The sequence below is a fragment of the Flavobacterium tructae genome (assembly GCF_001853485.1).
GTDB lineage: Bacteria > Bacteroidota > Bacteroidia > Flavobacteriales > Flavobacteriaceae > Flavobacterium > Flavobacterium tructae.
Window position 1 is genome coordinate 57,672 of the sequence record NZ_MIKE01000028.1, and the last position, 57,671, is coordinate 115,342.

Genomic DNA, 57,671 nt, shown 5'->3' on the forward strand with positions numbered 1-57,671 from the left:
CAAATTCCAAATTTGATTGATAAATTGGAATTTGGAATTTAAAAAGATTGGATTTTTATTTCAGATTGCTCAGGTCGCTCCCAGTCTCCAATTCTGTCGGAGTTTCGTTTTGCAGAAACAAACGCGCCTGCAGGTTTCCTTTCAAAGTGATTGTATCGCCTTTTACTTCCAGCCAGCTGCCTTCTCTTAAACCTAAAACCGGGATTGTGTTGAAAGCATGGAATTCCTTAATTCTGGTTTCCCTTGTTTCGCCCATATGTTTAGATTGTAAGTCAGGATCCAGATAATGTGGGTTCAGATTAAAAGGAATCAGTCCTAAGGTTTGAAAACTTGGAGGGTAGATGATGGGCATGTCGTTGGTGGTTTGCATCGAAAGGCCGCAAATGTTACTTCCGGCACTTGTTCCTAAATAAGGAGTTCCGTTTTTCACCGTCTCAGAAAGAAGCTGCATAATATTGTACTTGTAAAGCTGCGTCACCAATAAAAAGGTATTTCCACCACCGGTAAATATTCCTTCTGCATTTTTTATGGCGTCAGCTGCATTTTCAAATTCGTGAATTCCTTTAACGGAGATATCGATCGAAGCAAAAGCTTCCGAGACCTTTGCGGTATAATCGTCATGCGAAATACCTCCGGGTCTGGCAAACGGAATAAATAAAATGCTCTTACAGTTTTTAAAGAGAGATTGTAAAGTAGGGAGTAAATACTCTAAATAGCTGCCTTCGTGAAGAGTAGAAGTGCTGGCAATGATAATGCTTTTCATAATGGTTTAAACTCAGGTTGAATTGGTTAAAGGTATTAAAAAACTCTCTTTGGAATACTTCTTTATGGGGTTTAATTAACATATTTTTACCAACTCCTTAGTATTAAATTTGGAGAACATTAAGATATTTTTACAGCTTTAAGAAAATCTTTAAAATTTTGTCGTCATGCACAGGTTCGTCTGTTTTCTGATTCTTGCTTTAGGGCAGACCGCTTGGTCTCAGGCTCAGGACGAGACCGTTTTAAACGGACGAATAAGTGCGAATGTCAATGATCTCGAAGGGGTTTATGTAATCAATGCGCGGACAGAGGGGATGACAACAACCAATTCTGCGGGTGCATTTTCTATTGGTGCTAAAGCAGGTGATGAACTTGTTTTTTCTTCGATACAATTCAAAGAAAGCAGAGTTGTATTAACAGATGAAAATTTCTCAGATATCAACTTTACTGTAAAACTTAATGTGGTAATGCACCAGCTGCAGGAAGTTATTATTAAAAATTACAATAATGTGAATGCTGTTTCTTTGGGGATTATCCCCAGCGGGCAAAAAACATACACAGAAGCCGAACGTAAATTACGTACCGCGACAGATCTAAATGCAAAGGCAAATGCCGGAGGTATGGTTGGTGGTTCTGTTTCTGCAGATCCGATGTTGAATTTTTTTTCAGGACGCACGGCTATGCTTAAAAAAGAGGCAGTGGTAGAGAAAAAAGAGGCTTTCATGAAGCTGTTGGAAAAAATGTTTACGCTGGAACATTTTGTGGGGCAATTGAAGATTCCTTTAGAATATGTAAAAGGATTCGAATATTACGTCGTAGATAATGATAGATTTACAGTGATTTTAAATTCTAAAAATAAGACTTCGACGGAATTTTTGCTGGCGGAATTAGCGGTTAAGTATAAAGAAATAATTGCAAGTGAAAATAAATAGATTTATAAAAACTAGTTTGCTGTTGCTGTTAGTCCAGTTGGGATTTGCGCAAAATAAGGTTTCAAAAGAAATTTCGGGACAGATTTTTGAGCAGTCTACTTCAGTTGAGTCCGTGAATATTATTAATAATACGACACAGGTTACGGCTGTTTCAGATGCAAACGGAGGGTTTTCGATTGTGGCAAAAGAAGGAGATGTTTTGGTGTTTTCGGCAGTAAATCTGGAAGGATATAAGAGACGAATCACGGCTGACGATATGAATACAGGTCGGCTTCAGATTAAAATGACAGCCAAAGAAGTGGAGTTGAAAGAGGTGGTGGTGAATGAAAATGCCAATATAACAGCTGAGAATTTAGGGATAATTCCGTACGGACAGAAAAAATATACCCCTGCAGAACGAAAAGTGTATACTGCGACTTCAACCTCGGTAGACAAGTTGCTTAACAAAATTTCCGGAAGAACAGCCATGCTTAAAAAAGAGGTTAATGTAGAGAAGAAAGAGGCGCTCTTTAGAAAAATGGAATATCTTTTTGAGGAAAATTATTATACAGAAAGATTACGAATACCTGTAGCAGATATTAAAGGATTTCAGTTATATTGTGTGGATGATGCTGATTTTGCCGTATCTTTGAATACTAAAAACAAAACAATGAGTATGTTTTTGTTAACCGATCTAGCCAGAAAATATCTAATAATTCTCGAAAATGAAAAATAGCCTAACCTTATTGCTTATAAGCCTGATTTGTCAAATTACAGTAGGACAAAATTCAAGAAAACCCATCCACGGACAAGTTACCAATAAATCGCTCGCCGTTGAAAGTGGTTTTGTGATGAATGTAAATGCCAATGTGAGAACCTTTATTGGTTCAGGCGGATTGTTTGATATCATGGCAAAACCTAAGGATACCTTGTTGTTTACGGGATTGGCGTTTCAGTCCAAAAAAATTGTGCTGACAGAAAAAGACTGTGCCGGAGTTCTGCTTTCGGTGCCATTAGATTTAATAAGTAATGAGCTGAAAGAAGTTTTGGTACATAAAGATCTAAAAGTAAAGTCACTTGGCGGAGGTTCACAACAATATGTCGACATGCAGTTTGAAGATGATAAGCAGTCTACGGCCAAAAATATTACAATGTACTCTGATCAGACGATTAAATACGGTATGAACTTTGTCAGAATTTTTAAAGATGTTAAAAAGCTGCTTTCTAAAGATGATGATGATAAGGAAGAAGTTATTACGGATCTTGCTTTTATTGAATATTCCAGAGCCAATTTCAAACCGAACTTCTTTACCGGTACTTTGGGGTTAAAAGAAGATGATATAGAATTGTTTCTGTTGTATTGTTCTAATGATCCGGAATCCAGAAAACATCTTGGTCCAGACCAGAAATTTGAATTGATTGATTTCCTGGTTAATAAAAATAAGGAATTTAAAAAAGTGAAAGTTTCTCAGTAATGAAAAATAAGGTAATCTATCCTTTAATAGGAATATTGTTTTTATCACTTTCTGCTTTCGCATTCCACAAGTTTTATGTGGGTGTTTTTCAGGTCAATTATGCCGCCGAGAAAAAGATGATTCAGATTACTTCCCGAATATTTATTGATGATCTTAATAATGGTATGGAGAAAAAATACCATAAGAAAACATTCGTAGGAACCGATAAAGAAACCGAAGCAGATGTAGAGCTGTTAAAGAAATACCTTGCAGAAAACTTTATCATTAAAATAAACGGTCAGTCCAAACCCATCACCTTTTTGTCTAAAGAGATAGAAGCCGGTGATGTTTTGGTTTGTTATTCGCGAATAAAAGACATCGATAAATTTAAAACTATTGAAATCTCTAATACTATTTTAGTAGATTGGAATGCTGAGCAACAGAATATTACGCACGTTACGGCATTTGGCAGTAAGAAAAGTGTTCTCTTTACCGAATCTTCCAGGAAAGAATTGTTAAAGTACTAAAGAATCGATAAAATTATTGATTTAATTGTTATTTTCACACCCTGACAAAATTACCATTACTATTTTATGAAAAAACTTTCATTATTGTTGATTTTTCCTGCAATGCTTGTCGCTCAGGAAAAAACAGTTGCTCCAAAGCAACAAGGGAAGTACGATACAAACAAATTCAGCCAGATGTATGATCTGCTGGCTACTCCAAATATGTTTCGTACCGCTTCGGGAGCACCAGGACCTGCGTATTACCAACAACAGGCCGATTATAAAATCGATATTGAATTAGACGATAAAAAATCAAGAATAGACGGGTCTGAAGTGATAACCTATTCTAATAATTCTCCTGATGTTCTGGAGTATTTGTGGATACAGCTAGATCAGAATCAGGCCAGAGCCAAAACGCAAACCTCTTTGGCGGAAAGTGAAAAAATAAGTCCCGTTTTGCCTTTGGATGGTTTCTCAAGTAAATATTTGAAAAAAGATTTAGAGCGCGGTTTTAATATTGAACAGGTAAAAGACATAAAAGGAAACCCAATGTCGTATACCATCAATGAAACCATGATGCGTATTAATCTGGCAACACCATTAAAGCCGGGTGAAAAAATTTCATTGGCCATCAAATGGTGGTACAACGTTAACAACTACAGAAAAGAAGGTGGCGGACGTTCCGGTTATGAATCATTTGATAAAGACGGAAATAAATTATACGTAATTGCTCAGTTTTATCCAAGAATGGCCGTATACAATGATGTTGAAGGCTGGCAGAATATGCAGTTTTGGGGAAGTGGAGAGTTTGCATTGCCTTTTGGTAATTTTGATGTAAACATTACAGTTCCTGCAGATCACATCATTGATGCTACCGGAGAACTGACCAACAGAGCGGAAGTTTTTACGCCGGAACAGGTAAAACGTTACGAACAGGCTCAGAAATCATTTGATAAACCAGTTGTAATTGTAACACAAGCTGAGGCAGAAGCAGCGGAAAAAGGATTTTCGGAAAAGAAAAAAACCTGGAGATTCAGTGCTAAAAATGTACGTGACTTCGGAATTGCTTCTTCAAGAAAATTCATTTACGATGCAATGGCTGTAAAAATTGGAAACAGAGTAGTAATGGCCGAATCTGTTTATCCGAAAGAATCAAATCCGCTATGGGGAGAAACTTCTACAATGGTGGTAGCGCATACTTTAAAAAGCTATTCAGCACATACTTTTGATTACCCTTATCCAAAAGCAGTATCGGTTTCAGCCGAAGATCAGGGGATGGAATACCCAATGATTTGCTGGAATTATGGTCGTCCAGATGAAAATGGGGTGACCAGCAAAGAGGTTAAAAACGGAATGATCGGTGTGGTAATTCACGAAGTGGGGCATACCTTTTTTCCAATGATTGTAAACTCAGATGAACGTCAATGGAGCTGGATGGATGAAGGTTTAAACTCCTTTTTACAATACATGGCAGAGCAGGAACTGGATTCGAACTTTCCTTCAAGACGCGGACCTGCGAAAAATATCGTTCCCTATATGAGTGGAGATCAGAAGTTTTTAGAGCCTATTATGTCGAACTCTGAAACCATTCATCAATTTGGAAATAATGCGTACGGAAAACCGGCTACAGGACTTAATATTCTGAGAGAAGTCGTAATGGGAAGAGAATTGTTTGACTATGCTTTTAAAACCTATGCCAACAGATGGAAATTCAAACACCCAACTCCCGAAGATTTCTTTAGAACGATGGAAGACGCTTCGGCGGTTGATTTAGACTGGTTTTTCAGAGGATGGTTTTATTCTACAGATTTTGTAGATATCGGAATCAAAGAGGTAAAACAATACTATGTTTCCGAAACCCCAACTGCAGATATCAAAGATATTAAGGTGAAAAAAGGACGTTTTGGATTTGAAAAAGGACCTTTCGTGTATTTAGTTGCCGGTGATAATGCCGAGGTAAACGCTTCGACTAAGAAACCACTAAAAGTAGAAGAGGTAAAACTATTGTCAGATTATGTGAGTCAAACCTTTACAGCAGAAGAAAAAGCAAGTCTGAAATCTCCTAAATATTTCTATGAAGTAGAGTTTAGTAAACCGGGAGGAATGATCATGCCAATTTTGGTTGAGATTACTTACGAAGACGGAACAAAAGAAAATTATCAGTATCCGGCGCAGATCTGGAGAAAGAATAACGACACGGCTAAAAAAGTGTATGCAACTGAAAAAGCAATCAAGAGCATTCAGATAGATCCGAAATTAATGACCGCCGATATTGATGTTACCAACAATAGCTGGCCAAAAGTAGAAGAAAAATCAAAATTTGATTAGCAATAAATCAAAAAAAGTGCTGTCTCAAAATGAGGCGGCACTTTTTTTATAAAATAAAACTTCTTTTAAAAGGAATTACTTCTGTTTTTTCTGAAACTGCTCCAGCGGAGCAAAATCTTTATAGCAAATACAATTTACCAGTTTTAAGAAGCTCCAGTGGAGCGTAATTCTTTTGAGGCAGTTCTCTTTTTTTTAAGTAAATTTTAAAACCGTCCGTTATAAAATTTAATATCTTTGTGAACACAAAAATAAAAGATATGTTTGGTATAGGAGGAGGAGAATTAGTTTTTATACTTTTTATAGTGCTAATGCTTTTTGGTTCAGATAAAGTGCCTGAAATTGCTCGTACAATGGGAAAGGCCATGGCGCAATTAAAAAATGCTACTAATGATATTAAAAGTGAAATTCAAAAAGGAGCTGAGGCCAATGGCCTTGATTCCAGATCACTTACGGATATAACGGGTAACATCAATGCGCAAATTAATGATGCCAAAAGCAATCTGATGGGGGACTCCGCTAATTTATTGGGAGACACTACCACAGAAATAGACAAAGTAAAAGAAGATATCGATTCAATCTCAGGACCTGTAAAACGCCAAAGATAATATGCTTGAAAAAATACAAAAATTAGACACCGAGTTATTGGTGTACCTTAACGGTTTAGGTTCTGAAACATACGATAAACTTTGGCTGATTATTACCAGTCAGTTAAATTGGACACCTCTTTTTCTGTTGTTTTTTTATTTAATGTACAAAAAAATAGGGGGGAAACAAACTTTGTATGTGATCCTTTTTATTGCCGTGCTAATCACTTTTACAGATCAGGTTACCAATTTGGTTAAATACACAGTTCAGCGACTACGACCATGTAATAATCCTGATATCAACACTATTATTCGAGTGGTGCAAACCCGAAAATCATTTAGTTTTTTCTCCGGACATGCAGCCAACACTATGGCGGTAGCGACCTTTTTATATTTCGTTTTAAGACGCCGTATTAAGTTTTTAGGATTTATATTCCTATGGCCTTTAATCTTTGCTTATAGCCGAATTTACTTAGGATTGCACTATCCGGGAGATATCTTAACCGGTTATTTCTTTGGAGCCCTTTTCGGATCATTACTTTATTTGGTATATCGCAGGTTAAAACCACAATACTTTCCAGGATAGGTTTTTTTGAAGGTCCTGAGGGGATAAGATACTAAGGTTCTAAGTTTTTATTTGAGAAAACTTAGAGCCTTATTTGTTTAGTTTTTAATTACTTTGTTCAATTGTCTCCAGCTTGAGCTTGAGGTAAAATTGAATAGGAAAAAGGCTTTAGCCCAATGAAACAATGACAAATAACATGCTTAAAGGTTCTGAGTTTCTAAGGTTCTAAGTTTTTTTATTTGAGAAAACTTAGAACCTTAGCGCCTCAGTATCTTAGTCTCTCTTTAAAGTATCCTGCTAACCGTTAATCCATCACGAATAGGTAATAAAACCGTTTCGACTCTGGGGTCGTTTTTCAAGAGTAAATTGTATTCTAAAAGAACTTTGGTACTAACGTCATTTGGATGAACCGGTTCCAGTATTTTTCCACTCCATAAAACATTATCCGATAAGATAATACCGCCTTTGTTCATTTTGGGAACAATCATTTCCCAATAATTGATGTAATTTTCTTTATCGGCATCGATAAAAACCAAATCAAACTTGACGTCTAAAGTTGGAATGATTTCAACAGCTTCTCCTAAATGTTGGAAAATTTGTTTTCCCCAAGGAGATGCATCAAAATATTTACGTTGAAAATCGACTAATTCTTCTTTGATGTCAATGGTGTGCAGCTGCCCGTTTTCCTGCATTCCCTCACACAGACACAAAGCGGCATAACCGGTATAAGTTCCAATTTCGAGAATGTTTACAGGGCGAATCAATTTCGAGAGCATGCTTAAAACACGACCCTGAAAATGCCCGCTAAGCATTCTTGGCAGTAGTATTTTCTGGTATGTTTCTTTATTTAGTTTGGCCAACAATTCCGGTTCGTTTTCAGAATGTTGCTCGATATAATCTTCCAGTTCTTGAGAAATAAAATGCATCTTGTAGTATCTTCTAATTTTGAGTGTAAAAATACGAAAAATAGTGGCTCTTTTTTGAGTATAAAAAAACCATTCGTTGTATCGAATGGTTTTAGTTTCATAAAGTGAAGAGACTATTTTTTCAAAGCCTCATTAACTTCTTTAGCTGTTTTTACCGTACCGTCTTTAGCAGCTTTAGCAGCATTTTCTACTTTTTCAGCGCCTTTTTTAGTCGCGTCTTTTACATCTTCTGCTGCTTTTTTGGTAGCTTCTTTTACATCTTCAGCAGCACTTTCAGTTTTGCTTACTGCGCTATCTTTTACTTCTTTAATATCGGTAGTTAAAGAGTCAACTTTGTTTCCAAGAGTTAGTTCTTCCTCTGCAGGTTTTGGTTCCTTCTTTTCGCAAGATTGAACAGCGAATGCTAATAAAGCGATAACAGCCAGACTTAAGATTTGTTTTTTCATAAGAAATTGATTTTTTTAGATTGATTAAATTTAAAAGTTATAAAGCTGAAAAATAAAGATACACATTTTAAAATGATTGAGCTCTTTGTAAGATTATTTTCCTTTTGAGTGCAAGACAATTCTCGTGCCAAAGTTTTGAGTTTTGAAATGCTGAGCCATTTTTTTTATTCATTTTTAGAATAGAAAAGTATTTATTGTTGCATACTTTTATTTCGTTGCTTTTAAATCGTTATTTAATCACTAAAATGTTATCATTTTTTGTAAAATCAGTCAAAGTGATGTTGAAGATCACCGTTAATTCTTTTCCGGCTCTAACAACTCCAAGTGCCGCAGAAGGCGTTGTCATTTCAAAATCACTAAAAGTCATTCGGTTGGAGCCTTGCAGCGCAAAAGTACCGTCTTTATAGGCTGTTACTCTTATCTGAGTTTTAAAATCTTTGCTAACACCTGCTATAGTATAGGTTCCGTTAAAATTCCAGGTGTTTTCGTTTACTTTTTCGGCAGATTTTAGAGCGTATTTAATGTTTTTATGGTCATCGGTTTCCAGAGCTTTATAAGCAACATCGTCCATGCTTCCTTTGCCGCTTTTTAAGCTTTCAGCTGATAAGGAAACGGTCAGGTTTTTTATATCTGTAATTTTCGAATCTGTAACAGTTAAGAAAGCACTTCCCACTCCGTCTGAAGATTTCATCGTCCAATCGTGTATGTTGGAAGTTCCTGCAACTTCAAAGGCTGATTTTGATAAACTATATCTTTTTTGTGAGTTTACTTGTAAAGATAACATCAGTACTGCTGCTAATAAAATAGATTGGATCGTTTTCATTTGTATAGGTATTTGTTAAATTTTAAGATCAGTTTGCGGTTCAATTGGTTTTTGATAATGAGTTACTGTCTTTTTCTTATGTCAAATTTATTACGAACGAATAGCAAAAGACCTGATAAAAATCATGGTTAGGTTTTTATTTAAAGCGTATAATAGAGAGAAAATACATTTTCTGAGAAATGTTTTAAAAAGTGATTAACTTTGCAGCATGCAAATGGAGAAAAAAGATATAAGAGCCTTAACAAAAGATCAGCTTCGCGATTTTTTTGTCGCTAATAATGACAAAGCCTTTCGTGGAAATCAAGTCTACGAATGGTTATGGAGCAAAGGAGCGCACAGTTTTGAAGACATGACCAATGTCGCCAAAACAACTCGTACGATGCTGGAGGAAAATTTTGTAATCAATCATATCAAGGTAGATACCATGCAGCGCAGCAGTGACGGAACCGTAAAAAATGCCGTTCGTCTGCACGATGGTTTAGTGGTAGAGTCCGTATTGATTCCTACAGAAACCAGAACAACAGCCTGCGTTTCAAGTCAGGTTGGGTGTAGTCTGGATTGTAATTTCTGTGCCACTTCACGATTGAAAAGAATGCGAAACCTGGAACCGGGAGAAATCTACGATCAGATTATTGCGATAGACAAAGAGAGTCGATTGTATCACAATCACCCGCTTTCGAATATTGTTTTTATGGGAATGGGTGAGCCTTTGATGAATTACAACAACGTCATCAAAGCTATTGATATGGTTACCTCGCCGGAAGGATTAGGAATGTCACCCAAACGTATTATGGTTTCGACTTCGGGAATTCCGAAGATGATAAAAAAAATGGCCGATGATGATGTAAAATTCAAACTGGCAGTTTCCCTGCATTCGGCTATTGATGAAGTACGTGCGCGAATCATGCCTTTCAGTAAAAAATTTCCGTTAAAAGATTTGCGTGAAGCTTTGGAATACTGGTACAGAAAAACCAAAAGTAAAATCTCATACGAATATGTAGTCTGGAAAGGAATCAATGACGATAAAGCTTCGATTGATGCTTTGGTGAAATTTTGTAAATATGTTCCGTGTAAAGTCAATTTAATTGAATACAATCCAATTGATGATGGCGAGTTTCAACAAGCTTCAGAAGAATCAATTCTGGCTTATATAAAAGCATTGGAAAATATCGGAGTAGTGGTAAAAGTACGCCGAAGCAGAGGAAAGGATATTGATGCTGCCTGCGGACAATTGGCCAATAAAGAAGGATAAATAATGTTTTGCAGTTTTGTGCTGTAAACGAACAGCTTAATAAATTTTTAAAGATGCCTTGTTCTTCAAGGCATTTTTTATAGAGCATTGCCTGAGAGCGGACACTTTTGTTGATAACGAATTCAAATTGAGACAGAAGAAAGTTTTCGGTTCGTTTTTTTACATAAGCATTTAAATTATTGATATACTAATGTAAAATACACTGTATTTTTTTATTTAAAATAGTATATTTGGGATCGAAATGAATATTACTTCTCAAATAAAACAGCCCATCTTTAACGAGATGGAACTTTTTGAAAAAAAGTTCCATGAATCGATGACCTCAAAGGTGGCTTTATTGAATCGTATTACCTATTATATCGTAAACCGAAAAGGAAAACAAATGCGTCCGATGTTTGTTTTTCTAACCGCTAAAATGGTTTCTGAAGGTATTGTAAACGAAAGAACCTATCGCGGAGCTTCTGTAATTGAACTTATTCATACCGCTACTTTGGTACACGATGACGTGGTAGACGATAGCAATCGCCGTCGTGGATTTTTCTCCATCAATGCACTTTGGAAAAATAAGATTGCCGTTTTAGTTGGAGATTATTTATTGTCCAAAGGGCTTTTGCTCTCTATCGATAATGGTGATTTTGATTTGCTCCGAATCATTTCTGTAGCCGTTCGCGAAATGAGCGAAGGCGAATTGCTTCAAATTGAGAAAGCAAGAAGACTGGACATCACCGAAGAAGTATATTACGAAATCATCCGAAAGAAAACAGCAACGCTTATTGCAGCCTGTTGTGCACTTGGTGCAAAATCGGTAATTGAAGATGATGCTCAGGTCGAAAACATGAGAAAATTTGGCGAGCTGATCGGAATGGCTTTTCAAATCAAAGATGATTTATTTGATTACAGCGAAGAAGCTATCGGTAAACCAACCGGAATCGATATTAAAGAGCAAAAAATGACTTTGCCTTTAATTCATGTTTTAAATACTTGTACCCCGCAAGAAAAAAAGTGGTTGATAAACTCCATCAAAAACCACAATAAAGACAAAAAACGTGTCAAAGAAGTTATCGCATTTGTAAAAAGCAATAATGGATTAGCTTACGCTGAACAAAAAATGGTGCAATTTCAGCAGGAAGCACTTTTGCTACTGGATAATTTTTCAGATTCTGAGTTTAAAGATGCCCTTGTTTTAATGGTAAACTACGTTATTGAAAGAAAAAAATAGTTTTTTTAAATTAGATAATTAGAAAATTTGTTAATTAAATAATTGATTTACTTTGTTGTAAATGAATGGTTTAATTGTGTTTTTTGGAATTTGTATTTTTTTTTATTGATTTTTTTTCCATTCTCATGCAACCATTTCAAAACGTTATGCGTCTATGCTAATAGAAGTCTGTTACTAAACCAAAACCAACCGCTTATTAATGAAAATTATTCATTTACATCAGGAAGAAACCGAAATTATAAAGTTGGCTGTCGAGAATAATCGGCAAGCACAACAACAAATTTACAGTCGGTTTTCTTCAAAAATGTTAAGTGTTTGTCGACAGTATATAAAAGACATTCAATTGGCTGAAGATGTGATGATAACTGCCTTTATGAAAGTGTTTACCAATTTAAGCAGGTTTGAGCACAAAGGAAGTTTTGAAGGTTGGGTCAGGCGGATTATGGTGAACGAATGTATTTCGTATTTAAGAGTTCATAAAAAAGTAAAGTTTAGTGAAGAAGAAATTTATATCGAAGAGAGTTTCAATGCCATTGACAGTCAGTTTTCGATCGATCAGATTCAGTTCTTAATTGATGCTTTACCGGAAGGTTACAGAATGGTTTTTAACTTATACGCCATAGAAGGATATAAACACAATGAAATTGCCAAGATGTTGGGGATTAACGAAGGAACATCAAAATCGCAATTATCGCATGCCAGAAAAATGCTGCAAACACAAATTAATAGTCTAAAAAAACAAGATAATGGAACCGAATAATTTTGAAAAGGATTTCCGTGAAAAACTAAATCAACGTAAAATTGAACCAAGTGATAAAGCCTGGGATCGATTGGATGCCATGTTGAGCGTTGCTGAAGAAAAGAAAACTATTGCTCTTAGTTCACGAAAAGCCGGGAAAAAGAAATGGATGTATGTTGCTGCAAGTGTTGTTGGTTTTTTACTGGTTGGAACTTTCTTTTTTAACCATAAGAAAAATACAGATGTAACACCAAAAGACATCATAGTGGTTAAGGAAGATGCAAAGAAAGATTCTGTTGTAAAGCCAACTTTAGATACCAATATAGCAGTTGAAGAAGCAGTAGTGGTTTCAGAAGAAAAAACAATTAAAAAGTCAGTTCAACAAGAAAGCCAACAGGAATCAAAATCGAATAAAATCATTACAAATAAATCCAATGCAATAGCGGAGTCTTCAATCATCATCAAAAACAATCCTGAAAAACAATCAATCAATCCACAGCCTTTAAAGGCTAAAAATCCTGAAAAAGAAACGGTAGATCAGTTGCTGGGAACAGCTGAAAAAGTAATCGTTGCTGAGAATGCTGTCAAGCCAAAATCAAAAGTAAAAATTAATGCCAATGATTTGCTTCAACAGGTCGATGGCGAATTAGAGTTGTCGTTTCGTGAAAAGGTAATTACAAAAGTCAATAAAAATTACCAAACGGTAAAAATGGCTTTGGCCAATCGAAATCAGCTGGAATAAAGTTTCCAACTCCAATCAGGAACGTGCTGTTGGAGAAAATCAAAAATTAAAGATCAAAAAAATAATTCCGAGAGTAGTCGGGCAGGCTTTTAGTGTCAATTTTCAACCCAATTATAAATAATAATTGTTTGCCATTCACATCTCACATTTTACAATTAGAAAAAAAAACATCAATCAACAATCAAATTTTTAAAAAAAAACAGTCATGAAAAATTTTACCATTCACCTCGTTATCCTTGTCTTTTTATTTGTCAGTAAAGTTATGGGACAGGAAACTTTTGAATCAAAAGCGAGAAAAATTGCCAATAAAATAGAGAAAGTTACGAAAGAGGAAAAAGAAGCTTTGAAAGAAGAAATTGAAGCTATAAATGTTCAGTTGTCCGAAGGGAAAATTACTCAGGAACAAGCAGACAAACGTAAAAAAGAATTAGCAGAAGCCAGAGCGATTATTATCGAAGAAAAAGTAACACTGGCACAAAATGAACTCAATGATTTAGTACAGCAAAAAGTGGACGGAAAAATCAAGGAGGGAAATTATAAAAGCGGACGTGCTTTGATTGTTCATTGGAATGATATAAAATGGATGGATGATAATAAAAAAAGAAAAGATTCTATACGCGGCGAAAGAAGAACGACATCACAGTTTGTATTTGCAGCAGGTTTGAATAATATGATGGTCGATGGCAAACTGCAGGATTCTAAATATAGGTTTACAGGATCGCATTTTTACGAATGGGGATTTACCTATAACACAAGATTAATGAAAAACGATAATTTGTTACATGCTAAATACGGATTGTCTTTAATGTATAATAATATTCGCCCGAGAGATAATAAATATTTTGTAGTCAATGGAAACCAGACAGAATTGCAAACCAATGCGATCCATTTAGATGAATCCCGTTTTAGAAATGTGTACATCGCGGTGCCAGTTCATTTAGAGTTTGATTTTTCAAGACCGAAAGTGAGTAACGGAAAAACGTACTTTAGAACACATAATAGTTTCCGCTTTGGAATTGGAGGTTACGCAGGAGTTAATGTAAAATCCAAGCAAATTCTAAAATACGATCAGGATGATTTGGATTATAAGACAACTATAAAAGGAGATTATAATGTGAATAATTTTATTTACGGATTGAGTTCTTACATTGGTTATAAAGAAATGAGTTTGTATTTAAAATACGATTTAAACCCATTGTTTAGGAATAATACTGTAAAAGAAAATAACATTTCATTGGGATTAAGATTCGATTTTAATTAAGAATACAATTGATTAGTTAGTGGAAAGAGCGCTTCGAAAGAGGTGCTTTTTTTTATTTAAAATTGCCCAATTTCATGGGGGATTTGTGTAATTTTACATCCTTCAAATTTTATAAATATTTTACGTTTTGATTTCACAAAGTACGATTGATGCTGTTTTTGATGCTGCTCGGGTAGAGGAGGTTATTGGTGATTTTGTTAATTTAAAACGAGCCGGAAGTAACTTTAAAGGACTAAGTCCGTTCTCAGATGAACGCTCTCCATCGTTCATGGTTTCGCCTGCAAAAGGAATCTGGAAAGATTTTAGTACGGGAAAAGGAGGTAATTCAGTTAAGTTTCTGATCGAACATTCACAGTTTACCTATCCGGAAGCCATTCGATATCTGGCCAGAAAATACAATATAGAGATTGAAGAAACAGAACAGACGGATGCTGAAAAAGCAATGACAGATGTCCGTGAAAGTATGTATCTGGTTTCGGAATTTGCGAAAGACTATTTTAATAAAACACTTTTAAATTCAGAAGAAGGAAAAGCAATAGGACTTTCATATTTTAAAGAAAGAGGTTTTACCAATGAAACCATCAAAAAATTTAGTTTAGGATATTCACCTGAAACCTGGGATGCTCTTACCAAAGAAGCTCTGGGTAAAGGATACAAGTTGGAGTTTCTGGAAAGTACCGGTTTGACCATTCCGAGAGAAGATCGTCCGTTTGACCGTTTCAAGGGACGTGTGATGTTTCCTATAGAAAGTATGTCAGGACGTGTTTTGGGTTTTGGAGGGCGTATTCTAACCAATGATAAGAAAGCCGCTAAATACTTAAACTCGCCTGAGAGTGATATCTACCATAAAAGTAAAGTACTTTATGGAATTTTTCAGGCCAAACAAGCGATTGCGAAACAAAACAATTGTTATTTGGTGGAAGGATATACGGATGTGATTCAGTTTCATCAGGCCGGAATCGAGAATGTGGTAGCTTCATCAGGAACCGCTTTAACACCGGATCAGATTCGTCTGATCAACCGATTAACGAGAAATATAACCGTTTTATTTGACGGAGATGCTGCAGGATTACGTGCTTCTGTTCGCGGGATCGATTTGATTCTGGAAGAAGGAATGAATGTAAGAGTTTGTGCTTTTCCTGATGGAGAAGATCCGGACAGTTTTGCACGAAAAAATTCGCACGATGATCTGGTTGCTTATTTAGAAGAAAACAGCAAAGATTTTATACAGTTTAAAGCCTCTCTCCTAATGAAAGAAGCGAAAAACGACCCTATAAAAAAGGCTGATTTAATTCGGGATATGGTCAATAGTATCTCGAAGATTCCGGATCGTATCCAGCGCGAAATTTATACTCAGGAATGTGCCCGAATCATGGATATTTCGGAGCAGGTATTGGTGAGTACTCTGGCGCAATTAATTCAAAAAGATCTTGCAGAAGCAGGCAAAAAGCAAAAGCAGGAGCAAAGACCCTTTGAAGTGCACAGGAATCAGCCTGCAAAACAGACCGGTTATTCAGGAGGCGATCCCGAAGACCCAAGGACAGGACCGCCTGAGGATTATTATCCGGGAGAGCCATCGTATGCACAAGAGCCGGCAGAGAAAGTTGATATTTTATACCGTTTAGAACGAAAAGTAATCGAAATCCTGCTGCTTTATGGCGATAAGACGGAGGAGTTTGAAGATGTACTTTTAAAAACGAATGAAGAGGGCGAAGTGATAATGGTCTCTGAAATGAAAAATTATAAAGTCTATCAGCGTATTTATTTGAGTTTACAGGAAGATGAGGTAGAACTTTCTAATAATTTGTTCCGTGATATTTTTACAGACTTAATCGGGTTTTACAATCAGAATGAAAAATTCAGTCTCGAACAGTATTTAATGCGCCTGCAGCCTGATTTTGCTCAGGAAGTTACAGATATTTTAATGGAAGATGAAAGATTGGCTCTTCACGATTGGGAAGGACAGAATATTTTTTCAAAAATGAAGCATGAAACGATTGCACAATACGTTACTGAAACGATTATGTCAATGCGTTGGTTTTTGGTAGGCAAAATCATTGATGAATTAAAAAGCTCTATAAAACCTGATAATTCAGATAATACAGAGCTTTTGTCTATGGTTGTCGATTACTCAAAATTAGTTAATTCATTCGCGAAAAAACTAGGAAGAGTAATGTCGCGATACCATTAAATAATTTCTAAAGTCTTAGCTTTGTTTACTAAGTCAACTAAATTAGTAACATTTAATTTAGTCAATAATCTTAATTTGTAAGTACTGATTGTTTTTTCGTTCAGGTTTAAGATTTTAGAGATTTCATTGTTCTTTTTACCATCGCTTAAATAACGTAAAACTTCGATCTCACGATTTGAAAGTTTTCTGTACAAACGCTCGCTTTTGCTTTGTTTAGCAATAAGAGCCATGTTTTTACGTACGGTTTCGTTGATGATAATTTTTCCTTCGTGTACCTTAATAATAGAAATACCTAAAGTCTCAAGTTTTTCTGTTTTGTGTACATAACCGGAAACTCCTGCTTTAATAGCATTTGGAGCATACATTTGTTCAGCGAGGTCACTAAAAATTACAATTTTTGTTTTTGGGAAATTCTTCAGGATGGATTTTACTTCGAAGATACTTGAAAGTCCTTCCAGTTCTAGGTCTAGAATCAGGATATCGATTTCTTTCGTCTGAAGGATATCTCTAACCATTGAAAAATTGCCTACGTTGGCAACAATTGAAATTTGATCGTGGTCTTTAAAATAAGACTTAACGCCAAAGTGAGTCACAGGATGATTGTCTGCAAGACATACTTTAATCATAATTTTTACCTTTTTTAGAATTGTTCATGTTTTTGGAACTGTAAAATTAATAAATAAATTCTGTAATTAATTGCAGACAAATGTTAAAAAGTATTATTTTAACGTTTTTGGTATAATACAAACCGGAATTGGATCCATTTTATGCTTGTTGCTGGTGTTTAAACGTTTATAAATTTCGAAGACAATTTTCTCTCTCTCACTAAAGTCAGCCCCCGTATTTCCTGACTCTGAGGCTAGCATTGCCCATTCAAGTTCGTCATAACTGGCGCCTAATTGATCCTCATCGGTGCGATTATCGCCAAATAATCCATCTGTAGGCGCTGCGCTTAAAATTGACTCCGGAATTGTTAAAAATGCCCCTAAAGCATATACATCTGATTTCATTAAGTCGGCAATTGGACTTAAATCGACACCTCCGTCTCCATATTTAGTGTAAAATCCTACTCCAAAATCTTCTACTTTGTTTCCTGTCCCCGCTACAAGCAAACCATGAATTCCTGCTAAATAATATAAAGAGGTCATTCTTAAACGGGCACGTGTATTGGCCAGTGATAAATTTACTTTTGCTTCATCATCCGTTTGCGGTACAGCGCTTTTGAAAGCTTCAAAAGTGGCGGTTAAATCCGTTTCTACGCTTGAAACATTTGGAAAACGTTTCTTTAACTGCTCAATATGTTCTCTTCCTCTTGAAACCTGATTCGCAGCCTGATGAATTGGCATTTCAACACATAAAACGGTTAAACCGGTTTGTGCACACAAGGTAGAAGTCACCGCAGAGTCAACTCCACCTGAAATACCAATTACAAAACCATTAACTTTTGCTCGGGTTGCATAATTTTTTAACCACTCTACAATGTGGGCGTTTACTTTTTCTGTCTGAATAGTGCTTTTTTTAGCCATAATAGTTCAAGATTTAAGATGCAGGGATGTATATTTGCACAAATATTTTTAAGCATAGTTTGTTTAAAATATGAGCAACACAAATCTAATTAAAATAAAATGAAAATATATCGCTTAGCAGTGGTTCTGTGCTTGTTTTTTTTGTCTTGTGACCAGAAAACCAAAGTCGAAAAAGCAGTAGAAGAAATTCCGGTAGACATTAAAGTAGAGCGTTTTGATAAGGTGTTTTTTGAGACCAAACCAGAGGATTTGGCTAAAGTAAAAAAACAGTATCCTTTCTTTTTTCCGGCAGGAAATGATGATAATGTCTGGCTTAAGAAAATGCAGGATCCGATCTGGAAAGAAGTCTATACCGAGGTTCAGAAAAAATACAGCAATTTTGAACCTGTACGTGAAGAATTCAATGCGCTTTTTCAGCATGTAAAATATTACTTCCCTAAAACGAAAACGCCAAAAGTTATCACTGTAATTGGGGAAATGGATTATAATGCCAAGGCTATATATGCAGACACTCTGGTAATTGTAGCATTGGAATTGTATTTGGGGAAAGACCATAAATTTTATGAATTCCCAAATTATCTAAAACAAAATTTTGAAGAGAAACAAATTATGCCCGACGTGGTTTCGAGTTTTGCTTATCGAAATATCCCGGCATTTCGGGATAAAAACTTGGTTTCCCAAATGATTTTTGAAGGGAAACAATTGTATGCGAAAGATTTGTTGTTGCCCAATTATACCGATGCTGAAAAAATAGGTTATACACCTGAACAAATAAAATGGAGTCAGGAAAATGAAGCCTATATGTGGCGCTATTTTATTGAAAGTGAAATGCTGTACAGTGATGATCCGAAACTAACTACCCGATTTATAGTGCCTGCTCCGTTTTCTAAATTCTACTTAGAAATTGACAATGATTCTCCGGGAAGAATAGGGGCTTGGTTAGGATGGCAAATTGTACGCTCTTATATGAAGAATAATAACGTAACTTTGTCGGAATTATTAAAAACAGAAGCAAAGGTAATCTTTGAAAAGTCAAAATATAAACCTAAGAAATAATGTCAAATACAATAAAATCAGAAATTAAATTCAATATAGAATTAGACGAAAACCGTGTTCCGGAAAGATTATCATGGACGGCAAAGGACGGCGGAGTAGAAGCAGAAGAAGCAAAAGCAATTATGCTGTCAATTTGGGACAGTAAAGCAAAAGAAAGTATGCGTATTGATTTGTGGACCAAAGATATGCCGGTAGATGAAATGAAAATTTTCTTTCACCAGACTTTGGTGGCTATGGCGGATACTTTTAAACGTGCCACTGACGACGAAAAAATGTCAGATACCATGAAAGATTTTTGTGATTATTTTGCAGAAAAACTGGAGTTGACGAAATAGTAGTTAAAATTCCAATATAAAAATCCCAAATTCCAATAGCAAAACTTGGAATTTGGGATTTTTTATTTTTTATTTCCTTTTATTGGGATTTGGAATTTTTTAAAAATTGGAATTTAAAATTCTGAGTTGTTTTTAAAAACCTCCTGATTTACTTCATCAATATAGGCTAAAAGGTCTTCTTTTCCTGTAGCTTCAGTAGAGGAAGTTACAAAATATTGAGGCATTTCAGACCAGTTATTGGCAAACATTTGTTTTTTGTAAGCTGCGACGTGAGAATCGATTTTTACTTTACTGATTTTATCTGCTTTGGTAAAAATGATGCAAAACGGTATTTCGCTTTCTCCCATGTATGACATAAATTCAATGTCAATTTTTTGTGCTTCATGGCGAATGTCAATTAAAACAAAAGCGCAAACTAATTGCTCTCGGGTTTCAAAATAATCCGTGATGAATTGCTGGAAAACTGATTTTGTTTTCTTAGATACTTTAGCATAACCATAACCCGGTAAATCGACTAGAAACCAATTGTTATTAATCTTAAAATGATTGATTAACTGTGTTTTTCCAGGGCGCCCTGATGTTTTGGCTAAATTCTTATGATTAGTAAGCATGTTGATCAAAGAGGATTTACCTACGTTTGATCTTCCGATAAAAGCATATTCCGGTAAAAAATCCTTCGGGCATTTTGATACTTCAGAATTACTTACAATGAATTCGGCGGTATTAATTTTCATGTTTTTTGTTTTTAAAACCTCCTAAAAGTCGAAAGTTAGATGCTATAAATTCTTTTTAACGAGCCATTCTTCCAGGATTTTGTTGAATTCCTGAGGATGCTCCATCATAGCAGCGTGTCCACATTTGTCTATCCAGTACAAAGTTGAATTAGGCAATAATTTATCAAATTCTTCGGCAACATTTGGGGGAGTAACGGCATCATTTTTACCCCAGATGATACAGGTTTCTGTAGTCATCTTTGGTAAATCTTTGGCCATATTATGACGAATAGCACTTTTGGCAATTGTCAAAGTTTTGATGAGTTTGATACGGTCATTAACGGTTGCGTACACTTCGTCAATAAGTTCCGGTGTAGCAATTGCAGGATCGTAAAAAACATCTTCAGCTTTCTTTTTGATGTATTCGTAATCGCCTCTTTTTGGGTAGCTATCGCCCATTGCGCTTTCGTAAAGTCCTGAACTTCCTGTGATTACCAGTCCGGCAACTTTTTCAGGATATAGCTTTGTGTGGTACAGTGCAATGTGGCCGCCTAAAGAGTTACCTAGTAGTATAACCTGATCAAATCCTTTAAATGTGATAAAGTCTTTTACATACTTGGCAAAGCTTTTTACGTTTGTTTTTAAAATGCTTTGAGTATAGATTGGCAAATCCGGGATCACAACTTTGTATCCTTTTGTTGGAAAATATTCGGCTACAGCATCAAAGTTACTAAGGCCTCCCATTAAGCCATGTAAAATAACGATAGGAGTTCCTTCTCCAGCTTCATAATAGCTGTATTTGCCTTCTTTTTTGTAGTGTTTGTCCATTTAATTTAATGCCAATTTCAATTTGGACAAATATAGGGTTTAATAAATAAAAAAGGATTTTTGCTGTCGTTTTTTAACTAGATAATTTTAGTATAATTTCTAAGTGATTAAAAATCAGAGAGAAGTGGTGTTTTTTGTGGGTTTTTTAAATGTTAAGAAATCGGCAGAATAGCTAAATTTTTAAGAAAAATAGCGCGTAATTTTTTCGAATGATTAGTGTTATTGATAATTCGTTAATAATAAGTTAATGTATTGATATTCTATCGGTTATGTAAAGTGGGGCGTAAGTGGTTAAACTTATTAACAAAGTGGTACATTGTGGTAAAATGTGGTAATATTTTTTATATTTTTGTCCTATAACATATTAATGAATTTTCTTGAACACAATTGTTGGAACATATGAGTGTAAAGTCGATGCTAAAGGGAGGCTGATGTTGCCTGCGCCTTTGAAAAAGCAATTGACTTCCTCTCTTCAGAACGGATTTGTTTTGAAGCGTTCAGTTTTTCAACAGTGTTTAGAATTGTATCCAATGAGCGAGTGGGATCTGATGATGCAAAAAATCAACAAGCTGAATCGCTTTGTGAAAAAGAACAATGATTTCATTCGAAGATTTACTGCAGGTGTGAAAGTGGTAGAGATTGATGCATTGGGACGATTACTGGTTCCGAAAGATTTGGTGACCTTTTCGGGTATTTCTAAAGATGTGGTTTTTTCATCTGCGGTTAATATTGTGGAGATTTGGGATAAGGATTTATATGAAAAATCAATAAGCGGCGAAGATATGGATTTTGCAGATTTAGCCGAAGAAGTAATGGGAAATATTAATGACGACGACAATGGAATATCATAATCCGGTTTTGCTTCATCCTACAGTTGATGGTTTAAATATTAAACCTGACGGCATTTATGTAGATGTTACGTTTGGCGGTGGGGGACATTCAAAAGAAATTTTGAGACGATTAGGACCAAACGGAAAATTATTTGCTTTTGATCAGGACGAAGATGCGCTTGCAAATGCATTGCCGGATGAACGGTTTACCTTAATTAATGAGAATTTCAGATTCATAAAAAGGTTTTTGCGTTTTCATGGTGTTAAAGGAGTAGATGGAATTTTGGCCGACCTGGGTGTTTCATCACATCAGTTTGACGTTCCGGAGAGAGGTTTCTCAACCAGATTTGATGCCGGACTGGATATGCGGATGAGTCAGAAAAATGATTTAAATGCTTATCGTGTGGTTAACGAATATGAAGAACAGGATTTACGTCGTGTTTTTTTTGATTATGGGGAGTTGAAGAATGCACCGGTTTTAGCAAGAACAATTGTAGAAGCTAGACAAGGTTATCCAATCAAAACGACAGATGAACTGAAAGAAGTTCTGGCAAAATATTTACCGGAAAGAGTTCGCAACAAAATATTGGCTCAAATTTATCAGGCGATCCGAATCGAGGTAAATCAGGAAATGGATGTTCTGAAAGAGTTTATCGAACAGTCGTTAGAAATTTTAAATCCGGGTGGAAGATTTTCTGTAATCTCTTACCATTCTTTAGAAGACAGACTGGTAAAAAGATTCATCAAAAACGGAATGTTTGAAGGAGAGCCTGAAAGAGATTTTTACGGAAACTTTTCAGTTCCGTTTAAAACGATAGGAAAACTGATTGTGCCGGATGAGGCTGAGATTAAAATCAACAACAGAGCAAGAAGTGCTAAATTAAGAATTGCTGAGAAGATATAGTTTGTGAGATGTAAAATGTGAGTTGTGGCTTTGAAAGTAAAACAATAAACGACTCAACGATTCAACAATTAAACAGATTACTATAATATAGTAGGTAGAAAAAATGAAAAGTGGTGTATTTGATATATTAAAAGCAAGGTTTCTGATCAACGATGATGCAGTAAAAAACTGGCGTTTCATTGTTTTTATTATTCTGCTTGCCATTTTGATGATCGCCAATACACAGCGTTACGAACAGAAGGTTTTTGAAATCGCAAAACTGAACAATGAAGTAAAAGAATTGCGATCTGAATTTGTAGACCGCCGTTCAGAGTTAATGAAGTTAAAAATGGAATCGACGATATCGGATAAAATGCTGGAGAAGAAAATTTTTCCATCCACAGTTCCTCCGATTAAAATAGAAGTAAAAAAAGAAGAAGAAAAAAGTTTCTTTAAAAGAATATGGCAGTAGAAGATAAACATATATCCTACAGAATTTACCTCGTAGCAGTTTTCATCTTTGTGATGGCAATTGCTATTGTTGTTAAGTTAACCAATATTCAATGGGTAGAAGGAGATTATTACAGAAAATTGGCGAAACAACGTACTGTTAGAAATTTTGTAATTCCGGCAAACAAAGGAAATATCTATTCGGCTGACGGAAGTTTATTGGCTACATCGATTCCTAATTATGAAATTCGTTTTGATGCTAAAGCGCCAAAAACGGAGACTTTTGAAAAATACGTAAAGGCATTATCCGATTCATTAGCTACTGTTTTAGACAGGCCGGCAGGTTATTATCAGCAGGAATTAAGAAAAGCCAGAGCCAATAAAAATCGTTATTATCTGATTGCCCGCAATTTGAGTTATACCGAATATGTAAAAATTAAAGGTTTTCCTTTGTTCAATCTGGGTGCTTTTAAAGGAGGGATAATTGTTGAACAGGAAACTGTTAGAAAACATCCGATAGGTAAAATTGCAGAACGAACCATTGGTTATGACCGAATTGACCCTGCAACCGGAATCGAAGTTGGTAAAGGAATCGAATGGGCTTATAAAAGTTATCTGAACGGGAAAGACGGAAAAATTTTAAAGCAAAAAATTGCAAAAGGACAATGGAAGCCTATTCGGGATTTAAATGAAGTAGATCCTGTAGACGGTTATGATGTGATTTCGACCATTGATGTTTTTATTCAGGATATTGCACATCATGCTTTATTAAAACAATTGGAAGATTACGAAGCTGATCACGGTTGTGTGGTGGTGATGGAGACCGAAACGGGGCATGTAAAAGCGATTTCAAATCTGGGAAGATCAGAAGACGGATCGTACTATGAAACTACAAATTACGCTATAGCCGAGTCTCATGAGCCGGGATCGACATTTAAATTGGTCGATTTAATGGCAATTTTAGAAGATAAAGTAGCCGATACAAGTACGGTTTTTGACAGTCACGGAGGAGAAATGAGGTATTACGGACGTGCTGTTCGTGATTCGCACAGAGGTGGTTACGGGAAAATTTCGCTGGCTCGTGGTTTCGAACTTTCGTCTAATACCGTAATGGTTCAGGCTGTGTATGACAATTACAAAAGCAATCCCTCAAAGTTTGTAAATCATATTAATTCGTACGGATTAAATAAAACATTAGGATTGCATTTTAAAGGAGAAGGAAGGCCGTATATTCCACAACCCGGAGACAAACATTGGTCAGGAGTTTCACTTCCGTGGATGGCTTTTGGTTACGGAGTTTCGGTTACGCCAATGCAAACACTGGCGCTTTATAATGCCGTTGCAAACAATGGAGTGATGGTTAAGCCACAGTTTGTTTCGGAAATTAAAGAATGGAACAAAACGATTAATAAGTTTGAGGTAGAAGTGATCAATCCGAAAATATGTTCGCAGGAAACCATTGACAAAGTAAGAGCAGTATTGCTCAATGTGGTTAAAAAAGGAACAGGTTCCAAGCTGTATTCGAAAGATTTTTCGATGGCAGGAAAAACCGGAACAGCACAGGTGAATTATGGTGGGAAAGAAGGAAAATCAGGTTTGTATTATGCCTCTTCCTTTGTGGGGTATTTTCCGGCTGAACATCCTAAATATTCTTGTATAGTAGTAGTGCATAAACCTAATACATCAAAAAACAATTATTATGGAGCAGATGTTGCCGGGCCGGTTTTTAAAAGAATCGCTCAAAAAATATTTACAGATGCGCCATCAACCAATAGAATAAAAAAACTGGATTCAAGAATTCCAAAACAAGATGACAGTTATAATAAATATACGGCAGAAGCCAATAAAAAAATAAATCAGGTTCCTAATTTAAAAGGTATGCCGGGTATGGATGCAGTAGCATTGTTAGAAAACCTTGATTTAAAAGTGAGAGTTATCGGAGTAGGGAAGGTTAAAAAACAATCTATTCAGCCCGGACAAAATATTAGTAAAAACACAATCATAGTATTAGAATTATCGTGAAAATACTGAAAGACATATTATATAAAGTAGCGATTGAGTCTGTAACAGGTTCAACGGAAATCGATATACATAAAATTGATTTTGACTCGAGAAAAATTGAGGCAAATGATGTTTTCGTGGCTATTCGCGGATCACTTTCAGATGGTCATGATTATATTGAAAAAGCAATCAAATTAGGTGCAATTGCGATTATTTGTGATACGTTGCCTGAAAATATTGAAAAAGGAATAACCTACATAAAAGTAAAAGATACTAATGCGGCTCTGGCTTTTATGGCGGCCAATTACTTCGGAAATCCATCCGAAAAGTTAAAATTGGTTGGAGTTACCGGTACAAACGGAAAGACTACCATTGCATCACTGTTGTTTCAGTTGTTTCAAAAAGCAGGTTTTAAAGTTGGCTTATTGTCAACCGTAAAAATCATGGTCGATGAAACTGAATTTCCTGCAACACATACCACTCCGGATTCGATTACGATCAATCATTATTTGAACGAAATGATTGAAGCGGGTGTTACGCATTGTTTTATGGAAGTGAGTTCACACGGAATTCATCAAAAACGAACAGAGGCACTACATTTTGTTGGAGGAATTTTCACGAATTTGTCACACGACCATTTAGATTATCACCCAACTTTTGCGGAATACAGAGATGTGAAAAAATCGTTTTTTGATTCTTTGCCGAAAACAGCTTTCGTTTTGTCTAACATCGATGATAAAAACGGATCGGTAATGCTGCAAAATACAGTAGCCAGAAAGTTTACCTACGCTTTAAAAACCTATGCCGACTTTAAAGCACAGATTCTGGAGAGTCAGTTGTCGGGTTTGTTATTGAAAGTTAATGACAATGAAGTTTGGGTAAAGCTAATCGGAACGTTTAATGCTTACAATGTTTTGGCAATTTACGGAACGGCTGTAGAGTTAGGAATGGATAGTCTTGAAGCGTTGCGCTTACTGTCTGATTTAGAAAGTGTTTCGGGGCGTTTTCAGTATATCGTTTCAGAAGGAAACATTACAGCAATAGTTGATTATGCACATACTCCGGATGCTTTAGATAATGTTTTAAAAACGATTAATGATATCCGTACCAAAAACGAGCAGCTGTTAACAGTTGTTGGTTGCGGTGGAAACAGAGATAAAACCAAGAGGCCTATAATGGCAAAAATTGCTACAGATTTAAGTGATAAGGCCATTTTAACCTCAGATAATCCAAGAAATGAAGATCCTGAAGTGATTTTAGATGAAATGGAGAAAGGCGTTGAAGCTCACAATTATAAAAAAATATTGAGAATTTCAGATAGAAAACAAGCGATTAAAACAGCTTGTCAGTTGGCCCAGCCCAATGATATTATACTAATTGCAGGGAAAGGACATGAAACGTATCAGGAGATAAACGGGGTACGTCATCATTTTGATGATATGGAAACGGTAAAGGAAATTTTAGAACAATTAGGAAAATAAAAGTTTAACCGGTGAATTGATTATTCGTTTAATCGAATAATTATTAAATCAAGAATAAACGAATAAACAAATCAACGATTAACCAAATAAACAAAGATATATGCTATACTATTTATTTGAATATTTAGACAAAACATTAGATGTACCGGGAACGGGAGTTTTTCAGTACATCACTTTCAGATCGGCTTTGGCATTTATGCTTTCGTTGCTTTTGTCAACGATTTACGGAAAAAGAATTATAAACTTTTTACGCAATCAGCAAGTTGGTGAAACCGTTCGTGAGTTAGGTCTTGCAGGTCAAAATGAAAAAGCTGGAACTCCAACAATGGGAGGACTGATTATCATTTTTGCAACGCTGGTACCGGTTTTGTTATTCGCTCGTTTGCATAATATCTATATCGTATTGCTTATTGTAACGACGCTTTGGATGGGGAGTATTGGTTTTGTGGACGATTATATCAAAATATTCAAAAAGGACAAACAAGGACTTAAAGGAATTTTTAAAGTGATCGGACAGGTTGGTCTTGGAATCATTGTAGGATCTGTTTTGTATTTTAATCCTGCGGTAACTGTTCGAACCGATACGGGAAGAACTGATGTTTTTAAAACAGCTACGAACAATTCAACTATAGTTTTGCCGGCACCGGTAGAAGAAAAATCTACTGCAACGACAATTCCTTTTGTGAAAAATAATGAATTTGATTATGCTGAAATTTTAGCCTGGACAGGTGAAGGATATGAAAAATGGGCCTGGCTGGTTTTTATTCCGGTGGTCATTTTTATTATCACAGCAGTTTCAAACGGAGCTAATTTAACGGATGGTATTGATGGACTCGCGGCTGGAACTTCGGCGGTTTCGGTACTCGCACTTGGGATATTTACATTCGTTTCCGGGAATATTATTTTCTCAAACTATCTCAATATAATGTACATCCCCAATTCGGGAGAAATGACCGTGTTTATATCCGCATTTGTGGGAGCTTTAATTGGATTTCTTTGGTACAATTCATTTCCGGCATCTGTATTTATGGGAGATACAGGAAGTTTGACTATTGGTGGAATTATAGCGGTTTTAGCCATTGCCGTTCGTAAAGAGATATTGATTGTTCTATTCTGCGGAATTTTCCTTGCCGAAAGTGCTTCCGTAATTATTCAGGTCACTTATTTTAAATATACGAAAAAGCGTTTCGGAGAGGGACGAAGAATTTTCCTGATGTCACCGCTGCATCATCATTATCAGAAAAAAGGATATCATGAAAGTAAGATTGTGACCCGTTTCTGGATTGTTGCTGTAATGTTAGCCATATTGTCAATCGTTACTTTAAAATTAAGATAGTTTTGAATTAAAGATTGAGAATTAAAAATTAAAAGTTCTTAGAAATGAAAGAAAATATTATTCAGGATAAATCCTTTCTTTTCGCGGTTAGAATTATCAATTTATATAAATATCTGACGGCCGAAAAGAAAGAGTTTGTTTTGAGTAAGCAGATTCTAAGATGTGGGACTTCTATAGGAGCCAACATCGAAGAGTCAATCGGGGGACGTTCTGATAAGGAGTTTCTGTTTAAACTGGAAATCTCATATAAAGAAGCAAGAGAAACAATTTATTGGTTAAAACTCTTGAAAGCAACGGATTATATTTCTGCAGTTGAATTCGAAAGCATTCATAAGGAAGCAGAGGAAATATGTAAAATATTAGCGAAAATTATATTAACCTTAAAAGGGAAAAATGCAAATAATTAGAGGTCTTGAGTATAGCAGATTTTTAATTTTTAATTCTCAATTTTTAATTTTATAAAGTATGAGGTTAGTGGTTTTAGGCGGAGGAGAAAGCGGCGTAGGTACTGCTATTCTCGGAAAGAAAAAAGGATATGATGTTTTTGTATCAGATTTTGGAAAGATAAAAGAGAGTTACAAAGAAGTTCTTATCATTAATAAAATTCCCTGGGAAGAAGAACAGCATACCGAAGATCTGATCTTAAATGCTGATGTGGTTATGAAGAGTCCGGGGATTCCTGAAAAGTCACCAATTGTAAAGAAGTTGTTAGCAGCGGGAGTAAAAGTGATTTCGGAAATAGAATTTGCAAAACCTTTTACAGAAGCACTGACTATTGGAATCACAGGCAGTAACGGAAAAACGACTACCACTATGCTGACCCATTATTTATTAAAATCAGCAGGTTTGAATGTAGGTTTGGGAGGGAATATAGGAAAGAGTTTTGCCTGGCAGGTAGCCGAGAATAAATACGATGCATACGTTCTTGAATTAAGCAGTTTTCAGTTAGACGGAATAATAGATTACAGACCGGATATTGCGATCATAACCAATATCAGTCCCGATCACCTCGATAGATATGAATATAAATATGAAAATTATATCAATTCGAAATTCCGAATAACGATGAACCAGACCGAAAGTGATTATCTCATTTACGATGCAGATGATGAAGCAAGTGCAGAATGGTTAAAAAACAACAAAACAAAAGCAAAATTAATTCCTTTCTCATTGACGAAATCATTCGATGAAGGAGCTTCTATAAATAACAACAAAATGGAAATAAAGATCAACCAAGAAGAGTTTACAATGGACACAGAACACATTGCGTTAGAAGGAAAACATAACATGAAAAACGCAATGGCAGCAAGCTCTGTTGCGAAATTGATGCAAATTAGAAATGCAACAATTCGCGAAAGTTTATCTAATTTTCAGGGTGTTGAACACCGTTTAGAAAAAGTACTTAAAATTCAGAATGTACAATATATCAATGATTCAAAAGCAACAAATGTTAATGCGACTTTCTTTGCTTTAGACAGTATGAACGTTCCAACAGTCTGGATTGTTGGTGGAGTAGATAAAGGAAACGATTACAACGAACTGATGTCATTAGTTCGCGAAAAAGTAAAAGCTATTATTTGCCTTGGAATTGATAATCATAAAATTATCAACGCCTTCGGGAATGTGGTTGACATCATGGTTGAAGTAAATAATATGAACGATGCTGTAAAAACAGCACAACGTTTAACAGAAAAAGGTGATGCAGTTTTATTGTCTCCGGCCTGCGCAAGTTTCGATTTATTCGAAAGCTACGAAGACAGAGGAAGACAGTTTAAGCAAGCCGTTCACAATTTGTAAAAAAAAATGTTTCAAGTTTCAGGTTTGAATTCTGAAGCTTGAAACCTGAAACGAGAGAAACCTGAAACAAAAGATTATGAAAGAGCTGGTGAACAAATTAAAAGGAGACAGAGTAATATGGTCATTCGTGGCTTTATTGGCATTGTTTTCGTTTATGCCTGTTTTTAGTGCGAGTAGTAATCTGGCCTATATAGGTCATGGAACCGGAAATACATTAGGTTATTTAGTAAAGCATTTGGCTCACGTTTGTATTGGTTTCCTAATTATTTACTGGGTGCATCGAGTGCCGTATCACTATTTCAGGGCGATTTCGAAAATTGCACTGCCTATTGTGTGGTTTTTGCTGCTTTATACCTTGTTGAAAGGAACTGTTATTGCAGGTGCAAATGCGAGCCGTTGGATTCAGGTTCCTTTTATCGGAATTACGTTTCAAACGTCGACCTTGGCGGCCAGTATATTGTTCATATTTGTGGCGCGTTATCTGTCGAAAACGAAAGAAGAAAATGAACCTTTTCAGGTATCGCTGATACAGCTTTGGCTGCCGGTTTTTATAACACTGGCACTTATTTTACCGGCGAACTTCTCAACCACAGCGTTGATTTTTGCAATGGTAATTATGCTGACATTTATTGGCAGGTATCCATTAAAATATATTGGTTTTATTATCGGTTCCGGAATTGCGATGTTTGCGTTCTTCCTTTTGGTAGCAAAGGCATTCCCGGATTCCAGATTCTTTAGCAGGGTTAGTACTTGGGGAAGTCGTATCGAAAACTTTACCACCGATAAACCGGATGAAGATGATTATCAGATTGAGAAAGCAAAGATTGCAATCGCATCAGGGAGATTAGGAGGAGTAGGTCCGGGGAAAAGTGTTCAGAAAAACTTTTTGCCACAGTCTTCTTCCGATTTTATCTATGCGATTATTGTAGAAGAATACGGTTTAGTAGGTGGAGTGGCAATATTGATTTTGTACTTATTGTTATTGTTCCGATTTGTGATTGCCTCACACAAGGCCAATACATTATTTGGAAAGCTCGTCGTCGTCGGACTCGGGTTTCCGATGATCTTTCAGGCAATGATCAATATGGCTGTTGCAGTGGAGCTGCTTCCGGTAACAGGGCAAACACTTCCGTTGATCAGTAGTGGAGGTAGTTCGATTTGGATGACCTGTTTCTCTCTCGGAATTATCATTAGTGTGACGAAAAAAGAAGAAGAAATTGCTGAAGAACAGGAAGAAAAAGAAAGAAGAAGAGAGGCCCTTCAAAGATTAATTGATAAAGAATTAGCAGAAGAAGATCTGCCTGCTGATGAAAAGATATACGAAGAAGAGGGGATGTATTCCATTGAAGACAATTCCAGAAATCCAATGAATGCAGTTTTAAATAAGTAAGTATAGAACTGAGAGAATAGAAGAAAGAGAATAGAGAAATAGGTTGATAAGTATTGAGAGAATTCATAACTCACAACTCATAACTAAAAAAAAATGACAAAATATAAATTCATATTAAGTGGTGGTGGTACAGGAGGGCATATCTATCCTGCAATTGCTATTGCGAATGAATTAAAATTACAATTCCCTGACGCTGAATTTCTTTTTGTAGGTGCCAAAGATAAAATGGAAATGCAGAAAGTGCCGCAGGCAGGTTATGAAATCAAAGGATTGTGGATTGCAGGTTTGCAAAGAAAACTTACGTTGCAAAATTTAATGTTTCCGTTAAAATTGGCAAAAAGTTTGCTGGAGTCACGACGAATCATAAAACAATTTAAGCCAAATGTTGTAATTGGTACCGGAGGTTTTGCCAGCGGACCTTTATTAAAGGCAGCAGGTTCGGCCGGAATTCCAACAGTCATTCAGGAACAGAATTCGTTTCCGGGAATTACGAATAAATTGCTAAGTAAAAAAGCCAATGCAATTTGTGTAGCTTATGATCATCTGGAGCGTTTTTTTCCAGAAGAGAAAATTGTTTTAACCGGAAATCCGGTTCGTCAGGATTTGATTGATATTGACAGTAAGCATGAAGAGGCGATTGCTTTTTATGGACTAGATCCGAATAAAAAAACATTGTTGGTTTTAGGAGGGAGTTTAGGAGCGAGAAGAATCAATCAGTTAATCGAAAAAGAATTGCAAAATTTTCTTTCGCAGGACGTTCAGATAATTTGGCAATGCGGGAAGTTGTATTTTGAAGAATATAAAAAATACAATCAGCAAAATGTTAAGGTGGTTGATTTTATTGAAAGAATGGATTTTGTATACGCTGCTGCTGATGTAATCATTTCACGTGCCGGAGCCTCGTCGGTTTCCGAATTGTGTATTGTAGGGAAACCGGTTATATTTATTCCGTCGCCGAATGTTGCTGAAGATCATCAGACAAAAAATGCGCAAGCAATTGTAGATGCAAAAGGAGCTATTTTATTGAAGGAATCAGAATTAGATAATGAATTTAGTATTGTTTTTGAAGCCTTGCTTAAAGATGAAGGAAAGCAAAAACAATTAAGTGCAAATATCAAAAAACTGGCAAAACCAAAAGCAACACAAGATATCGTAGCCGAGATTGTGAAGCTGATTTAGCTGTAGGCTGTAAGCAATAGGCTATAAGCCTGTTGTGTGAAACAAAGCGGCTTAAGTGTTTAAAATAATAAGAGTATAAAAAATAAAGATAAAAGCAGGAGGCTTAAAGCCTAAAGCCTATTGCTTAAAGCGAGAAAAGAAATGAATTTAAATCAAATACAAAACGTTTATTTTATTGGTATTGGAGGCATCGGAATGAGTGCCCTGGCCCGCTATTTTAAAAATATAGGGAAACAGGTTTCCGGTTACGATAAGACACCATCTATGCTGACAAGCGAGTTGATTGAAAGCGGTATTGATATTCATTTTGAAGATAATATTGGTTTAATTCCAAAGGATTATTATACCGAGAACACACTGGTGATTATTACACCGGCTGTACCCAAAACACATTCTGAATGGAATTATTTTACAGAAAGAGATTATGTGGTTAAAAAACGTGCTGAAGTTTTAGGGATTATCACTAAAGATACGTTTTGTTTTGCTGTGGCAGGAACACATGGAAAAACCACAACCTCAAGTATTTTGGGACACATACTGTATGAAAGCGGAGCAGATGTGACTGCTTTTGTGGGGGGGATTGTAGAGAATTACAATTCGAATTTAATTGGAGAAGGAAAAACAGTTACCGTAGTGGAAGCAGATGAATTTGACCGTTCGTTTTTGCACTTGCATCCTAATATTGCCTGTATTACTTCAATGGATGCAGATCATTTGGATATTTACGGAACCAGTGATGCAATTGAGGCTTCGTTTGTGGAATTCGCTTCAAAAGTAGAAGATAAAAATAAGCTGTTTATAACCAAAGAATTACCTCTTGAAGGAGTTCAGTGCGCTATAAACGAAGAGGCGGTATATAAGGCTTTTAATGTTCGTATTGATAATGGAAGTTATGTTTTTGATGTGCAGACGCCATCAGAAGTGATGACAGACCTGCGTTTCGGATTGCCTGGAAAACACAATTTAATGAATGGACTGATGGCTATTGCGATGGCTAAAACGTTCGGCACCCCGACCGACTCCATTGCAAAGGCCATTGCTTCATTCAACGGAATCAGAAGACGTTTTTCTTATCAGATTAAATCTGAAAATTTAGTTTATATAGATGATTATGCACATCATCCGACAGAAATAAATGCAGTACATCAGGCGGTTACTGAATTGTATCCCGGACGTAAAGTACTGGCTATTTTTCAGCCGCATTTGTTCAGCAGAACCAGAGATTTTGCTGATGGATTTGCCGAAAGTCTGTCTCAGTTTGATGAAGTGTTTTTAATGGATATTTATCCGGCACGTGAATTACCGATGGAAGGGATTACATCGGAATGGCTGTTGGGAAAAATGACAAATTCGAACAAAAAAATTGTTGCAAAAGATGATTTATTAGCGGAGATCAAAGCCAGTGATGCGCCAATAATTGTGACAATAGGAGCTGGTGATCTTGGTGAGATGGTTCCTTCAATTAAAAAAATGCTGAATGAAAATATTTAATTGGACAAATATTCGTTTGATACTTATTTTAGGGCTGGTTATTTTTTTATATTCCTTCGCTCAACATCGAAATGGAGATCGAAAATTAAAAAAATCCATGGTTGTTTTTGTAGGAGAAAATACGCTTTTTGTGAAGCCTGAAACGGTTAATAAATTGTTGATAGAAAATAAAAGAGACGCTTCCAGTATTAGAAAAGATGAATTAGATTTGAATAAGATAGAGAAAACCCTCAACGCGCAAGACATGATTGAAGAGTCAGATGTTTTTGTAAGTATCGATGGCGTTCTAAAAGCAGTAGTAAAACAGAAGACACCAATAGCAAGAGTTTATGATGGTGATCGATCTTTTTATATTGATTATGAGGGTAATAAAATGCCCTTGTCGGATAATTATACTGCGAGAGTTCCTCTTGTTTCGGGGGCAATTAATAAAAAAAATAACGAAGATTTAGCTGCTTTATTTCGCACAATTTATGACGATGCGTTTTTGAAAAAAAACATCATTGCAATACAAATTATGCCTAATGGTAGCTTAAAAATGTTTAATAGAAATTATAATTACTTCATCGATTTTGGCAGAACGATGAATGTTGATAAGAAATTTAATAACTATAAAGCCTTTTTTCAAAAAGCGGTTTTAGATAGTTCGTTATACAAATACAATAAAATTGACCTTAGGTTTACGGAACAAGTAGTTTGCACAAAATAATAGAAAATGGAAAAAGATAACATTGCAGTAGGTCTAGATATTGGAACAACCAAAATAGTTGCCATGATAGGCAAGAAAAATGAGTATGGTAAACTGGAAATTTTGGGGATTGGTAAATCCAAAAGTTTGGGAGTGGCGAGAGGAGTTGTAAACAACATTACGCAAACTATTCAATCAATTCAGCAAGCAATACTTGAAGCAGAAAATAATTCAGGTTATAAAATTAAAGATGTGGTGGTAGGGATTGCCGGACAGCACATCAGAAGTATACAGCATACCGATTACATCAGCCGTAATAATCCGGAAGAAGTAATTGGCGAAAAAGATATTCAGCTTTTGATCGATCAGGTAAATAAACTGGCGATGTTACCGGGAGAAGAAATTATTCACGTCTTGCCACAAGAATTTAAAATCGACGGACAGTCTGAGATTAAAGAGCCAATCGGAATGTATGGCGGAAGATTAGAATCCAGTTTTCACGTTGTAGTGGGGCAGGCTTCTTCAATCAGAAATGTGGGAAGATGTATTCAGAGTTCAGGAATCGAATTGTCCGGATTAACCTTAGAGCCTTTAGCTTCTGCTGATGCAGTTTTAAGTCAGGAAGAAAAAGAAGCCGGAGTGGCGTTGATTGATATTGGTGGTGGAACGACCGACTTAGCCATTTTTAAAGATGGTATTATCCGCCACACAGCAGTGATTCCTTTTGGAGGAAATGTAATTACAGATGATATTAAAGAAGGCTGTTCGATTATCGAAAAACAAGCAGAGCTTTTAAAAATAAAATTCGGATCGGCCTGGCCGGGAGAAAACAAAGACAATGAAATTGTTTCTATTCCGGGATTAAGAGGAAGAGAGCCAAAAGAAATTTCGCTTAAAAACTTATCTAAAATTATTCATGCCCGTGTGGTGGAGATTGTAGAGCAGGTTTTTGCAGAAATCAAGGCTTATGGACACGAGGATCCGCGTAAAAAATTAATTGCCGGTATCGTGCTTACGGGTGGAGGTGCTCAACTAAAACACATCAAGCAATTAGTAGAGTACATTACAGGGATGGATACGAGAATTGGATATCCAAACGAGCACCTGGCAGGAAATTCCAGTGAAGAAATTTCCAGTCCGTTATTTGCAACCGCAGTTGGTTTAGTAATGAACAGTATCGAAAATAGTACGCAAAGTGCTGTTAGAATGGAGATTGTAAATGATCAGCCAAAAGTGGTTTACAGAAATGTACCGCCGCCGATACAACAGCCGGTGCAACAGCGATACGAAGTTGAAGAAAACTACGTTGAAAGAGTAGAAACTATCGAAGAAACCAGAGAAGTTAGAAACAGCGTCTCTAAAGAAGAATCTACAGAAACAAAAATCAGAAGATCATTTTTTGACCGATATGTCGATAAAATCAAAGATTTTTTAGACAACGCAGAATAAGATAATAAAAGAAAAGGATTACTTTATTGGCCCCAAGTCAAGAAGTAAAAAATGTATTAAATAAGAATTTCAAAAACCAAAAAGATGATGAGCAACTCAGAATTTGGAAGTATTTCATTTGATTTACCAAAAAACCAATCAAATGTTATCAAAGTAATAGGTGTAGGTGGAGGTGGTAGTAATGCTATCAATCATATGTTTAAACAAGGTATTAAAGGCGTAGATTTTATCGTCTGTAATACCGATTCACAGGCACTGCAGAACAGTTCGGTTCCTAATAAGATTCAGTTAGGGATGAACTTAACAGAAGGTCTTGGTGCAGGAGCAAATCCTGATGTAGGACAGCAATCTGCTATAGAAAGTATCGCTGATATCGAAAAAATGTTAGACCGTGGTACTAAGATGGTATTTATTACCGCTGGTATGGGGGGTGGAACAGGTACAGGTGCAGCTCCGGTAATTGCACAGTTAGCTAAAGAAAGAGAGATCCTGACCGTTGGTATTGTGACGATTCCTTTTCAGTTCGAAGGGAAAGTACGTCAGGAGCAGGCACTTTTAGGAATTGAGAAATTGCGTAAGCAGGTCGATTCATTAATCGTGATCAACAATAATAAATTAAGAGAAGTATACGGAAATCTTGGTTTTAAAGCAGGATTCTCTAAAGCGGATGAAGTTTTGGCAACAGCCTCAAGAGGTATTGCTGAAGTAATTACGCATCACTATACTCAAAATATCGATTTACGTGACGCTAAAACTGTTCTTTCGAATAGTGGAACAGCGATCATGGGGTCTTCCGTTGCAGAAGGCGAGAACAGAGCTAAGGAAGCTATTATTGCAGCATTGGACTCTCCGTTGCTAAACGATAATAAAATTACAGGAGCCAAAAACGTATTGTTGCTTATCGTTTCTGGATCTAATGAAATTACTTTGGATGAAATCGGGGAAATCAACGATCATATTCAGGCTGAAGCAGGTTACAATGCCAATATTATCATGGGAGTTGGTGAAGACGAGACTCTTGGTGAGGCTATTGCCGTAACTATTATTGCGACAGGTTTTGACGTTGAACAGCAAAATGATATCGTTAATACAGAGCCTAAAAAAATCATTCATACCTTGGAAGATGAGCAAAGAAGTGTTCATAATCTAACCAATAAATCAGTTACTTCTTTTGATTTAACAATTGATACACCAACCAGTAAATCAGAAGAAAAAATTGTTTTTGATTTAATGGACGATGAAGACACGGTTGCTCCCGTAACTCCCGCTCCGGTTGTACCAGTTGCAGCTACACCATTTGAAGTTGCTCCGGTGGCAGCTACTCCAACAATGAATCAGGAAGAATTGGTAGTGATGTCTGAGTTTATCAAAAATCTGGATGTTACGTTTGAAATTGTTTCGCCGATAACCGATATCGATTTTACGATTACAACTCCGCAAGCCGAAGCTTTTCAGGATATAAAACCAGTTCAGCAAGTGCAGCAAAGAACATTCGAAAGAGAAGAACAAACGACATTCTCCTTTGATTTGCCAATTTTCAGATCTGAGCCAGAAGTTAGGAAAGAGCCGGTTGTTGAAGAAACGAAAGTTTTGTTCGAGTTAACAAACGAAACTCGTAATATTAAAGTAAATGATCCGGTTTCATTTGTACCGGTAACCGAGCTTTCTGACAAAGGAGTTATTAAGTATTCTTTAGAGGAGTACATGGAAGTTGAAAACGATTTAATGACGTCAAAACCGGTTGAAAAAGTGGTAGAAGAAGTAATTCCTGCGGAATTAAATATCACCATGAAACCAAGACCTGATTTCGCTGTTGAGCCGGATTACTCCACAACGGCAAATGTGTCTCCGATGGAATTGACAATTGAAGAGACTTTACGTTTAAGAGCCGAAGAAAGAAGAAAAAAATTAAAAGAATTTAATTATAAATTCCATAATAATGTGTCCAGAATTGACGAATTGGAGAAAGAGCCTGCTTACAAAAGATTAGGTATTGATTTGTCTAATTCACAAGCAAACAACACAAACTCAAGAATTTCGGTTGGAACAGACAGTAACAACGATTTGCAATTGCGTTCAAACAATTCGTTTTTGCACGACAACGTAGACTAGTTTTAAAATCATAATAATTGGATAACCCGAAAATTGGATTTAATTTTCGGGTTATTTTTTTTATCTTCGCACAGAATTTGAAATTTGACTTCATAAACAGGTTTTTAAAGTGAATCTTATGGGTCAGTTTATGCGAAGGAGAAAATATAATTTTAAATGTAATTGATCAATCTATAGGCCTTGGCTTATTTAAATAAAATTAGAAAATGAGTTTACAAACACTAATCATGGACGAGATTAAAACCGCCATGAAAGCAAAAGATACAGTAAGTTTAGAAGCATTAAGAGCTATTAAGTCTGAAATGTTATTGGCTGCAACGGCTTCAGGTTCTAAAGAAGAATTAACAGAAGACGATGAAATTAAATTGCTTCAGAGATTGGTGAAAACCCGTAAAGAAAGCGCCAGAATTTTTACAGAGCAAAATCGTCCTGATTTAGCAGAGCCTGAATTAGCTCAGGTAGCTGTAATTGAGAAGTTTTTACCGGCTCAGTTAAATGAAGAAGAAGTAGAAGCAGTAGTAGCAAAAATCATTGCTGAAACTGGAGCTTCGGGAATTGCTTCAATGGGTAAAGTAATGGGATTGGCTTCTGCGCAATTGGGCGGAACAGCTGAAGGGAAAACCATTTCTACTATTGTAAAAAAATTACTTTCGTAATAAAATTCCAATATAGAAATTCCAAATTCCAATTTTAAAAGTGGAATTTGGAATTTCAAAAAATTGAGAATTTAATATATTTTGACCTCGTAGTTCAACTGGATAGAATATCAGATTTCGGCTCTGAGGGTTGGGGGTTCGAACCCCTCCGGGGTCACTAAACACAAAAACCTATTTCGTAACGAAATAGGTTTTTTTTATGTCTTTTTTAAACTGTTTTATACGTTTTGAGTTGTACATTCCATGAAGGTCATATGACAGGAGTAAAATCGCTCAATTCTAATTGTATTGGAGTTTCGTATCTTTTATTGTTTATGTCAGCTGTAAAAGATTTTTTAGGTTTTAAAGTTATCAAACCCTTTGCAATACTAATTGTATCAATCAAGGTATAAATATCTTCATAGAATTGAAGTTTATAGTTCATTGAACCGTAGAAATTATTCTTCTTGTCTTTGTATTCAATTACAGCCATTGTTCCAATTTCTTCGACTTCAATTTGATAATAAATATCAATTTTAAAAGACTTGGTTTCTTTTGTTTTAAAATGAATTTTTATTTTGGTATCCAACTCATCAATAAGCTTCTCAGTTTGATTTACTAATGCCAAATTTAAGTCATTACTTATTTTTCGTAGCGCTTGGAATGTTATTGATTTAATTAGGATGTTTTTTTCACTATCAGAAAGTGATTGTAATTTTTCAACGTCAATTCCAAAATCCAAATATTTAATTCTTTTGTCAACGTTTCTATTCGAAATTATAATTTCATTTTCTTTTAATACGGTTGTTAAATTGATGTATATATGATCAAATTCTCCATAAGTGAATTTTAGTTCGTTTAATTTTCTGGCAATTCGTTGTCCTATAAAATTTGTATCTTTTGTTGGTACGAAAAGCTTACCTAGTTGTCGAGGAATGCTTTGCCCTTCAATATTTTGCTTTTCACTTTCATAAAAGCGTATGTCTTTTAATATTCTGTCACCCATTTTTTCATCTTTATTGTTGGATAAATGTATTAATAATTTTGCTTCAGAAAAGGGCTTTAAAAGAATAAAAAAATGTCTAATACATCCATAACTTTGTATTAATATTAGTTTGCATTTGTAAATGATATTTAACGTTTATACTATAGCTTAAAAGCATGACAAAGGAAGAGTCTATTAAAGAATATTATTTTAGAATCAATAAGAGTATAGATTACATTAAGGAAAATCTTCATGAAGAGCTTTCTTTAGAAAAATTGGCAGCTCTTTCCAGCTTTTCAAAGTTTCATTTTCATAGAATTTTTAAGTCTGTTACAGGAAAAACAATCAATGAATTTATTAAAAATGCAAAGATAGAGAGGGCTCTGTTTTTCCTGATGAATAATCCGTCCAAGACAATTAGTGAAATAGCCAATGATTGCGGTTTTTTGAATGTTTCCTCTTTTTCAAGGAGTTTTCGTGAAGTAAGACAGATGACACCAAGCGAATGGCGGGTACAGTATAAAAATAGCAATATTCGCATAATAGATAGCAATATTGGAAAAATGCAGTCTGAAATCGAAAACTACCTTGCACTCAAATTAAATAATTTAAAAAATATTGAAATGAGTGAAATTAAGAAACTTGATTTTGAAGTTAAAAATCTTGAGGCATTTAATGTTATTTACATCAGAAATCTCAATATCCACAGTCATGATAGTGAAACATTTGAAGAGATGTTTAAAAAGCTTTTTAGCTGGGCTACTCCAAGAAATTTAGTAAATTTTCCTGAAACCAAAGCATTAACCGTTTACAGAAGTAATGCAAATTTATCAGGAATGCTTCAGGCTGATGTTTGTTTGTCTGTTCCTGAGAAAATAGTAGGAGAGGGGATAGTGGGTAATACCATAATTAGTGGAGGGTTGTATGCCATTTTCCATAAAGAAGGACCAATGTCAGAGTGTTTTAAAACCTGGAATTACATATACGAAGTTTGGTTTGAAGAGAATGGTTATCAGCCCGATAATAGAAATTTCTTTTTGAGTCATTTAAATGATCCTAAATTGCATCCTGAAAATCTTCATATTATCGATATCTATATACCAATAAAATTACTATAGGATTAATAACTTCTAAATTCGAATTTATGAAACTGTCTTTTATTGTCACATTTTCTGTTACAGCTAATGGTCTTCAATTTAATTTTAGAATAAATTATTTCTAAAAAACCATATGACGGTATTTGAAATAAGGCCTGAGAATATCAATTCTCAGGCCCTTTTTTAATAATTCATTCGAAAACGATTTGATATCTTAGGTACGAAATTTTGTCTCCGCTATTTTGCAGATCCTTTTTTTGCGTTTTTGATCAAAATAAAAACAGAGAATAAAAACACGATAATATAAAGTACTGCTAAAGCCGGTTTTTCGAAAGTTAGTTTTTCAAAGTCAAATTGTTTGTACAATACTACTCCTAAGATGATTGCAATAATCGAAAAGACAAATGATGATGCTTTTTGGTTTTCCATTTTTTTAATGTTTTATAAGTATGTTAATTAGTGTTCCTATTAAAGTAAGAGCTATTTTGCGTTTTTCAAATTATTTTCTGGAAAATAAATTCTCGACTACCCAGGCCGGGCCAATCATTAGAAATTGTAAATCTTTCAAAAAAGAAGGCTTTTTTCCTTCAATATTATGTCCATAGAATTGACCAATCCAGGCAATTATAAATACGCCAATAGAAAAGATCCATAACGGTAAAACTTGTCCGATATAGTAATTTACAATCAAACAAATTGCCGAAAAAACAGCAATTTTCAAAGCCATCGTTACCGACAGACGAAGGTAAAAAAGAAGTACAAAAATTAAAACAACAGCAGCCCAGTTTTCCAGAACAGGAGCGTTCAGTTTTAAGGTATTGGAGATGAAATCACTTGGAATACTCATTAACAGTCCAACTATCGAAAAGTAGATCGCTGGTACACAAATATAATGTATCGCCTTATTCTTTGGGTTCTGATGACTTACAGCATATTCATCAAACCATTGTTCTAATGTTCTCATTGTTTTGGGTTTAGTATCGTAAATCTACTAAAAAAACATTTAGTTTTATCATTTTCTGCTATTCTTAAAAATGTATAACCTTAGTTTTTAAGAAGGCACAGATATGAAATTTGAATTAAAAACTTTGTAGATCTGCTTTTAGTCTAGCAATAAAGCAGTACTTCGTTTTCGAGAAAAAATAATCAAAAAAGGATAAATTTTAGATTAAATACTCAAAAAATGAGGGTATTTGTCTTATTATGATAGTTTTATGGCTTTATTAGGTGTGCCGTCTTTTTTTTCATTTCTAATTTTGTCAATAATTAAATAACTTATTAAACAAATAGTTATGTATCAAATAGAAAATAAAGAAGAGGAGATTGTAAAGATTTATGTAATCAATCATGAAAAAGAAAACGATGATCAAACAACGGTAGACGGTTTGCAAGTATATAATGATACTTGGATTCAAAATGATCTATCAGAAAATCGAGTTGAAATTGTAAAACTAGTTTTTAGTATACTTCTTCTCCTTGCTTTTTTCTTTTCATTTATAGCATTGTTGATTATTAAATTCTGTAATTAATTGCATTCACAAGCTTCTACTTTCTGATTGTAGTCAAAAACATTGTCCCATAATGAGTCAACGGTTACCAATGCGTCATCTAAAGGGATAACACTCCATTTACCATTGGATTCAACAGCTAACGCCATAGTTTTTAATTTCAACAAAGCATCCTGTACATCAAAGTCCAGATTTGTATTTAGAGCTGTCGTAAACCAGGACTCAATTTGATTGTCGAGTTCTTCGGCTGAGATGGCATATTCATTTTTGTATAAAAAGGTATAAGCCAATATCGTTTCTTTCAGTACTTCTTCTTCAGAGGAATTTAGCAGTGAATAGAAAGCACCGCTATTGTTTCCGAGATTTTTAAAGTATAGGCTGTCTGAAAGTATTTTAGAGTATTTGATTCTTTTATTGACAAAGTTACTGTACTGACGAAATAAATAAAGGGATAAAATACCCAGTGCAATTAAACCCTGATTTAAAGAGGCTTTGCTGTTTAATAAATCGATAGTTTCTCCCGATTGATACGCACCATACATGCCAATCAAAGCAGGAATTACAGTTGTACTTAAAAGTGAAATTCCGCCTCCAATTCCCGGAACCCAAAAGAACAACTTGTCTTTGGTAGACATTCTCGGAATAGCATTTGGGAATATAGTTTCGAGATCATTTTTAGGAACACGTTTAAAGATCTTTAAAGCAACCGAACCCGGTTCGATAGGCATTTTTCCCAGTTTTACTTTTTTTTCTTTAATATAATCGGCTTCGCTGTAATGAAGGTAAATCAGGACACGATCGTAATATTCAATTTCAATTTCTTTCTTCCAGAAAAAATATTTTCGAATCTTTTCTTTTGTCTTATGTTGTCCCCGAACGTATAATTCGTAGTCTTTAAAGGCGTTGAAATCAATTGAAAGCTTCAAACCGATTAAGTCTGAATCCTCAAAAGCTTTGTCCAGTGTTTCCTGCTCTATTCTACGATAATTCCCCTGTTCTAATACCGTAAGTAATGTTTCTTTGAAAACGTTGAAATCACTTTTACCTATAAAATTTTCGCGTTCGTTCAGACTTAAATCAGGATCAAACAAAGCGTAGTTTTGCTTCAGATTTCGATTAAGATTAAAAGCTTCGTAATGGAAATAGTGTTCAATAATATCAAACAGTTTTCTGAAATCATCCGTTTTCTTCGAATCTTCGGCAAAGGCAGTTAATTGTTGTTCCAATAGAAATTCCTTGTTGAAGGGAATATAGTGTTCTCGTGTCATAGAGATATTTAGGGGCTATATTTTTTTTAAGGCTCAAAGATACAAAGTGATTTTGTTTTGATCATAACAGGTTTTTAAAATTTGTTCGGTGATCATCAGAAAAGAAATCTTTGCAGATGTTTTTGGCAGGAAGTAATGTGTGTTTTCTCGTCAATTGAAAACTGTGATTAAAAAAAAACGAGACTTTTAATCGTTGGCATCGATTAAAAAGCTCGCTTAATTGTTCCAAAAAAAATGACAATATTTTATAATTTTCTCTTAGGAAAACTACAATTTAAAATAAAAATTATTTGGTGCAAAACTACCATTTAAGAAAGTTTTGGCAATACGTATTTATACCTGTTTTTGTGTTTTTTTGTCCAAAAGGATCAGAGATTAAAAGTGCATTTTTCCTTAATTTTATTGCTTTAGAGTCATTTTTTTTCGACTTATTTTCTAATGTATTTAAAGTAGTATTTGTTTGAGACTAATCCGGTTTGGAATTTTTTAATTCTATTATTTTTTGAATGTATTGTATTAAGTTTTCTTTTTCTACCGAAAATGGTGCTTTTTCATCTTCCGTATTCAGATACAAATCTGCAATACTTTGAGCATCCATATTTTTATTCACGTAATGGTATTCGGTATATTTAATAATGCTTTCTACAAAAAGTTCTTGTAGTTTGCCTTTCTCTATAGTTTCTTCGTCACCATTTTTTATTTTTTCTATTTCAGATTCCGGTAAATCAATAGTGAGGTAAGTCGTATCTACGGCCACATTCGAAAGCATTTCTGGGGTAGCTTTTCCTGAAGCGTTACAATAAGCACAAGGACCCGGTGCCCATTTTAATTGTTTGTTTAAACGTCGTATGTCTTCCCAGTCTACAAAACCTTTCCCAAGACATCTTGGGCATCCTGAATTTGATTTTTTAAATAGAAAACTAAAAAAAGGCATTTTTCCGAAAATTTAGGTTAAAGTTGTTTGGTCTTGCGAAGATAAATTTTTTATGTAAGAAAATTATTTTTAAAGCAGATTGTTTTTTTGAGAATTTGAGGGAATTTTATCGAGAGAAAGCATTTGTTTTTTTATCGCATAAATATAAAATACGTTTCTGTATCAGGTATTTGACCGTAATCTTGTTTAGCTGCTTTGTTTTTTCATTTTTTTGATGAAAAAAGAATAATTTCTTCGGGTGCAGAATCCAATTCAGAAAGTTTTTGCTTACATTTATGGACCTCAAATCTCAAGAGAATCTACATGTTAAGGCAGTCGGATTTTAAATCTGAAATCGCCTGAAAAGAGTGCATTATGTCTCAGCTATTCGTTTTTTATGTGCTAGAGTTTATAAAATTTAGATGTACGTGTAACAGAAATTAAGAACGAACGTCTAAGTTATTTGTAGTTATCAGGAAGCTCCCGAATTATTTAGATTGAGGATTTTCCATGATTTATTTTATAGTAGGTTTATAATTCAGCTTTATTCTGTAATTCGTTGATCATTTTATGTATCACTAAAGTAGAAAGATATGGTTGTTGAAGTTTTTAAAACAAATGTGCAAAAAGAGGCAGATAAAAATTATGTCATTGCCGTTATTCAAAGCCAGTTTCCGGATTATAAAATCAATTTTGACTTAGAAGATTGTGATAAAATATTGCGTATAGAAGGCATTGATTTAGAGCCTGAGAATATTATCGATTATATGAATTGTTTAGGATATACTTGTGTAAAATTAGAATAATTAGAATATGATAAATTTTATTGTTTTTTGTTTTTTACTGTTGGTAAAACAGTTTTTAAATTAAGTTTTAGTATAGGAAAGCTTTATTGAAGTATGTGCACATTATTTTTTAAATTTGTGTGCTTATGAAAAAAAGGACTCCTCTTTTTGACTTTACTCAAAAGGTCAATTATAAAAACGAAATTTTAGCGGGATTAACAGTTGCGATGACAATGATTCCAGAATCGTTATCGTTTGCAATTTTGGCTGGTTTTCCACCTTTGGTTGGTTTATATGCTGCTTTTATTGCGGGTTTGGTTACCTCGGTTTTTGGAGGCAGACCCGGGATGATTTCGGGTGGAGCGGGAGCTACTGTTATTGTTTTAATTGCTTTAATGAAATCGCACGGTATCGAATATGTTTTTGCAGCCGTGGCGCTTGGAGGCATCGTCCAGATTTGTATCGGACTTTTTAAACTCGGAAAATTTATCAGATTGGTGCCGCAGCCCGTTATGTATGGCTTTGTAAACGGACTTGCCGTGGTTATTTTTATGTCGCAGCTGGAGCAATTTAAAATTGTGGTGAATGGGCAAACCACTTGGTTACAAGGATCTCAATTGTATATTATGCTGGCTTTAGTAGCGCTTACCATTGGTATTGTATTGCTTTTTTCAAAGATTACAAAAGCAGTTCCGGCCTCTTTGGTGGCAATTATTGTCGTATTTGCCATCGTATTGCTATTTAATATTGATACAAAAACCGTTCAGGATATTGCCTCTGTTAAGGGGGGATTTCCGCCCTTTCATATTCCAAATATCCCGTTGTCTTTTGAAACAATTAAAATCATATTTCCATATTCTGTAATTGTTGCGGCAGTGGGCTTAACAGAAGGTTTACTGACATTGAATCTTGTCGATGAAATAACAGGTACAAGAGGGAATAGCAACAGAGAATGTATTGCTCAGGGGAGTTCAAACATTTTGAATGGTTTCTTTTTTGGAATGGGGGGATGCCCAATGATTGCACAAACACTGGTTAATCTTTCTGCCGGTTCGAGAGCGCGACTTTCGGGAATAATCGCTTCTTTAACGATTTTATTGATTATCCTTTTTGGAGCTCCTGTAATCGGTAAATTACCAATGGCTGCTTTAGTTGGCGTCATGATGATGGTTGCGATTACGACTTTTGAATGGACGAGTTTCAGGATTATTAACAAAATGCCGGCGCATGATATTTTTGTGGGTGTTTTGGTGGCAGTTGTTACTATTTTACTGCACAATCTGGCGTTAGCGGTTTTGATTGGAGTGATTATTTCTGCCTTGGTTTTTGCCTGGGAAAGCGCCAAAAGAATTCGTGCCAGACATTATATGGATGAGAAAGGGATAAAACATTACGAAATCTATGGACCATTATTTTTTGGCTCTACTGCTGCTTTTATAGAAAAATTCGATCCTTTAAACGATCCCAATCATGTGATTATTGATTTTAAAGAAAGCCGCATAGCAGATATGTCGGCCATCGAAGCATTGAATAATTTGACGAAAAAATACAGTCAGTTAAACAAAGTAATTGAACTGAAACATCTAAGCAAAGACTGTATTGTTTTACTTAAAAATGCGGAAGCTGTTATTGCCGTAAATGTAATTGAAGATCCAACGTACAAAGTTGTTTCTTAGTAGCTTAATTTGTCAATTAGATAATTAGATAATTGCTGTACGTTACGTATAGAATTTTCTAATTGCCACATTATCTAATTATTTAAGCATGTTGCTAACTTCGCTAAACTTTCCGTCTACTTCATCAATTTGCAAGCCGAGAATGTGAGCAATTAAAGGGTATACCGAAACATTCTGAAACGATCCGACCGTTTTATTTACTTTAAAAGCGGGACCTTTAGCATAAAAAATAGCCTGCATGTCTTTTTCTTTGTTGTCGTATCCGTGTGTACCTCCGCTTACATGTACCGATTTTTCTTTTACTAAACTATATCCTTTTTTGGCCTCAATAACAAAATCATGAACTCTCGGATTAGTTCCGAAGTGTAATCTTTTAGGAACCTCTTTGGATTTCCAGAATTTAATATGCGGTACTTTCTTTAAAGCATTTGAGATCGAATCCTGAAAGCCGGGTTTTGCCTGAAGACTCATGATTGGGTTGATGACAGCATTATAACCAAGCCATTCGGGTTTTAGGTAATCCAGAACGGCTACTTTTTTATCATTGCTAATATTTGCCATTCCATGATCTGAAACGATAATTAAATTGATTTGTTTTGCAATGGATAATTGATTCAGTTTAGAAGATAACCGCCCCATAAGAGTATCCATTCTTCGGATTACTTTTTCGTTTTCAGGAGAAAGGGGACCGAATGAATGACCGGTATGATCAGGTTCATCAAAATAAAGTGTGATAAAATGCGGACGTTGTTTTTCAGGAAGCTGAAGCCATTTGATTACAGTATCAATGCGGGTTTCGTAAGGGATTTTGTTGTCGTACTCTTTATAAATACCAGGTCTTTTTTGGTCCGTATCTGATCCGGGCCAGAAAAAAGAAGCGGCTTTTACTCCCTGTTGTTCAGCAACGTTCCAAATAGGATTTCCACCATAAAAACGGGAATCATTTTTGGCATTTGAAGACAATGAAAAGGATTCGTTCAATGCCGCATCGTAAAAAACATTATTAATGATTCCATGATGATCGGGGTAGAGTCCGGTAACGATGGCATAATGGTTGGGAAAAGTTTTGCTGGGATAAGAAGGTCGCATTGATTTGGCATGGACACCTTCTTTTGCTATTTGAGCGAGATTTTGAAGTTTGAAATGTTTAGCATAATCCCAACGAAATCCATCCATTGAAACCAGAACCACATAAGCGTCTTTTTGAGTTTGCGCATTGGAAAGAATCGTAAGAAGTAAGAATATAAAAGGTAAGAGGTGAATGGTAAATTTTCTCATTTTGAAATTTTAAACAGAACTGTAAAGATAATAATAACCGGATTTTTAATGAAAAACAGAATGTTAAACAATCATAAAGTAAAAAGTTTGCCACGAAATACACGAATTTTCACGAATGTTTTATCTGAAAGATCTTGCCACAGATTAAAAAGATTCTTATAGATTGTAATCTTTTTAATCCTCTAATCTGTGGCTAAAAAAAACGTGTAATTCGTGGCAAAAAAAACTTCGGTAAAAAAAACGTCTGTTAGAATTTTCTGCCAGATGTTTTATGTGTTGGGATAAAGAAGTATTTGGAGTGTAATTTAGGTTTCTGTATTAGCTTTTGTCTGTTTTTCAATAAAACTACTTCGCTAATGCTCTACCAAGAATTTCTCCTTTATCAAACATATATGCACAAACTATCATAATAATAAAAATGGCAAGCAGAATATAATAAGAGTTGTTTTTTGAAGATTCCATTTTAAATGTTTTTTAGGTTAAAGAATAGTTTGATGCGAATTTAATTAATCCCTGAGAATTAGTAGTTATAGAGAGTAAGAAAATTACTTCGAATTCACGTAATTGCTTTACCGGCTCACTGTTACTCGTGTCATGGCAAGAAAAAACAAAAAAACCGTCTGGCAGAAAATCCTGCCAGACGGTTTATAGTATGAGAAATAAAGAACGATTACATCATTCCTGGCATACCGCCACCCATTGGCATACCGCCAGCGTTTTCTTCTTTAATATCGATTAATGCGCACTCAGTAGTTAAGATCATTCCTGAAACCGAAGCAGCATTTTCTAACGCTACACGAGTTACTTTTTTAGGATCGATAATACCTGCTTTAAGCATGTCTACGTATTCGTCAGTTTTAGCATTGTAACCAAAGTCTCCAGAACCTTCACCAACTTTTGCTACTACTACAGAACCTTCAAGACCTGCATTTTCAACAATAGTTCTTAATGGAGATTCAACAGCACGAGATACAATTTGAATTCCGGTTGCTTCGTCAGCATTATCCGCTTTAAGGTCAGCCAAAGCAGCTTTTGCTCTTAATAAAGCAACACCACCACCTGCAACGATTCCTTCTTCAACAGCAGCACGTGTTGCGTGTAAAGCATCATCAACTCTGTCTTTTTTCTCTTTCATTTCAACTTCAGAAGCAGCACCAACATAAAGAACAGCAACACCACCAGCTAATTTAGCCAAACGCTCTTGCAATTTTTCTTTATCATAATCAGATGTCGTAGCCTCCATTTGACCTTTAATTTGGTTTACTCTGTTTTTGATGATATCTGCTTCACCAGCACCACTTACAATAGTTGTATTGTCTTTGTCGATAGAAACTCTTTTTGCCGTTCCTAACATTTCGATAGTTGTATTTTCTAGTGTATAACCTCTTTCTTCAGAAATTACAGTTCCACCAGTTAAGATTGCGATGTCTTCTAACATTGCTTTTCTTCTGTCTCCAAAACCAGGAGCTTTTACAGCAGCGATTTTTAATGCTCCACGTAACTTATTCACTACAAGAGTTGATAAAGCTTCACCGTCAACATCTTCAGCGATGATCAATAATGGTTTCCCAGATTGAGCAACTGGCTCTAAAACAGGTAGTAATTCTTTTAAAGAAGATACTTTTTTGTCGTATAATAAGATGTATGGAGAGTCTAATTCAACTTCCATTTTCTCAGGGTTTGTTACGAAGTAAGGAGAAAGATATCCTCTGTCAAACTGCATACCTTCAACAACATCTACAAACGTATCAGTTCCTTTAGCTTCTTCAACAGTAATAACACCTTCTTTACCTACTTTTGCAAATGCAGTAGCGATTAGTTCTCCAATCACTTCGTCATTGTTTGCAGAGATAGAAGCAATTTGTTTGATTTTATCAGAATCACTTCCAACTACTTTTGCTTGTTTCGCAAGGTCAGCAACGATTGCTTCAACCGCTTTGTCGATACCACGTTTCAAATCCATTGGATTTGCTCCTGCAGCAACGTTTTTAAGACCTTCTTTTACGATTGCCTGAGCTAAAACTGTAGCAGTTGTAGTTCCGTCACCCGCTAAATCATTAGTTTTAGAAGCTACTTCTTTAACCATTTGCGCGCCCATATTTTCTAATGGGTCTTTTAATTCGATTTCTTTTGCAACCGAAACACCATCTTTAGTAACCGTTGGTCCACCAAATGATTTTCCGATAATTACGTTACGACCTTTTGGTCCAAGAGTTACTTTTACAGCATTTGCCAATGCATCAACACCACGTTTTAATCCGTCACGTGCTTCAATATCAAATTTTATATCTTTTGCCATTTTTTTAATTTTGTTTAAAGTTTGATTTGTTTCAAGTTAATGAAGTTCTTAATACTTCGTACTTAAGACAATATTTTTTTAGATAATCGCAAGGATATCATCTTCACGCATGATCAAATAATCAGTTCCTTCCAGTTTTAATTCTGTTCCTGCATATTTACCGTATAGAACAGTGTCGCCCACTTTTACAGTCATAGTGTGATCTTTAGATCCGTTTCCTACTGCAACTACAGTTCCTTTTTGTGGTTTCTCTTTGGCAGTATCTGGAATAAAGATTCCTGATGCAGTTTTAGTTTCAGCTGCAACAGGCTCAATAAGTACGCGGTCTGAAAGCGGTTTTATGTTTAACGCCATGATTTATTATATTATTAGGTTATACGTTTTTTTAATGTTCTAGAAACTTTCAGAAACTGTGCCATGCTGGTAAAACTGACATTATTTCTTAAAAAAAATGCCAGCTTTTGACAGGCTGGCATTTTATAGTGATATTGAAATGAATTATTTAGCTGCAGGCGTTGCCGGAGCAGGTGTTTGTTGAGCAGGAGCAGCTGGTGTAGCAGCAGGCGCTTCAGTTTTTTCAATGATTTTAGAGTCACTGTCGCTTAATGATCCTGTAAAGCTTAAGCTAGAAAGTAAAATTAAAGCAATTAAAATAGTAGCCAATGTCCAAGTACTTTTGTCTAAAAAGTCAGTTGTTTTTTGTACTCCACCTAACATTTGAGTTCCGCTGATTGTAGAAGACAATCCGCCTCCTTTAGGGTTTTGAACCATGATTACTACGATCAATAGAAAACAAACTATTGTGATTAAAACTAAGAAAATTGAAAATGTACTCATTGTTTAAATATTATTGTTATTTTGTTGTAAAATCTTTATATCCGAAATACGGTCTGCAAAGAAACTAATTTTTTCTGGATATTTCAAAATTAATATTTCATATGCTTGTATTGCTTTGGTGTATTTTTTTTGTTCCAAATATACTCTGGCCAAAGTTTCTGTCATTAAGTAAGAATTATCTTCCTTGCTTAGGTCTGATTGTACGGTCTGCGTTATTGCAGTTTGTTTGATAGGAGAGATCTTCGGATTGGTTTCGATGAATTTATCGATCAATTCTGCTTTTTTCTTTTTCTCTTCTTCAATTGATTCCGTTACTGTTGGAGATTCCGTTACTTTTTCGGGCTCTTTTATTTCGGGTGAAGTTTCTTCGCTTCTGTCAATTGGTTCCGTTCTGGCTAATTGCAGCCATTCCTGAAAAGAATGTTTTTCGTTAACAGAAAAATCCAAAGGCTGTCCTATTTCCAGATTTTCTTCTGCTGTCTTTACACTCTCAGGAACTTCGGCTTCTTTTGGGTCCTCGATTAATTCAGGTTGTTCGGAAACAACCGTTGTTGCTTCTTTTATAGAATTTAATATCGATTGCTCAACTGGGTTGACTTTTACTTCTTTAACCTCTGGTTTTATTTCCTGAATTTCTTCCTCAACGATTTCATCAAAGAAAGTTGGTGTCGGCTCTTTGGTTGGAGGTAATACAGGTTGTTGTTCCGTCAACTCTGTTTCCGTCTGCTCGATTTTTGCAGGTTCTTCCAAAATGATCGGAGCAACTTCTACAGGCTCGGCAGCAATAAATTGTTCTGAAACAGATTCAACAGCTTTTTCTATTGTTTTTACCGGCTCTTCAAAGGTTACAGCTGCTGCTTCTTGTGCAGAATCTAGTATTGATTGTTCAATAAATTGATTGACAGGTTTTTCTTCTGCTTTTACAGGTTCTTCAAAAGTTACTGTTGCAGCTTCTTTTATAGAATCCAAAATAGATTGCTCGATTGGATTAACACGTACTTCCGGTGCTTTTTTGACTTCTTCAAAGGATACGATCTCACTGTCAAAAACTTTAATTTCCATAAGGTCTCTAAGTTTCTTATCGTAATATTCACTTTGAATTGAAGTGAAAGATTCAGAAGTAATAAAATCAAATAAAACGGTACGATCCGTAGTATGAGCTGCTGTGACTTTTAACGCATAATTATACTTAAAACTGTTTTGATCGTAAAGTCCTTTTAAGCGCAAGGCTCTTGCACTTTGAAAATAAGGAAATTCATTCAAAACGCTTCCCAATGCTTCTGCCTGCTTTTCGGTAATAGCATCAGGCTTGTTCATTAAGTAGGTATAATCGGTTACATTCATTTATTCTATTGTTTAATCGTTTATGGGTTTAATTGTTTATTTGTTTCACTGTTTAATCGATTAGACGCTTAAAAGTTTTAATGATTCGACAGAAAAGCAAATTACCATTTTGCTAGTGACTCGTTAAAAATATCTTGTGTGATTCTTTCAAAAATAACCTGAATAGCTGTATTTAGCGTAGCTCCGGTAGGTAGCCCCTGTCCTGGGAAATCATAGTAAAATTCAAATGTTTTTTCGAAATCGTCTTTTTCCTTCTTTTTATTGGTAAACCTCACATGTACACGAATACTTAAACGGTTTTGAAAAGCTCCCTGATCGGCTGTGGCCGTCATTGGTGTGGTTCTGTAATCTACAATTTCTCCTTCGTAAACTAAATCACCACTATTACTTACCAGGTTTAAATTGGTTTGATTTTGAATTAAATCTTGTAGGGTCAATGTAAAAGTTCGATCAATTCCCGGTTCAATTAAATCAGCATTATTTTGAAAAAAGTTGACCTGAAAAGTTTTGGCATCGATGTTTCCTGTTCCTGTAAAGTTGTAAACAGAACAACCGCTTAGCATGAACAAGCTCATTAAGGCTAATAAAGAATATATTTTTTTCATAATATCAATTGGGGGTAAATTCCAAATCTCAAATTCCAAATTCCAAGTTTTTAGGGAATCCCATTTTTTTTCAAATATAACAATTTGGATTTGAGTGCCGGCGCATCGGCGAAGCAATTTGGATTTTATTTTTTTGTCTCAGGTTTTAAACCAGGAATTTAAAATTTGAGAATTATTTATTTTTATAAATCGAATTGTTTAATTTTTCTATATAAAGTTCGTTCTGAAATGCCTAATTCGTCTGCAGCAGCTTTTCGTTTTCCTTTATTTTTTTCTAGTGACTTTTTGATCATCTCGATTTCTTTCTGTTCTAAACGCAGCACCTCTTCTTCTTCAATGGTTTCTGCAAACAGATAATTGTCGTCCTGCATCTGATAATTGTCCTCGCGTGGAGTAGGTGTCATTACAGCGGTTCTTGGTTCTTCTTCAAAGTCTATTTCGCTTTCATTTTCCTGAGAACCATATATTTTCTGAATTAAATTAGGATTGATGTCCTGCACTTTTGTACCATTTTTCATCAGTTCTAAAGTGAGTTTTTTCAAATCGTTCAGATCGCTTTTCATATCAAAAAGCACTTTGTATAAGATGTCTCTTTCGGTGCTGAAATCACTTTCTTTTTTACTATCGTTAATAACAGAAGGCAGACTGCTTCCTTCAGTAGGTAAATACGATTGTAAAGTAGCTGATGAAATATCGCGATTGGTTTCCAGAACCGAGATCTGTTCGGCCACATTTCGCAATTGACGAATGTTTCCGTTCCATCTGAATTTCTGAAGAAGCTGTACCGCATCATCGTCTAATTTTAATGGAGGCATTTTGTATTTGTGCGCAAAGTCGGCTACGAATTTTCGGAACAACAAATGAATGTCATCGTTTCTTTCACGCAATGGCGGTAAAGTAATTTCGACAGTCGTTAAACGATAATATAAATCTTCACGGAATTTTCCTTTTTCGATTGCATTGAACAGGTTCACGTTGGTAGCGGCTACAATTCTCACATTTGTTTTCTGAACTTGCGACGAACCTACTTTAATAAACTCACCATTTTCAAGTACACGAAGCAAACGAACCTGAGTCGTTAAAGGTAATTCTCCAACTTCATCCAGAAAAATAGTTCCTCCGTCAGCTACTTCAAAATACCCTTCACGAGTGCTTGTTGCTCCTGTAAAGGCTCCTTTTTCGTGTCCGAAAAGTTCACTGTCAATAGTTCCTTCCGGAATGGCTCCGCAGTTTACTGCAATATATTTACCATGCTTTCTGTGTGAAAGCGAATGTATAATTCTTGGAATGTTTTCTTTACCAACACCACTTTCCCCAGTTACCATAACCGAAATATCTGTTGGAGCAACCTGAATGGCTTTTTCAATGGCACGATTTAATTTTGGGTCATTACCAATAATCTCAAATCGTTGTTTTATTGCTTGAACTGTTTCCATGTGTGTTTTTGTTTCAAGTTTTGTTTGTTTCAGGTTTCAGGTTTCAAATTACGCAATGAACTTGAAACTTGAAACCTGAAACTTGAATAACTTTTTAATTCATTTCGGAATATCCAACAGCTTTTCCTTTCAAGGTACCTGAGGTACAGCTTTCGATTTTTACATTTACAAAGTCTCCAATTTTATAATCTTCTTTTGGGAAAACTACTGTGATACTTTGCGAATTTCTTCCTGAGAATTCTTCTTTTGATTTTTTTGAAACTTTCTCTACCAGAACTTCTACAACCTGTCCAACAAATTCTTCGCTTCTAAACCAGGCATGTTTTTGCTGTAGGTCAACAATTTCCTGTAATCTTCTGGCTTTGGTTTCTTCAGCAACATCATCTTCCATTTTTCTTCCTGCCAAAGTTCCGGGACGCTCAGAGTACGAATACATATAACCGAAATTATATTTCACATATTCCATTAAACTCATAGTGTCTTGGTGATCTTGTTCGGTTTCTGTTGGAAAACCGGCAATCATATCTTGTGAAATCGATGCATTCGGAATGATTGCTCTGATTTTATCAATCAAAGTCATGTATTCTTCACGAGTGTGCAGACGGTTCATTTCTTTTAAAATTCTGTTACTTCCCGACTGAACCGGTAAGTGAATGTGTTTGCAGATATTAGGATGTTTGGCAATAACATGCAATACACTCTCATGCATATCCTGTGGATTTGAAGTCGAAAAGCGGATGCGCATTTTTGGAAAACCAACGGCAACCATTTCCAGCAACTGATCGAAATCAACGGCTGTTGCTTTTTGCATTTCAGAAGCATTTACAAAATCCTTTTTTAACCCGCCTCCATACCAAAGATAACTGTCGACATTTTGGCCTAAAAGTGTAATTTCTTTAAAGCCTTTGCTCCATAAATCCTGAATTTCATTCATGATACTTTGCGGTTCACGGCTGCGTTCACGTCCGCGTGTAAAAGGTACAACGCAAAAGGTACACATGTTATCACAGCCTCGGGTAATCGAAACCAGAGCAGTAATACCGTTACTCATCAAACGAACAGGTGAAATATCTCCGTAAGTTTCTTCTTTTGATAAAATTACATTGATGGCATCACGTCCTTCATCAACTTCAGCTAATAAATTCGGCAGATCTTTGTAAGCATCAGGTCCAACAACAAGATCGACTATTTTCTCTTCCTCCAAAAACTGACTTTTCAAACGTTCGGCCATACAGCCCAGAACGCCCACTTTCATTTTCGGATTGATACGCTTTACAGCATTATATTTTTCCAGACGTTTGCGAATAGTCTGTTCTGCCTTGTCTCGAATCGAGCAGGTGTTTACCAGAACCAAATCGGCGTCTTCAAGAGTTTGTGTGGTGTTAAATCCGTTTTCAGATAAAATGGAAGCTACAATTTCACTGTCCGAAAAATTCATCGCACAACCGTAACTTTCAATAAAAAGTTTTTTAGTATTCTCAGGTTTGTTTTCCAAAACGAGACTTTCGCCTTGTTTACTTTCCTCAATAATCTTTTCCATTGTATAATTTCAAAGTGCAAAGATAATGTAAATGGGGAGAATGTGACAAGATGGCAGAGAAAAGATTTTTGATTTTATAATTCTGTAATCTGTGATCTGAAATCAACAATCTACATTCAACAATCAGCATCTGCAATCCAAAAAGTTATACCTATATATGTATGAAGTGGGATTACAGATAAATCTGCAATTTTAGGAAACATAATACTAAAATAACTCAAATATGAGTTCACGGAGTAGATATTTAAAAAAAATAGATACTTTTGTTGCAGAAAAATAGAGCAATGGCAAAGAATTTAGTAATAGTGGAGTCCCCTGCAAAGGCGAAAACGATAGAGAAATTTTTAGGAAGTGATTTTCAGGTAGAGTCAAGTTACGGTCACATAGCGGACTTACCATCAAAGGAAATAGGAGTGGATGTTGAGAATGGTTTTAAGCCTAAATATGAAGTCTCTTCGGATAAAAAAGCCCTGGTAAGCAAGCTGAAAACACTATCTAAGAATGCCGATATGGTTTGGTTAGCGAGCGATGAGGACCGCGAGGGGGAGGCTATTTCCTGGCACCTGGCGGAAGAATTGAAACTGGATACTAAAAAAACCAAAAGAATTGTTTTTCACGAAATTACAAAGACTGCGATTCTTAAAGCAATCGACAATCCAAGAGAAATAGATTATAATCTGGTAAACGCACAACAGGCACGTCGTGTTCTGGATCGTTTAGTAGGTTACGAATTGTCTCCGGTATTGTGGAGAAAAATTAAAGGAGGTTTGTCTGCTGGTCGTGTACAATCCGTTTCTGTTCGTTTGATTGTAGAACGTGAACGTGAAATTCAGAACTTTAATGCAGTGGCAACTTACTCCATTGTTGCAGAATTTGTAAATGAGGCAGGGAAAGCTTTTAAAGCAAAATTGCCAAAGAATTTTAATACTAAAAAAGAAGCCGAAGATTTTTTAAATAAAAATATCGGATCTCAATATCAGGTAGCCGATCTAGAAACGAAACCTACCAAAAAATCACCAACAGCACCCTTTACCACTTCGACCCTACAACAGGAAGCGGCGAGAAAATTGTATTTGCCGGTTGGAATCACCATGCAGTTAGCACAACGTTTGTACGAGGCGGGATTGATTACCTATATGAGAACGGATAGTGTGAATCTTTCTGCTGAGGCCATGAGTGCTGCTGAAGCTGAAATTATAAAATCATACGGA

Annotated in this window: 56 protein-coding genes and 1 tRNA gene (1 of these 57 only partly in view); 36 read left to right on the forward strand and 21 right to left on the reverse strand. The window is 35.5% G+C overall.

Features of this window, described 5'->3' with window-relative positions:
• Positions 1 to 55: 55 nt before the first annotated feature.
• Positions 56 to 763: a dipeptidase PepE gene (gene pepE, locus BHE19_RS20740; protein WP_070908700.1), complete on the reverse strand. Its 708-nt coding sequence runs from the start codon at positions 761 to 763 to the stop codon at positions 56 to 58.
• A 166-nt stretch (positions 764 to 929) separates the two neighbouring features.
• On the opposite strand from pepE, the gene BHE19_RS20745 reads away from it, so the two are divergent.
• The 7 genes from BHE19_RS20745 (at position 930) to BHE19_RS20775 (ending at position 7,131) form a co-directional block, all read left to right on the forward strand.
• A complete protein-coding gene (locus BHE19_RS20745; RefSeq protein WP_070908701.1) occupies positions 930 to 1,694 on the forward strand; it encodes a hypothetical protein in 765 nt (254 codons plus the stop codon).
• Positions 1,681 to 2,409: a carboxypeptidase-like regulatory domain-containing protein gene (locus BHE19_RS20750; RefSeq protein ID WP_070908803.1), complete on the forward strand. Its 729-nt coding sequence runs from the start codon at positions 1,681 to 1,683 to the stop codon at positions 2,407 to 2,409. Before BHE19_RS20745 ends, BHE19_RS20750 begins: the two co-directional genes overlap by 14 nt.
• On the forward strand, positions 2,399 to 3,148 hold the full coding sequence (locus BHE19_RS20755; protein ID WP_070908702.1) for a hypothetical protein: 750 nt from the start codon (positions 2,399 to 2,401) through the stop codon (positions 3,146 to 3,148). Before BHE19_RS20750 ends, BHE19_RS20755 begins: the two co-directional genes overlap by 11 nt.
• Positions 3,148 to 3,654, forward strand: a complete 507-nt coding sequence (locus tag BHE19_RS20760) for a DUF6702 family protein (protein ID WP_070908703.1) — start codon at positions 3,148 to 3,150, stop codon at positions 3,652 to 3,654. The genes BHE19_RS20755 and BHE19_RS20760 overlap by 1 nt, the downstream gene beginning before the upstream one ends.
• Before the next feature lie 66 nt (positions 3,655 to 3,720).
• A complete protein-coding gene (locus tag BHE19_RS20765) occupies positions 3,721 to 5,961 on the forward strand; it encodes a M1 family metallopeptidase (protein WP_070908704.1) in 2,241 nt (746 codons plus the stop codon).
• A gap of 257 nt (positions 5,962 to 6,218) precedes the next feature.
• Entirely contained in the window at positions 6,219 to 6,566 is a 348-nt protein-coding gene (locus BHE19_RS20770) for a Sec-independent protein translocase subunit TatA/TatB (protein ID WP_017497041.1), read from the forward strand.
• 1 nt (position 6,567) lies between these two features.
• Complete coding sequence (locus tag BHE19_RS20775; protein WP_070908705.1) at positions 6,568 to 7,131, forward strand: phosphatase PAP2 family protein; 564 nt, start codon at positions 6,568 to 6,570, stop codon at positions 7,129 to 7,131.
• Positions 7,132 to 7,394: 263 nt separating this feature from the next.
• Here BHE19_RS20775 and BHE19_RS20780 read toward each other — a convergent pair whose 3' ends face one another.
• The 3 genes from BHE19_RS20780 to BHE19_RS20790 all read right to left on the reverse strand — a co-directional run bounded on the left by BHE19_RS20780 (position 7,395) and on the right by BHE19_RS20790 (position 9,305).
• The gene (locus BHE19_RS20780) at positions 7,395 to 8,036 is read right to left on the reverse strand and encodes an O-methyltransferase (RefSeq protein ID WP_017497040.1); all 642 of its coding nucleotides are present in this window, start codon (positions 8,034 to 8,036) and stop codon (positions 7,395 to 7,397) included.
• A gap of 113 nt (positions 8,037 to 8,149) precedes the next feature.
• Positions 8,150 to 8,482 (reverse strand): hypothetical protein, encoded by a 333-nt coding sequence (locus BHE19_RS20785; RefSeq protein ID WP_017497039.1) that lies wholly within the window; start codon positions 8,480 to 8,482, stop codon positions 8,150 to 8,152.
• Between the two features lie 229 nt (positions 8,483 to 8,711).
• A complete protein-coding gene (locus BHE19_RS20790; protein ID WP_070908706.1) occupies positions 8,712 to 9,305 on the reverse strand; it encodes a YceI family protein in 594 nt (197 codons plus the stop codon).
• 208 nt (positions 9,306 to 9,513) lie between these two features.
• Here BHE19_RS20790 and rlmN point away from each other — a divergent pair, with 208 nt between their 5' ends.
• The 6 genes from rlmN (at position 9,514) to dnaG (ending at position 16,709) form a co-directional block, all read left to right on the forward strand.
• Positions 9,514 to 10,557 carry a 23S rRNA (adenine(2503)-C(2))-methyltransferase RlmN gene (gene rlmN / locus BHE19_RS20795; protein ID WP_070908707.1) on the forward strand — a complete coding sequence of 348 codons (1,044 nt, stop codon included), beginning with the start codon at positions 9,514 to 9,516 and terminating at the stop codon, positions 10,555 to 10,557.
• A 241-nt stretch (positions 10,558 to 10,798) separates the two neighbouring features.
• Positions 10,799 to 11,776 (forward strand): polyprenyl synthetase family protein, encoded by a 978-nt coding sequence (locus BHE19_RS20800; protein ID WP_017497036.1) that lies wholly within the window; start codon positions 10,799 to 10,801, stop codon positions 11,774 to 11,776.
• 199 nt (positions 11,777 to 11,975) lie between these two features.
• Entirely contained in the window at positions 11,976 to 12,536 is a 561-nt protein-coding gene (locus tag BHE19_RS20805) for an RNA polymerase sigma factor (protein ID WP_017497035.1), read from the forward strand.
• Positions 12,523 to 13,257, forward strand: coding sequence for a hypothetical protein (locus BHE19_RS20810; RefSeq protein ID WP_070908708.1), 735 nt, complete (start codon positions 12,523 to 12,525; stop codon positions 13,255 to 13,257). Before BHE19_RS20805 ends, BHE19_RS20810 begins: the two co-directional genes overlap by 14 nt.
• 205 nt (positions 13,258 to 13,462) lie before the next feature.
• Positions 13,463 to 14,518 (forward strand): hypothetical protein, encoded by a 1,056-nt coding sequence (locus tag BHE19_RS20815; protein WP_070908709.1) that lies wholly within the window; start codon positions 13,463 to 13,465, stop codon positions 14,516 to 14,518.
• A 127-nt stretch (positions 14,519 to 14,645) separates the two neighbouring features.
• Positions 14,646 to 16,709, forward strand: a complete 2,064-nt coding sequence (dnaG, locus tag BHE19_RS20820; RefSeq protein WP_070908710.1) for a DNA primase — start codon at positions 14,646 to 14,648, stop codon at positions 16,707 to 16,709.
• On the opposite strand, the gene BHE19_RS20825 is transcribed toward dnaG, so the two are convergent.
• Together BHE19_RS20825 and nadE are read right to left on the reverse strand one after the other, a co-directional pair.
• Positions 16,706 to 17,335 carry a response regulator transcription factor gene (locus BHE19_RS20825; protein ID WP_017497031.1) on the reverse strand — a complete coding sequence of 210 codons (630 nt, stop codon included), beginning with the start codon at positions 17,333 to 17,335 and terminating at the stop codon, positions 16,706 to 16,708. The two genes, dnaG and BHE19_RS20825, sit on opposite strands and share 4 nt — an antisense overlap.
• Positions 17,336 to 17,428: 93 nt before the next feature.
• The gene (gene nadE / locus BHE19_RS20830) at positions 17,429 to 18,235 is read right to left on the reverse strand and encodes an NAD(+) synthase (protein ID WP_017497030.1); all 807 of its coding nucleotides are present in this window, start codon (positions 18,233 to 18,235) and stop codon (positions 17,429 to 17,431) included.
• 99 nt (positions 18,236 to 18,334) lie between these two features.
• Here nadE and gldB point away from each other — a divergent pair, with 99 nt between their 5' ends.
• Both gldB and gldC read left to right on the forward strand, forming a co-directional pair.
• Positions 18,335 to 19,291, forward strand: coding sequence for a gliding motility lipoprotein GldB (gldB, locus tag BHE19_RS20835; RefSeq protein WP_070908711.1), 957 nt, complete (start codon positions 18,335 to 18,337; stop codon positions 19,289 to 19,291).
• Entirely contained in the window at positions 19,291 to 19,626 is a 336-nt protein-coding gene (gene gldC / locus BHE19_RS20840; RefSeq protein ID WP_017497028.1) for a gliding motility protein GldC, read from the forward strand. The genes gldB and gldC overlap by 1 nt, the downstream gene beginning before the upstream one ends.
• Before the next feature lie 113 nt (positions 19,627 to 19,739).
• Here the strand turns inward: gldC and yihA are convergent, their stop codons facing one another.
• Both yihA and BHE19_RS20850 read right to left on the reverse strand, forming a co-directional pair.
• Complete coding sequence (gene yihA / locus BHE19_RS20845; RefSeq protein WP_017497027.1) at positions 19,740 to 20,360, reverse strand: ribosome biogenesis GTP-binding protein YihA/YsxC; 621 nt, start codon at positions 20,358 to 20,360, stop codon at positions 19,740 to 19,742.
• Positions 20,361 to 20,402: 42 nt separating this feature from the next.
• Positions 20,403 to 21,167 carry an alpha/beta fold hydrolase gene (locus tag BHE19_RS20850; RefSeq protein ID WP_017497026.1) on the reverse strand — a complete coding sequence of 255 codons (765 nt, stop codon included), beginning with the start codon at positions 21,165 to 21,167 and terminating at the stop codon, positions 20,403 to 20,405.
• Positions 21,168 to 21,544: 377 nt separating this feature from the next.
• On the opposite strand from BHE19_RS20850, the gene mraZ reads away from it, so the two are divergent.
• The 16 genes from mraZ (at position 21,545) to BHE19_RS20930 (ending at position 39,067) form a co-directional block, all read left to right on the forward strand.
• Positions 21,545 to 22,018 carry a division/cell wall cluster transcriptional repressor MraZ gene (gene mraZ / locus BHE19_RS20855; RefSeq protein ID WP_017497025.1) on the forward strand — a complete coding sequence of 158 codons (474 nt, stop codon included), beginning with the start codon at positions 21,545 to 21,547 and terminating at the stop codon, positions 22,016 to 22,018.
• Complete coding sequence (gene rsmH, locus BHE19_RS20860) at positions 21,993 to 22,901, forward strand: 16S rRNA (cytosine(1402)-N(4))-methyltransferase RsmH (RefSeq protein WP_207544137.1); 909 nt, start codon at positions 21,993 to 21,995, stop codon at positions 22,899 to 22,901. The genes mraZ and rsmH overlap by 26 nt, the downstream gene beginning before the upstream one ends.
• A 103-nt stretch (positions 22,902 to 23,004) precedes the next feature.
• Complete coding sequence (locus BHE19_RS20865; RefSeq protein ID WP_017497023.1) at positions 23,005 to 23,352, forward strand: FtsL-like putative cell division protein; 348 nt, start codon at positions 23,005 to 23,007, stop codon at positions 23,350 to 23,352.
• Positions 23,343 to 25,352 carry a penicillin-binding protein gene (locus tag BHE19_RS20870; protein WP_017497022.1) on the forward strand — a complete coding sequence of 670 codons (2,010 nt, stop codon included), beginning with the start codon at positions 23,343 to 23,345 and terminating at the stop codon, positions 25,350 to 25,352. The genes BHE19_RS20865 and BHE19_RS20870 overlap by 10 nt, the downstream gene beginning before the upstream one ends.
• On the forward strand, positions 25,349 to 26,812 hold the full coding sequence (locus BHE19_RS20875; protein ID WP_017497021.1) for a UDP-N-acetylmuramoyl-L-alanyl-D-glutamate--2,6-diaminopimelate ligase: 1,464 nt from the start codon (positions 25,349 to 25,351) through the stop codon (positions 26,810 to 26,812). The genes BHE19_RS20870 and BHE19_RS20875 overlap by 4 nt, the downstream gene beginning before the upstream one ends.
• 100 nt (positions 26,813 to 26,912) lie before the next feature.
• Entirely contained in the window at positions 26,913 to 28,148 is a 1,236-nt protein-coding gene (gene mraY, locus BHE19_RS20880; protein ID WP_017497020.1) for a phospho-N-acetylmuramoyl-pentapeptide-transferase, read from the forward strand.
• A gap of 44 nt (positions 28,149 to 28,192) precedes the next feature.
• The gene (locus BHE19_RS20885; RefSeq protein WP_017497019.1) at positions 28,193 to 28,555 is read left to right on the forward strand and encodes a four helix bundle protein; all 363 of its coding nucleotides are present in this window, start codon (positions 28,193 to 28,195) and stop codon (positions 28,553 to 28,555) included.
• A 58-nt stretch (positions 28,556 to 28,613) separates the two neighbouring features.
• Entirely contained in the window at positions 28,614 to 29,945 is a 1,332-nt protein-coding gene (murD, locus tag BHE19_RS20890; RefSeq protein ID WP_070908712.1) for a UDP-N-acetylmuramoyl-L-alanine--D-glutamate ligase, read from the forward strand.
• A gap of 76 nt (positions 29,946 to 30,021) precedes the next feature.
• Complete coding sequence (locus tag BHE19_RS20895) at positions 30,022 to 31,335, forward strand: FtsW/RodA/SpoVE family cell cycle protein (protein WP_017497017.1); 1,314 nt, start codon at positions 30,022 to 30,024, stop codon at positions 31,333 to 31,335.
• A gap of 93 nt (positions 31,336 to 31,428) precedes the next feature.
• On the forward strand, positions 31,429 to 32,514 hold the full coding sequence (gene murG / locus BHE19_RS20900) for an undecaprenyldiphospho-muramoylpentapeptide beta-N-acetylglucosaminyltransferase (RefSeq protein ID WP_017497016.1): 1,086 nt from the start codon (positions 31,429 to 31,431) through the stop codon (positions 32,512 to 32,514).
• A 141-nt stretch (positions 32,515 to 32,655) separates the two neighbouring features.
• Positions 32,656 to 34,005, forward strand: a complete 1,350-nt coding sequence (gene murC / locus BHE19_RS20905; protein ID WP_070908713.1) for a UDP-N-acetylmuramate--L-alanine ligase — start codon at positions 32,656 to 32,658, stop codon at positions 34,003 to 34,005.
• A complete protein-coding gene (locus BHE19_RS20910; protein WP_070908714.1) occupies positions 33,992 to 34,714 on the forward strand; it encodes a cell division protein FtsQ/DivIB in 723 nt (240 codons plus the stop codon). The genes murC and BHE19_RS20910 overlap by 14 nt, the downstream gene beginning before the upstream one ends.
• A gap of 6 nt (positions 34,715 to 34,720) precedes the next feature.
• On the forward strand, positions 34,721 to 36,142 hold the full coding sequence (gene ftsA, locus BHE19_RS20915; protein WP_017497013.1) for a cell division protein FtsA: 1,422 nt from the start codon (positions 34,721 to 34,723) through the stop codon (positions 36,140 to 36,142).
• An 84-nt stretch (positions 36,143 to 36,226) separates the two neighbouring features.
• Positions 36,227 to 38,254: a cell division protein FtsZ gene (gene ftsZ, locus BHE19_RS20920; protein ID WP_026110047.1), complete on the forward strand. Its 2,028-nt coding sequence runs from the start codon at positions 36,227 to 36,229 to the stop codon at positions 38,252 to 38,254.
• 206 nt (positions 38,255 to 38,460) lie between these two features.
• Complete coding sequence (locus tag BHE19_RS20925; protein ID WP_070908715.1) at positions 38,461 to 38,910, forward strand: GatB/YqeY domain-containing protein; 450 nt, start codon at positions 38,461 to 38,463, stop codon at positions 38,908 to 38,910.
• Between the two features lie 83 nt (positions 38,911 to 38,993).
• Positions 38,994 to 39,067: transfer RNA gene (locus BHE19_RS20930), tRNA-Arg, on the forward strand.
• Positions 39,068 to 39,160: 93 nt separating this feature from the next.
• Here BHE19_RS20930 and BHE19_RS20935 read toward each other — a convergent pair.
• Entirely contained in the window at positions 39,161 to 39,895 is a 735-nt protein-coding gene (locus tag BHE19_RS20935; RefSeq protein WP_070908716.1) for a hypothetical protein, read from the reverse strand.
• Between the two features lie 155 nt (positions 39,896 to 40,050).
• Between BHE19_RS20935 and BHE19_RS20940 the strand changes: the two genes are divergently transcribed.
• Positions 40,051 to 40,992: an AraC family transcriptional regulator gene (locus tag BHE19_RS20940; RefSeq protein ID WP_017497009.1), complete on the forward strand. Its 942-nt coding sequence runs from the start codon at positions 40,051 to 40,053 to the stop codon at positions 40,990 to 40,992.
• A 216-nt stretch (positions 40,993 to 41,208) separates the two neighbouring features.
• On the opposite strand, the gene BHE19_RS20945 is transcribed toward BHE19_RS20940, so the two are convergent.
• Both BHE19_RS20945 and BHE19_RS20950 read right to left on the reverse strand, forming a co-directional pair.
• The gene (locus tag BHE19_RS20945) at positions 41,209 to 41,400 is read right to left on the reverse strand and encodes a hypothetical protein (RefSeq protein ID WP_070908717.1); all 192 of its coding nucleotides are present in this window, start codon (positions 41,398 to 41,400) and stop codon (positions 41,209 to 41,211) included.
• A gap of 70 nt (positions 41,401 to 41,470) precedes the next feature.
• Positions 41,471 to 41,935: an Mpo1 family 2-hydroxy fatty acid dioxygenase gene (locus BHE19_RS20950; RefSeq protein WP_070908718.1), complete on the reverse strand. Its 465-nt coding sequence runs from the start codon at positions 41,933 to 41,935 to the stop codon at positions 41,471 to 41,473.
• Between the two features lie 328 nt (positions 41,936 to 42,263).
• Here BHE19_RS20950 and BHE19_RS20955 point away from each other — a divergent pair, with 328 nt between their 5' ends.
• A complete protein-coding gene (locus BHE19_RS20955; protein ID WP_070908719.1) occupies positions 42,264 to 42,500 on the forward strand; it encodes a hypothetical protein in 237 nt (78 codons plus the stop codon).
• On the opposite strand, the gene BHE19_RS20960 is transcribed toward BHE19_RS20955, so the two are convergent.
• On the reverse strand, positions 42,497 to 43,747 hold the full coding sequence (locus BHE19_RS20960) for a TMEM143 family protein (protein ID WP_070908720.1): 1,251 nt from the start codon (positions 43,745 to 43,747) through the stop codon (positions 42,497 to 42,499). The two genes, BHE19_RS20955 and BHE19_RS20960, sit on opposite strands and share 4 nt — an antisense overlap.
• Positions 43,748 to 44,213: 466 nt before the next feature.
• Positions 44,214 to 44,681 carry a hypothetical protein gene (locus BHE19_RS20965; protein ID WP_070908721.1) on the reverse strand — a complete coding sequence of 156 codons (468 nt, stop codon included), beginning with the start codon at positions 44,679 to 44,681 and terminating at the stop codon, positions 44,214 to 44,216.
• Between the two features lie 572 nt (positions 44,682 to 45,253).
• On the opposite strand from BHE19_RS20965, the gene BHE19_RS20970 reads away from it, so the two are divergent.
• Both BHE19_RS20970 and BHE19_RS20975 read left to right on the forward strand, forming a co-directional pair.
• Complete coding sequence (locus BHE19_RS20970; RefSeq protein WP_070908722.1) at positions 45,254 to 45,466, forward strand: hypothetical protein; 213 nt, start codon at positions 45,254 to 45,256, stop codon at positions 45,464 to 45,466.
• 125 nt (positions 45,467 to 45,591) lie between these two features.
• The gene (locus BHE19_RS20975; RefSeq protein ID WP_070908723.1) at positions 45,592 to 47,121 is read left to right on the forward strand and encodes a SulP family inorganic anion transporter; all 1,530 of its coding nucleotides are present in this window, start codon (positions 45,592 to 45,594) and stop codon (positions 47,119 to 47,121) included.
• A gap of 78 nt (positions 47,122 to 47,199) precedes the next feature.
• Here the strand turns inward: BHE19_RS20975 and BHE19_RS20980 are convergent, their stop codons facing one another.
• From BHE19_RS20980 to miaB, 8 genes are all read right to left on the reverse strand, one after another.
• The gene (locus tag BHE19_RS20980) at positions 47,200 to 48,399 is read right to left on the reverse strand and encodes an alkaline phosphatase family protein (protein ID WP_070908724.1); all 1,200 of its coding nucleotides are present in this window, start codon (positions 48,397 to 48,399) and stop codon (positions 47,200 to 47,202) included.
• A 670-nt stretch (positions 48,400 to 49,069) separates the two neighbouring features.
• Complete coding sequence (groL, locus tag BHE19_RS20985; RefSeq protein WP_017497000.1) at positions 49,070 to 50,698, reverse strand: chaperonin GroEL; 1,629 nt, start codon at positions 50,696 to 50,698, stop codon at positions 49,070 to 49,072.
• Positions 50,699 to 50,776: 78 nt separating this feature from the next.
• Positions 50,777 to 51,052 (reverse strand): co-chaperone GroES, encoded by a 276-nt coding sequence (locus BHE19_RS20990; protein ID WP_012023920.1) that lies wholly within the window; start codon positions 51,050 to 51,052, stop codon positions 50,777 to 50,779.
• Positions 51,053 to 51,196: 144 nt separating this feature from the next.
• A complete protein-coding gene (gene secG, locus BHE19_RS20995; protein WP_026110045.1) occupies positions 51,197 to 51,535 on the reverse strand; it encodes a preprotein translocase subunit SecG in 339 nt (112 codons plus the stop codon).
• Between the two features lie 3 nt (positions 51,536 to 51,538).
• Positions 51,539 to 52,879, reverse strand: a complete 1,341-nt coding sequence (locus BHE19_RS21000) for a tetratricopeptide repeat protein (protein WP_070908725.1) — start codon at positions 52,877 to 52,879, stop codon at positions 51,539 to 51,541.
• Between the two features lie 101 nt (positions 52,880 to 52,980).
• Positions 52,981 to 53,484: an LptE family protein gene (locus BHE19_RS21005; RefSeq protein WP_026110044.1), complete on the reverse strand. Its 504-nt coding sequence runs from the start codon at positions 53,482 to 53,484 to the stop codon at positions 52,981 to 52,983.
• Positions 53,485 to 53,666: 182 nt separating this feature from the next.
• Positions 53,667 to 54,920, reverse strand: coding sequence for a sigma-54 interaction domain-containing protein (locus BHE19_RS21010; RefSeq protein WP_017496996.1), 1,254 nt, complete (start codon positions 54,918 to 54,920; stop codon positions 53,667 to 53,669).
• A gap of 94 nt (positions 54,921 to 55,014) precedes the next feature.
• Positions 55,015 to 56,460, reverse strand: a complete 1,446-nt coding sequence (gene miaB, locus BHE19_RS21015) for a tRNA (N6-isopentenyl adenosine(37)-C2)-methylthiotransferase MiaB (protein WP_070908726.1) — start codon at positions 56,458 to 56,460, stop codon at positions 55,015 to 55,017.
• Between the two features lie 284 nt (positions 56,461 to 56,744).
• Here miaB and topA point away from each other — a divergent pair, with 284 nt between their 5' ends.
• Positions 56,745 to 57,671 carry the 5' portion of a type I DNA topoisomerase gene (topA, locus tag BHE19_RS21020; RefSeq protein WP_017496994.1) on the forward strand. It continues 1,608 nt past the right edge of the window, so 927 of the gene's 2,535 nt are visible here — the first part of the coding sequence; the start codon lies at positions 56,745 to 56,747; the stop codon falls past the right edge of the window.

Coding starts and splice junctions, on each gene's coding strand:
- BHE19_RS21010 (WP_017496996.1), bottom strand. CDS start 54,920: ATGGAAACAGTTCAAGCAATAAAACAACGATTTGAGATTATTGGTAAT.
- BHE19_RS20940 (WP_017497009.1), top strand. CDS start 40,051: ATGACAAAGGAAGAGTCTATTAAAGAATATTATTTTAGAATCAATAAG.
- murC (WP_070908713.1), top strand. CDS start 32,656: ATGAATTTAAATCAAATACAAAACGTTTATTTTATTGGTATTGGAGGC.
- BHE19_RS20785 (WP_017497039.1), bottom strand. CDS start 8,482: ATGAAAAAACAAATCTTAAGTCTGGCTGTTATCGCTTTATTAGCATTC.
- BHE19_RS20765 (WP_070908704.1), top strand. CDS start 3,721: ATGAAAAAACTTTCATTATTGTTGATTTTTCCTGCAATGCTTGTCGCT.
- BHE19_RS21000 (WP_070908725.1), bottom strand. CDS start 52,879: ATGAATGTAACCGATTATACCTACTTAATGAACAAGCCTGATGCTATT.
- BHE19_RS20810 (WP_070908708.1), top strand. CDS start 12,523: ATGGAACCGAATAATTTTGAAAAGGATTTCCGTGAAAAACTAAATCAA.
- rlmN (WP_070908707.1), top strand. CDS start 9,514: ATGCAAATGGAGAAAAAAGATATAAGAGCCTTAACAAAAGATCAGCTT.
- mraY (WP_017497020.1), top strand. CDS start 26,913: ATGCTATACTATTTATTTGAATATTTAGACAAAACATTAGATGTACCG.
- BHE19_RS20885 (WP_017497019.1), top strand. CDS start 28,193: ATGAAAGAAAATATTATTCAGGATAAATCCTTTCTTTTCGCGGTTAGA.
- BHE19_RS20815 (WP_070908709.1), top strand. CDS start 13,463: ATGAAAAATTTTACCATTCACCTCGTTATCCTTGTCTTTTTATTTGTC.
- BHE19_RS20945 (WP_070908717.1), bottom strand. CDS start 41,400: ATGGAAAACCAAAAAGCATCATCATTTGTCTTTTCGATTATTGCAATC.
- BHE19_RS20790 (WP_070908706.1), bottom strand. CDS start 9,305: ATGAAAACGATCCAATCTATTTTATTAGCAGCAGTACTGATGTTATCT.
- rsmH (WP_207544137.1), top strand. CDS start 21,993: ATGACGACGACAATGGAATATCATAATCCGGTTTTGCTTCATCCTACA.
- secG (WP_026110045.1), bottom strand. CDS start 51,535: ATGAGTACATTTTCAATTTTCTTAGTTTTAATCACAATAGTTTGTTTT.
- BHE19_RS20935 (WP_070908716.1), bottom strand. CDS start 39,895: ATGGGTGACAGAATATTAAAAGACATACGCTTTTATGAAAGTGAAAAG.
- ftsZ (WP_026110047.1), top strand. CDS start 36,227: ATGATGAGCAACTCAGAATTTGGAAGTATTTCATTTGATTTACCAAAA.
- murG (WP_017497016.1), top strand. CDS start 31,429: ATGACAAAATATAAATTCATATTAAGTGGTGGTGGTACAGGAGGGCAT.
- BHE19_RS20760 (WP_070908703.1), top strand. CDS start 3,148: ATGAAAAATAAGGTAATCTATCCTTTAATAGGAATATTGTTTTTATCA.
- gldB (WP_070908711.1), top strand. CDS start 18,335: ATGAAAATATATCGCTTAGCAGTGGTTCTGTGCTTGTTTTTTTTGTCT.
- BHE19_RS20745 (WP_070908701.1), top strand. CDS start 930: ATGCACAGGTTCGTCTGTTTTCTGATTCTTGCTTTAGGGCAGACCGCT.
- BHE19_RS20850 (WP_017497026.1), bottom strand. CDS start 21,167: ATGGACAAACACTACAAAAAAGAAGGCAAATACAGCTATTATGAAGCT.
- BHE19_RS20775 (WP_070908705.1), top strand. CDS start 6,568: ATGCTTGAAAAAATACAAAAATTAGACACCGAGTTATTGGTGTACCTT.
- BHE19_RS20770 (WP_017497041.1), top strand. CDS start 6,219: ATGTTTGGTATAGGAGGAGGAGAATTAGTTTTTATACTTTTTATAGTG.
- BHE19_RS20970 (WP_070908722.1), top strand. CDS start 45,254: ATGGTTGTTGAAGTTTTTAAAACAAATGTGCAAAAAGAGGCAGATAAA.
- BHE19_RS20910 (WP_070908714.1), top strand. CDS start 33,992: ATGAAAATATTTAATTGGACAAATATTCGTTTGATACTTATTTTAGGG.
- nadE (WP_017497030.1), bottom strand. CDS start 18,235: ATGGCTAAAAAAAGCACTATTCAGACAGAAAAAGTAAACGCCCACATT.
- BHE19_RS20990 (WP_012023920.1), bottom strand. CDS start 51,052: ATGGCGTTAAACATAAAACCGCTTTCAGACCGCGTACTTATTGAGCCT.
- BHE19_RS20780 (WP_017497040.1), bottom strand. CDS start 8,036: ATGCATTTTATTTCTCAAGAACTGGAAGATTATATCGAGCAACATTCT.
- BHE19_RS20755 (WP_070908702.1), top strand. CDS start 2,399: ATGAAAAATAGCCTAACCTTATTGCTTATAAGCCTGATTTGTCAAATT.
- BHE19_RS20805 (WP_017497035.1), top strand. CDS start 11,976: ATGAAAATTATTCATTTACATCAGGAAGAAACCGAAATTATAAAGTTG.
- BHE19_RS21005 (WP_026110044.1), bottom strand. CDS start 53,484: ATGAAAAAAATATATTCTTTATTAGCCTTAATGAGCTTGTTCATGCTA.
- BHE19_RS20870 (WP_017497022.1), top strand. CDS start 23,343: ATGGCAGTAGAAGATAAACATATATCCTACAGAATTTACCTCGTAGCA.
- BHE19_RS20925 (WP_070908715.1), top strand. CDS start 38,461: ATGAGTTTACAAACACTAATCATGGACGAGATTAAAACCGCCATGAAA.
- BHE19_RS20950 (WP_070908718.1), bottom strand. CDS start 41,935: ATGAGAACATTAGAACAATGGTTTGATGAATATGCTGTAAGTCATCAG.
- BHE19_RS20895 (WP_017497017.1), top strand. CDS start 30,022: ATGAAAGAGCTGGTGAACAAATTAAAAGGAGACAGAGTAATATGGTCA.
- murD (WP_070908712.1), top strand. CDS start 28,614: ATGAGGTTAGTGGTTTTAGGCGGAGGAGAAAGCGGCGTAGGTACTGCT.
- BHE19_RS20825 (WP_017497031.1), bottom strand. CDS start 17,335: ATGATTAAAGTATGTCTTGCAGACAATCATCCTGTGACTCACTTTGGC.
- pepE (WP_070908700.1), bottom strand. CDS start 763: ATGAAAAGCATTATCATTGCCAGCACTTCTACTCTTCACGAAGGCAGC.
- yihA (WP_017497027.1), bottom strand. CDS start 20,360: ATGAAAATTAATACCGCCGAATTCATTGTAAGTAATTCTGAAGTATCA.
- BHE19_RS20955 (WP_070908719.1), top strand. CDS start 42,264: ATGTATCAAATAGAAAATAAAGAAGAGGAGATTGTAAAGATTTATGTA.
- ftsA (WP_017497013.1), top strand. CDS start 34,721: ATGGAAAAAGATAACATTGCAGTAGGTCTAGATATTGGAACAACCAAA.
- BHE19_RS20960 (WP_070908720.1), bottom strand. CDS start 43,747: ATGACACGAGAACACTATATTCCCTTCAACAAGGAATTTCTATTGGAA.
- gldC (WP_017497028.1), top strand. CDS start 19,291: ATGTCAAATACAATAAAATCAGAAATTAAATTCAATATAGAATTAGAC.
- BHE19_RS20980 (WP_070908724.1), bottom strand. CDS start 48,399: ATGAGAAAATTTACCATTCACCTCTTACCTTTTATATTCTTACTTCTT.
- BHE19_RS20865 (WP_017497023.1), top strand. CDS start 23,005: ATGAAAAGTGGTGTATTTGATATATTAAAAGCAAGGTTTCTGATCAAC.
- groL (WP_017497000.1), bottom strand. CDS start 50,698: ATGGCAAAAGATATAAAATTTGATATTGAAGCACGTGACGGATTAAAA.
- miaB (WP_070908726.1), bottom strand. CDS start 56,460: ATGGAAAAGATTATTGAGGAAAGTAAACAAGGCGAAAGTCTCGTTTTG.
- BHE19_RS20965 (WP_070908721.1), bottom strand. CDS start 44,681: ATGCCTTTTTTTAGTTTTCTATTTAAAAAATCAAATTCAGGATGCCCA.
- BHE19_RS20975 (WP_070908723.1), top strand. CDS start 45,592: ATGAAAAAAAGGACTCCTCTTTTTGACTTTACTCAAAAGGTCAATTAT.
- BHE19_RS20800 (WP_017497036.1), top strand. CDS start 10,799: ATGAATATTACTTCTCAAATAAAACAGCCCATCTTTAACGAGATGGAA.